The organism is Acidisarcina polymorpha (assembly GCF_003330725.1).
GTDB lineage: Bacteria > Acidobacteriota > Terriglobia > Terriglobales > Acidobacteriaceae > Acidisarcina > Acidisarcina polymorpha.
Genome location: NZ_CP030840.1, coordinates 5,582,254 through 5,639,087 on the forward strand (window position 1 = coordinate 5,582,254; position 56,834 = coordinate 5,639,087).

Annotated in this window: 53 protein-coding genes, 1 tRNA gene and 3 pseudogenes (2 of these 57 only partly in view); 22 read left to right on the forward strand and 35 right to left on the reverse strand. The window is 57.6% G+C overall.

The window, feature by feature from the left end:
- The 3 genes from ACPOL_RS23770 to ACPOL_RS23780 all read right to left on the reverse strand — a co-directional run.
- On the reverse strand, positions 1–1,246 hold the 5' portion of the coding sequence (locus ACPOL_RS23770; RefSeq protein ID WP_114209255.1) for a lysine--tRNA ligase. Its footprint begins 515 nt before the window's first position; 1,246 of the gene's 1,761 nt are visible here — the first part of the coding sequence; its start codon is at positions 1,244–1,246; the stop codon falls past the left edge of the window.
- Positions 1,239–1,535, reverse strand: a complete 297-nt coding sequence (locus tag ACPOL_RS36510; protein ID WP_114209256.1) for a type II toxin-antitoxin system RelE family toxin — start codon at positions 1,533–1,535, stop codon at positions 1,239–1,241. The genes ACPOL_RS23770 and ACPOL_RS36510 overlap by 8 nt, the downstream gene beginning before the upstream one ends.
- Positions 1,536–1,753: 218 nt before the next feature.
- The gene (locus tag ACPOL_RS23780; protein WP_161557536.1) at positions 1,754–3,805 is read right to left on the reverse strand and encodes an amidohydrolase family protein; all 2,052 of its coding nucleotides are present in this window, start codon (positions 3,803–3,805) and stop codon (positions 1,754–1,756) included.
- 168 nt (positions 3,806–3,973) lie between these two features.
- Between ACPOL_RS23780 and ACPOL_RS23785 the strand changes: the two genes are divergently transcribed.
- From ACPOL_RS23785 to ACPOL_RS23800, 4 genes are all read left to right on the forward strand, one after another.
- On the forward strand, positions 3,974–4,231 hold the full coding sequence (locus tag ACPOL_RS23785; protein ID WP_114209258.1) for an AtpZ/AtpI family protein: 258 nt from the start codon (positions 3,974–3,976) through the stop codon (positions 4,229–4,231).
- The gene (locus ACPOL_RS23790) at positions 4,218–4,655 is read left to right on the forward strand and encodes an ATP synthase subunit I (RefSeq protein WP_114209259.1); all 438 of its coding nucleotides are present in this window, start codon (positions 4,218–4,220) and stop codon (positions 4,653–4,655) included. Before ACPOL_RS23785 ends, ACPOL_RS23790 begins: the two co-directional genes overlap by 14 nt.
- 24 nt (positions 4,656–4,679) lie before the next feature.
- Positions 4,680–5,426 (forward strand): F0F1 ATP synthase subunit A, encoded by a 747-nt coding sequence (gene atpB / locus ACPOL_RS23795; protein WP_114209260.1) that lies wholly within the window; start codon positions 4,680–4,682, stop codon positions 5,424–5,426.
- A 129-nt stretch (positions 5,427–5,555) separates the two neighbouring features.
- The gene (locus tag ACPOL_RS23800) at positions 5,556–5,861 is read left to right on the forward strand and encodes an ATP synthase F0 subunit C (protein WP_114209261.1); all 306 of its coding nucleotides are present in this window, start codon (positions 5,556–5,558) and stop codon (positions 5,859–5,861) included.
- 106 nt (positions 5,862–5,967) lie between these two features.
- On the opposite strand, the gene ACPOL_RS23805 is transcribed toward ACPOL_RS23800, so the two are convergent.
- Positions 5,968–6,342 (reverse strand): VOC family protein, encoded by a 375-nt coding sequence (locus tag ACPOL_RS23805; RefSeq protein WP_114209262.1) that lies wholly within the window; start codon positions 6,340–6,342, stop codon positions 5,968–5,970.
- A 13-nt stretch (positions 6,343–6,355) separates the two neighbouring features.
- Entirely contained in the window at positions 6,356–7,270 is a 915-nt protein-coding gene (locus tag ACPOL_RS23810; protein ID WP_114209263.1) for an alpha/beta hydrolase, read from the reverse strand.
- A 237-nt stretch (positions 7,271–7,507) separates the two neighbouring features.
- On the opposite strand from ACPOL_RS23810, the gene ACPOL_RS23820 reads away from it, so the two are divergent.
- Positions 7,508–8,302, forward strand: coding sequence for a peptidoglycan-binding protein (locus ACPOL_RS23820; protein ID WP_114209265.1), 795 nt, complete (start codon positions 7,508–7,510; stop codon positions 8,300–8,302).
- A gap of 17 nt (positions 8,303–8,319) precedes the next feature.
- Here ACPOL_RS23820 and ACPOL_RS23825 read toward each other — a convergent pair whose 3' ends face one another.
- A complete protein-coding gene (locus ACPOL_RS23825; RefSeq protein WP_236656987.1) occupies positions 8,320–9,342 on the reverse strand; it encodes a mechanosensitive ion channel family protein in 1,023 nt (340 codons plus the stop codon).
- A gap of 79 nt (positions 9,343–9,421) precedes the next feature.
- Here ACPOL_RS23825 and ACPOL_RS23830 point away from each other — a divergent pair, with 79 nt between their 5' ends.
- Positions 9,422–9,811, forward strand: coding sequence for a hypothetical protein (locus ACPOL_RS23830; RefSeq protein ID WP_150133118.1), 390 nt, complete (start codon positions 9,422–9,424; stop codon positions 9,809–9,811).
- Between the two features lie 76 nt (positions 9,812–9,887).
- The gene (locus tag ACPOL_RS23835) at positions 9,888–10,100 is read left to right on the forward strand and encodes a hypothetical protein (RefSeq protein ID WP_114209268.1); all 213 of its coding nucleotides are present in this window, start codon (positions 9,888–9,890) and stop codon (positions 10,098–10,100) included.
- Between the two features lie 15 nt (positions 10,101–10,115).
- Here ACPOL_RS23835 and ACPOL_RS23840 read toward each other — a convergent pair whose 3' ends face one another.
- Together ACPOL_RS23840 and purH are read right to left on the reverse strand one after the other, a co-directional pair.
- Positions 10,116–12,287, reverse strand: coding sequence for a tetratricopeptide repeat protein (locus ACPOL_RS23840; protein ID WP_114209269.1), 2,172 nt, complete (start codon positions 12,285–12,287; stop codon positions 10,116–10,118).
- A 267-nt stretch (positions 12,288–12,554) separates the two neighbouring features.
- On the reverse strand, positions 12,555–14,168 hold the full coding sequence (gene purH / locus ACPOL_RS23845) for a bifunctional phosphoribosylaminoimidazolecarboxamide formyltransferase/IMP cyclohydrolase (protein ID WP_236656988.1): 1,614 nt from the start codon (positions 14,166–14,168) through the stop codon (positions 12,555–12,557).
- A gap of 114 nt (positions 14,169–14,282) precedes the next feature.
- On the opposite strand from purH, the gene ACPOL_RS23850 reads away from it, so the two are divergent.
- Both ACPOL_RS23850 and ACPOL_RS23855 read left to right on the forward strand, forming a co-directional pair.
- Positions 14,283–15,143, forward strand: coding sequence for a rhomboid family intramembrane serine protease (locus ACPOL_RS23850; RefSeq protein ID WP_114209270.1), 861 nt, complete (start codon positions 14,283–14,285; stop codon positions 15,141–15,143).
- Positions 15,144–15,636: 493 nt separating this feature from the next.
- Positions 15,637–16,794: a DEAD/DEAH box helicase gene (locus ACPOL_RS23855; RefSeq protein ID WP_236656989.1), complete on the forward strand. Its 1,158-nt coding sequence runs from the start codon at positions 15,637–15,639 to the stop codon at positions 16,792–16,794.
- Between the two features lie 97 nt (positions 16,795–16,891).
- Here the strand turns inward: ACPOL_RS23855 and ACPOL_RS23860 are convergent, their stop codons facing one another.
- On the reverse strand, positions 16,892–17,824 hold the full coding sequence (locus ACPOL_RS23860) for a P-loop NTPase family protein (protein WP_114209271.1): 933 nt from the start codon (positions 17,822–17,824) through the stop codon (positions 16,892–16,894).
- Positions 17,825–18,193: 369 nt separating this feature from the next.
- Between ACPOL_RS23860 and ACPOL_RS23865 the strand changes: the two genes are divergently transcribed.
- Complete coding sequence (locus ACPOL_RS23865; protein WP_114209272.1) at positions 18,194–18,826, forward strand: hypothetical protein; 633 nt, start codon at positions 18,194–18,196, stop codon at positions 18,824–18,826.
- Between the two features lie 48 nt (positions 18,827–18,874).
- On the opposite strand, the gene ACPOL_RS23870 is transcribed toward ACPOL_RS23865, so the two are convergent.
- Positions 18,875–19,273 carry a 5' nucleotidase, NT5C type gene (locus ACPOL_RS23870; protein ID WP_236656990.1) on the reverse strand — a complete coding sequence of 133 codons (399 nt, stop codon included), beginning with the start codon at positions 19,271–19,273 and terminating at the stop codon, positions 18,875–18,877.
- A gap of 244 nt (positions 19,274–19,517) precedes the next feature.
- Between ACPOL_RS23870 and ACPOL_RS23875 the strand changes: the two genes are divergently transcribed.
- Positions 19,518–20,030 carry a Uma2 family endonuclease gene (locus ACPOL_RS23875; RefSeq protein WP_161557537.1) on the forward strand — a complete coding sequence of 171 codons (513 nt, stop codon included), beginning with the start codon at positions 19,518–19,520 and terminating at the stop codon, positions 20,028–20,030.
- 81 nt (positions 20,031–20,111) lie between these two features.
- On the opposite strand, the pseudogene ACPOL_RS36515 reads toward ACPOL_RS23875, so the two are convergent.
- The 3 genes and pseudogenes from ACPOL_RS36515 to trpE all read right to left on the reverse strand — a co-directional run.
- Positions 20,112–20,297 (reverse strand): annotated as a pseudogene (locus ACPOL_RS36515) (type II toxin-antitoxin system RelE/ParE family toxin); the annotation flags it as partial.
- A 92-nt stretch (positions 20,298–20,389) separates the two neighbouring features.
- Entirely contained in the window at positions 20,390–20,569 is a 180-nt protein-coding gene (locus ACPOL_RS23885) for a hypothetical protein (protein WP_114209275.1), read from the reverse strand.
- A 269-nt stretch (positions 20,570–20,838) separates the two neighbouring features.
- Positions 20,839–22,377 (reverse strand): anthranilate synthase component I, encoded by a 1,539-nt coding sequence (gene trpE / locus ACPOL_RS23890; RefSeq protein WP_114209276.1) that lies wholly within the window; start codon positions 22,375–22,377, stop codon positions 20,839–20,841.
- Positions 22,378–23,232: 855 nt separating this feature from the next.
- Here trpE and ACPOL_RS23895 point away from each other — a divergent pair.
- On the forward strand, positions 23,233–24,498 hold the full coding sequence (locus ACPOL_RS23895; protein WP_114209277.1) for a Glu/Leu/Phe/Val family dehydrogenase: 1,266 nt from the start codon (positions 23,233–23,235) through the stop codon (positions 24,496–24,498).
- Between the two features lie 135 nt (positions 24,499–24,633).
- Here ACPOL_RS23895 and ACPOL_RS23900 read toward each other — a convergent pair whose 3' ends face one another.
- From ACPOL_RS23900 to ACPOL_RS23915, 4 genes are all read right to left on the reverse strand, one after another.
- Positions 24,634–25,785 carry a sigma-54-dependent transcriptional regulator gene (locus tag ACPOL_RS23900; protein ID WP_114209278.1) on the reverse strand — a complete coding sequence of 384 codons (1,152 nt, stop codon included), beginning with the start codon at positions 25,783–25,785 and terminating at the stop codon, positions 24,634–24,636.
- Positions 25,786–26,045: 260 nt separating this feature from the next.
- Positions 26,046–27,380 (reverse strand): M48 family metallopeptidase, encoded by a 1,335-nt coding sequence (locus tag ACPOL_RS23905; RefSeq protein WP_114209279.1) that lies wholly within the window; start codon positions 27,378–27,380, stop codon positions 26,046–26,048.
- Positions 27,381–27,523: 143 nt separating this feature from the next.
- The gene (locus ACPOL_RS23910; RefSeq protein WP_275066495.1) at positions 27,524–28,288 is read right to left on the reverse strand and encodes an ABC transporter ATP-binding protein; all 765 of its coding nucleotides are present in this window, start codon (positions 28,286–28,288) and stop codon (positions 27,524–27,526) included.
- Positions 28,289–28,479: 191 nt separating this feature from the next.
- Positions 28,480–29,865, reverse strand: coding sequence for an efflux RND transporter periplasmic adaptor subunit (locus ACPOL_RS23915; RefSeq protein WP_114209280.1), 1,386 nt, complete (start codon positions 29,863–29,865; stop codon positions 28,480–28,482).
- Between the two features lie 450 nt (positions 29,866–30,315).
- On the opposite strand from ACPOL_RS23915, the gene ACPOL_RS23925 reads away from it, so the two are divergent.
- The 3 genes from ACPOL_RS23925 (at position 30,316) to ACPOL_RS23935 (ending at position 34,229) form a co-directional block, all read left to right on the forward strand.
- Positions 30,316–32,166, forward strand: coding sequence for a GWxTD domain-containing protein (locus ACPOL_RS23925; protein ID WP_114209282.1), 1,851 nt, complete (start codon positions 30,316–30,318; stop codon positions 32,164–32,166).
- A 106-nt stretch (positions 32,167–32,272) separates the two neighbouring features.
- Complete coding sequence (locus ACPOL_RS23930; RefSeq protein WP_236656991.1) at positions 32,273–33,985, forward strand: carboxypeptidase-like regulatory domain-containing protein; 1,713 nt, start codon at positions 32,273–32,275, stop codon at positions 33,983–33,985.
- 168 nt (positions 33,986–34,153) lie between these two features.
- Positions 34,154–34,229: transfer RNA gene (locus ACPOL_RS23935), tRNA-Lys, on the forward strand.
- Between the two features lie 13 nt (positions 34,230–34,242).
- Here the strand turns inward: ACPOL_RS23935 and ACPOL_RS33715 are convergent.
- Both ACPOL_RS33715 and ACPOL_RS23940 read right to left on the reverse strand, forming a co-directional pair.
- Entirely contained in the window at positions 34,243–34,395 is a 153-nt protein-coding gene (locus ACPOL_RS33715; protein WP_161557539.1) for a hypothetical protein, read from the reverse strand.
- A 111-nt stretch (positions 34,396–34,506) separates the two neighbouring features.
- Positions 34,507–35,073, reverse strand: a complete 567-nt coding sequence (locus ACPOL_RS23940; RefSeq protein ID WP_114209284.1) for a TetR/AcrR family transcriptional regulator — start codon at positions 35,071–35,073, stop codon at positions 34,507–34,509.
- A 265-nt stretch (positions 35,074–35,338) separates the two neighbouring features.
- On the opposite strand from ACPOL_RS23940, the gene ACPOL_RS23945 reads away from it, so the two are divergent.
- A complete protein-coding gene (locus ACPOL_RS23945; RefSeq protein ID WP_236656992.1) occupies positions 35,339–36,136 on the forward strand; it encodes a helix-turn-helix domain-containing protein in 798 nt (265 codons plus the stop codon).
- A 1,531-nt stretch (positions 36,137–37,667) separates the two neighbouring features.
- Here ACPOL_RS23945 and ACPOL_RS23955 read toward each other — a convergent pair.
- From ACPOL_RS23955 to ACPOL_RS24020, 15 genes and pseudogenes are all read right to left on the reverse strand, one after another.
- A complete protein-coding gene (locus tag ACPOL_RS23955) occupies positions 37,668–39,584 on the reverse strand; it encodes an ArnT family glycosyltransferase (protein WP_161557540.1) in 1,917 nt (638 codons plus the stop codon).
- A gap of 345 nt (positions 39,585–39,929) precedes the next feature.
- Positions 39,930–40,409, reverse strand: a complete 480-nt coding sequence (locus tag ACPOL_RS23960; RefSeq protein ID WP_338026712.1) for a MerC domain-containing protein — start codon at positions 40,407–40,409, stop codon at positions 39,930–39,932.
- The gene (locus ACPOL_RS23965) at positions 40,390–40,953 is read right to left on the reverse strand and encodes a cation diffusion facilitator family transporter (RefSeq protein ID WP_150133119.1); all 564 of its coding nucleotides are present in this window, start codon (positions 40,951–40,953) and stop codon (positions 40,390–40,392) included. Before ACPOL_RS23965 ends, ACPOL_RS23960 begins: the two co-directional genes overlap by 20 nt.
- Before the next feature lie 209 nt (positions 40,954–41,162).
- A complete protein-coding gene (locus tag ACPOL_RS23970; protein ID WP_236656993.1) occupies positions 41,163–41,855 on the reverse strand; it encodes a response regulator in 693 nt (230 codons plus the stop codon).
- Between the two features lie 130 nt (positions 41,856–41,985).
- Positions 41,986–42,480 carry a response regulator transcription factor gene (locus tag ACPOL_RS23975; RefSeq protein ID WP_114209290.1) on the reverse strand — a complete coding sequence of 165 codons (495 nt, stop codon included), beginning with the start codon at positions 42,478–42,480 and terminating at the stop codon, positions 41,986–41,988.
- 82 nt (positions 42,481–42,562) lie between these two features.
- Positions 42,563–42,775 carry a response regulator transcription factor gene (locus ACPOL_RS35775; protein WP_338026802.1) on the reverse strand — a complete coding sequence of 71 codons (213 nt, stop codon included), beginning with the start codon at positions 42,773–42,775 and terminating at the stop codon, positions 42,563–42,565.
- Positions 42,776–42,892: 117 nt separating this feature from the next.
- A pseudogene (locus tag ACPOL_RS35780) lies at positions 42,893–43,183 on the reverse strand (response regulator transcription factor); the annotation flags it as partial.
- A 9-nt stretch (positions 43,184–43,192) separates the two neighbouring features.
- Positions 43,193–45,202 carry a PAS domain S-box protein gene (locus ACPOL_RS23985; RefSeq protein ID WP_236656994.1) on the reverse strand — a complete coding sequence of 670 codons (2,010 nt, stop codon included), beginning with the start codon at positions 45,200–45,202 and terminating at the stop codon, positions 43,193–43,195.
- Positions 45,203–45,944: 742 nt separating this feature from the next.
- Positions 45,945–46,403, reverse strand: a pseudogene (locus tag ACPOL_RS23995) (HAD family hydrolase); the annotation flags it as partial.
- 24 nt (positions 46,404–46,427) lie between these two features.
- The gene (locus tag ACPOL_RS34280) at positions 46,428–46,634 is read right to left on the reverse strand and encodes an HAD family hydrolase (RefSeq protein WP_201758946.1); all 207 of its coding nucleotides are present in this window, start codon (positions 46,632–46,634) and stop codon (positions 46,428–46,430) included.
- Positions 46,635–46,677: 43 nt separating this feature from the next.
- The gene (locus ACPOL_RS24000) at positions 46,678–47,232 is read right to left on the reverse strand and encodes a hypothetical protein (RefSeq protein WP_114209294.1); all 555 of its coding nucleotides are present in this window, start codon (positions 47,230–47,232) and stop codon (positions 46,678–46,680) included.
- Positions 47,233–47,257: 25 nt separating this feature from the next.
- Positions 47,258–47,791: an HdeD family acid-resistance protein gene (locus tag ACPOL_RS24005; RefSeq protein WP_114209295.1), complete on the reverse strand. Its 534-nt coding sequence runs from the start codon at positions 47,789–47,791 to the stop codon at positions 47,258–47,260.
- A gap of 88 nt (positions 47,792–47,879) precedes the next feature.
- Entirely contained in the window at positions 47,880–48,413 is a 534-nt protein-coding gene (locus ACPOL_RS24010) for a DUF4136 domain-containing protein (RefSeq protein ID WP_161557543.1), read from the reverse strand.
- 107 nt (positions 48,414–48,520) lie between these two features.
- Complete coding sequence (locus tag ACPOL_RS24015; protein WP_114209297.1) at positions 48,521–49,078, reverse strand: hypothetical protein; 558 nt, start codon at positions 49,076–49,078, stop codon at positions 48,521–48,523.
- Positions 49,079–49,125: 47 nt separating this feature from the next.
- The gene (locus ACPOL_RS24020) at positions 49,126–50,103 is read right to left on the reverse strand and encodes a YfdX family protein (RefSeq protein ID WP_114209298.1); all 978 of its coding nucleotides are present in this window, start codon (positions 50,101–50,103) and stop codon (positions 49,126–49,128) included.
- 542 nt (positions 50,104–50,645) lie between these two features.
- Between ACPOL_RS24020 and ACPOL_RS24025 the strand changes: the two genes are divergently transcribed.
- The 6 genes from ACPOL_RS24025 (at position 50,646) to ACPOL_RS24055 (ending at position 56,688) form a co-directional block, all read left to right on the forward strand.
- Positions 50,646–51,182 (forward strand): DsbA family protein, encoded by a 537-nt coding sequence (locus ACPOL_RS24025; protein ID WP_114209299.1) that lies wholly within the window; start codon positions 50,646–50,648, stop codon positions 51,180–51,182.
- A 219-nt stretch (positions 51,183–51,401) separates the two neighbouring features.
- Positions 51,402–52,916 carry an alkene reductase gene (locus ACPOL_RS24035; protein WP_236656995.1) on the forward strand — a complete coding sequence of 505 codons (1,515 nt, stop codon included), beginning with the start codon at positions 51,402–51,404 and terminating at the stop codon, positions 52,914–52,916.
- A 120-nt stretch (positions 52,917–53,036) separates the two neighbouring features.
- The gene (locus ACPOL_RS24040; protein WP_114209301.1) at positions 53,037–54,176 is read left to right on the forward strand and encodes a glutathione-independent formaldehyde dehydrogenase; all 1,140 of its coding nucleotides are present in this window, start codon (positions 53,037–53,039) and stop codon (positions 54,174–54,176) included.
- A 59-nt stretch (positions 54,177–54,235) separates the two neighbouring features.
- Positions 54,236–55,081 (forward strand): aldo/keto reductase, encoded by an 846-nt coding sequence (locus tag ACPOL_RS24045; RefSeq protein WP_114209302.1) that lies wholly within the window; start codon positions 54,236–54,238, stop codon positions 55,079–55,081.
- Between the two features lie 19 nt (positions 55,082–55,100).
- On the forward strand, positions 55,101–56,369 hold the full coding sequence (locus ACPOL_RS24050; protein WP_114209303.1) for an NAD(P)/FAD-dependent oxidoreductase: 1,269 nt from the start codon (positions 55,101–55,103) through the stop codon (positions 56,367–56,369).
- 13 nt (positions 56,370–56,382) lie between these two features.
- The gene (locus ACPOL_RS24055; RefSeq protein WP_114209304.1) at positions 56,383–56,688 is read left to right on the forward strand and encodes a ubiquitin carboxyl-terminal hydrolase 14; all 306 of its coding nucleotides are present in this window, start codon (positions 56,383–56,385) and stop codon (positions 56,686–56,688) included.
- Here ACPOL_RS24055 and ACPOL_RS24060 read toward each other — a convergent pair.
- A protein-coding gene (locus ACPOL_RS24060; RefSeq protein WP_114209305.1) for a quinone oxidoreductase family protein crosses the window boundary here: on the reverse strand, positions 56,683–56,834 show its 3' end. It continues 802 nt past the right edge of the window; the window shows 152 of its 954 coding nt (coding positions 803–954); the start codon falls outside the window, past its right edge; the stop codon is at positions 56,683–56,685. The two genes, ACPOL_RS24055 and ACPOL_RS24060, sit on opposite strands and share 6 nt — an antisense overlap.

A 56,834-nucleotide genomic window follows, 5' to 3' on the forward strand; every position in this document is an offset into this window, starting at 1 on the left:
TCTCCATTGCGGTGCGCGTCCTCGAGAGATTTAGATAGTCGGGATTGAATTCCGATGCGTAAACAGGCTTTGATCCGTGCGGCCTAGGAGTTGCCTCCAGTAGCTGGATAGCTCGGGCTAGTAGATCATTGAAGTTGCCTACCGTGGCAAAATCACTTGGCTTCGGTTTCTCGCCCGCATCTGAAGGCCAAAACTCTCGGATCGCCTCCACCATGGAAAACCGCCGCCACTTTCCCAAATCGACGGGCTTGCCATACTGATCCAGCCTTGGCATGGGCTTTCCCTCTTCGTCGTGTTCGCCCGAAGGCGCGATCGTCGTTCCATTCACTTCTGTAGCAACGAAGGTGACAATCTCTTCTGTTAAATCCATCAGGTCGTGGTAATTTGCGTAGGCCTGATAGAACTCGAGCATGGTGAACTCGGGATTGTGCGAGGTGGAGATGCCTTCGTTGCGGAAGTTGCGATTGATCTCGTAGACGCGGTCGAGTCCGCCGACGACGAGACGTTTGAGATAGAGCTCCGGGGCGATGCGGAGGAACAGATCCAGATCGAGCGCATTGTGATGGGTGGTGAATGGCTTGGCCGCCGCGCCGCCGGCGATCGGCTGCATCATTGGCGTCTCGACTTCGATGTATCCACGTGCGTCAAAGAATTTCCGCAGCGCGCGCAGCACCGCGGCGCGCTTGACGAAGACTTCGCGTACATCGGTGTTCATGAATAGATCGACATAGCGCTGGCGATAGCGAAGCTCGGTGTCGGAGAGGCCGTGAAACTTCTCCGGCAACGCCAGCATCGCTTTTGCGAGAAAGGTGATGGTTTCGACGTGAATGCTCAGTTCGCCAGTGCGGGTGCGGAAGAGATATCCGGTGACGCCAATGTGGTCGCCGAGATCGAGCAGCTTGTAGAGAGCGAAGCCCTGCTCGCCCACCGCATCGAGGCGAACATAGATCTGTAGACGTTCGCCGCCTTGCTGGAGGTGGGCGAAGCCGGCTTTGCCTTGTCCGCGAATCGCCATCAGGCGTCCGGCGACAGAGACATTCACGCGCTCGGCTTCGAGAGCTTCGGCGGTTGCGTCCTTGTACCCCGCCCAAATCTCGGGGATGGTGTCGAGTTCCTCAGGCTTTTCCGACTTGCCGTCCCACGGCAGGAATCTGTTGGGATAAGTCTGCTGCGCTAGGGCGGCGATCTGATTTAACTTTTCCTGGCGCAGGGCGAAGAGGTCGCCCTCAAATTTCGATTCAAACACTCACTTGCCTCACTTCATACATTTGGCGCCGGCGGTCAGGTCGCGTCGATGACGAATCCTGTGTGACTTCGACGACCGCGTTTTCATCGTCAATGATATAAACGGCGCGATAGTCGCCAATTCGAATCCGCCATTCCTCTTCGGAGTGGCGGAGCTTCTTGCATCCGGGTGGCCGCGGATTGATTGCTAATGCTTCGACACGAACAAAGACCTTTTCCATCCAAGGAGACGATAGTCGCTCAAGCTCCTTTAAAGCGCTGGGCTCGAGGCGAACCTCATAGATCTGCACGTAGCTTTCCGCTCTTCTTGAGGCGAGCCTTCACCTTTTCGATCGGAATGCCCCCTTTCGGCGCGGCGTTCTTGGGAAACAAGCACGTCCTGCAGATCCTCCCACAACTCGCCATGGATCGCCAGATCGATCTGCACCGCGACCCGTTTTCCCCGCTCATCGGTGACAATCTGAATGCCAGTCATGTCAACATTATGCCTCAGACTCAACATTCCGAGTTACTTGAAGGCGGGCACCGCTTTGGGCCTTCCCGAGAACCCGACCGACTGGCGCAGCGCGTCGGCATCGAGCAGCTTGCCATCGAGCATGACGACGCGGGTCTGGCGAAGGTCGCCAATCGTCTTTTCCGGATCGCCCTCGACCAGCGCCAGGTCGGCGGTCTTACCCACCTTGATCGAGCCGGTGTGCGCCTGCTGCCCGACGAGCGTTGCCGGGACAATGGTCGCCGAGGCCAGCGCTTCAGCAGGGGTGAAGCCGGCCTGCTCATAAATCTCGAGCTCATGAATGATCTCGATGCCGCTGCCATCGGTGCCTGCGATTATGGGGATGCCAGCCTGGTGCATTTTGGTGAGGATCTGGATCATCTTCGCCCAACTGGCGCGGTAGTCCGCGCGCGTCAGGTCTTTGGGCACGGCAAAACCGCCGGAGCGGAAGTTGCGCTCGACCATTACAGGAAGCGTTCCGACAAAGGGCGCATAGGCGGGTGAGAGGTCGCCGTTGTCGGGCACGTACAGCCCCTCAAACGCCACCATGGTTGGATCGGAGTAGATGTGTTTACTGGCCATGGTGGAGATCAACTCGGTCAGCGCGGGATCGTTGACATCCATATCCTTGGCGTATCGTCCGGGGGCCTCAAAGCGGCCGATGCCGTTATCGGTTGGCAGCACGCTCGCCGGCACCGCCTGCATCACGATCCAGTTGATGTGGGTGACCTCATCGTAACCATCGTTGACTGCTTCGAGCGTCCGGATCCCTGCCGGGATGTGGCCGTGGACATGCAGCCCGAGTTTGTGAGCTTCGGCAATCGTCGCGGGCAGCCACGCCGGGTTGAAGGTGCCATAGAACTTTACCCCGGTAAAGCCGTTTTCTTTTGCCTTGCGAACCAGCGCGATCGCTTCGTCCTGGCTGGTGGCCACATTCGCTACCTGGGCGGTGAACGGCCCTTTGCCGTCGATCAGCGAGGACGGGTAGACATGCGGGAAGAGCAGCTTTCCTTCGCCGGCGCGGGTGCGGCGGTCGATGGTCAACTTGTCGTTGTTGCCGGGATCGCGAACCGAGGTGACTCCCAGCGAGAGCTCTTGAGGACCGGTGTAATCATCGCCAACGTGCATGTGGCAGTCCCACAAGCCGGGGACGAGCGTCTTGCCTTTGCCTTCGATGACCTGCGCGCCGTCGGGAACGACAACGCTGCTCGCGGCGCCGGCGGCGACAATCTTGCCGGCGTTGACGATGACTGACTGGTCGTTGAGGAAGCGCAGACCATCGGCGTCAAAGACCTTCACATGGGTAAATGCGACCGCTGCCGGCGGGATTTTTGTCAGGTCCTTGGCGAGAACAGGCGCCTGCGCGGCCATGGCATCGGTCTGCGCCTGTTCTATGTGCTGGAGCTCGCCGGCATAGGCATCCGGCAACCACCCGATCCCGAAGGCCACGGCGAAGAAGTGATTGTTGGCATCGGTCCAGACGGGGACCGGCGTGTTGTTGAATCCAGTCACCTGCCAGAGCGTGATCGTGCGCCGATTTGTGGCTTGGCCGACCTCGAGCGTCGTCAGCCTGGTGGCGCGCGCCTCGCCGCCGGGCAGCAGCTTGAGCGAGTGGGTTGGCGTCGCCAGGAGTGTGTCGACGAACCAGGCCGTAACCTCCATCGGTCCGCCAAAGGGCAAATAGAAGCGGTTCGCGGCGTCTTCCGCCGATCCCTTGTCGATCGGGCTCTTCCAACTGGCTGCGCCATTGGCTAACACGAAGCTTTCGGCGGCGTCGCCCTGGGGTGTAACACCACGGATGGTCAGCGACAGCGGCGCGCCCGCGGGGCCGGGCTTGCCGTTCGACTCGAGGTCCCAGACCTGGCCGCGCAGGTTCATGCTTTCGCGGCCCATGTAAGCGCCGTCCGCGCCTACCCACATCCATGAGTCGCCATGCTTGCCGCCGGTGGATTCGATGACGTAGTGATGGGCATCAGCCGGCGGCTTTACCAATTGTTCTTTTGGGGTCTGGGCGAAGAGAACCGCGGAAACTGAGCAAAGGGCAGTAAACAACAAAAACTGGCGCATCGAACCTCCAGGATTAGAAACCAGGCCGACAGTACTAAAAACCATGCCGGTGATGGTACGCGGAGAGGGGATGCGGGGAAAGCGAAAAGATTTTGCTTCAGCGGGTACCGGTGGCCGCGTCGGGCGTTTTTCCCCGAACGGGCCATTTAGAATGGAAATCGCGCTTCGATGCCCTTCAACTCTCCCAATCCGGAACAGCAGCCGCAAAAAGGCGGGCTGAAGTCGCTCGTCCAGGCAGAGCGCCTGGTGCAGATCGCGCTGGTGCTCCCGATTGCGGTGCTGATCGGCTGGTTTCTTGGAGCCATGCTCGACCGCTGGCTGCATCAGCACTGGATCACGATCGTGGGCATCATCTTCGGGATGATTGCGGGCATGATGGAAGCGGTCCGGATGGCGCTCGGCGCTGGAAAGAGTGGCCGTCATTAACCCCAATCAGGCAGCGAACGACACCAACCCTTTCCTGAACTTCACCGACGCCGACCTGAGCGCCGCGCTCTTTCGCGCCATTCGGATGATTGGGATCCTGGCCTTGGTTGGTCTGCCGGTACTCTGGTTTTTCTCCGGCTGGCAGACTGCCTGCCTGTTTCTGGTAGGTGCGGCGATCTCCGCGGCTGGCGTCTATGAATCGCACCGCCTCATCGGGGTCGTCAACGCTCGTCTGGACAACCAGAAGTCGCCGCGCTCGACGAGTGTCGTCCTCGCCATGTTCCTGCTACGCCTGGTGATCGCCGGGGGCGTGCTATATGTTAGTCTAAGGTGTTTGCATGGCTCAGTTTACGGGGTGATCGCCGGGTTGGTTCTGGCGGTGATTGCCCTTTCCGTAGAAGCGGTCAAGCTGACCCGAGCATGAGCGCCATCCGTTCCACCACAAATTATGCATTCTCTCTTTGAATCTCTTACCCACTTGCTGAACTCGCTCTTTGGCGCCCCATTGTTGGCTCTGCTGACGACGATCGGCATTCATCCGGTCAACCCGGCGGCGCCCATCACCACCCCGTTTACGCTGGAGTTGGTGGTCGCCCTGGCGATGCTGCTCTTTTTTGTCGTGGCGCGCATGACGCTGAGCGTGGAGCGTCCCGGCCCGGTGCAGCATGTTGCCGAGATGATCAACGACTTCGTCAACTCGCAGGGCGACGCGATCATTGGCCACGGCTACGAGCCGCATGTGCCCTGGGTTACGGTGATCTTCCTGTTTATCGCTCTCTGCAATTGCTTCGGACTTTTGCCGGGGGTGGAGACTCCGACGTCGGTCCCCTACGTGCCGCTCGGCCTCGCGATTTTGACCTTCATCTACTACAACTGGAACGGTATTCGCGCACAGGGCCCGATCGGCTACTTCAAGCACTTCCTGGGGCCGGTCTGGTGGATTGCTCCGCTGCTGTTTCCGATCGAGATCATCTCCCATCTCGCCCGCATCATGTCGCTGACAATCCGTCTTTACGCGAACATGTTTGCCAGTGACCTGTTGACGCTGGTCTTCTTCTCAATGATTCCAATTGCGGTTCCGATCATCTTCCTGGGTCTGCACTTTGGCGTGGCGATGATTCAGGCTTATGTCTTCATGCTGCTGACACTCATTTATCTGTCGCAGGCGGTTTCGCATGAAGAGGAGCCCGATTAGCTTTACCAGTCTCTTCAACCGGAGGCGGCTTCCACTCCGGGACTGAAGCGCCGTTTAGCGTGAGGGCGCCAGCACGGTGAGCGTCAACCACCCACTGACGGCAATTCTTAAGGAAGCAGGAGAAACACAATGCGTAAGCTGCAATATCTATTCATGACCCTGTCGGCGCTGCTCATGGCGGTTCCGGCGTTCGCGCAGGATGCCGGTGCCGGCAGGCCTGCCAGCCTGGTGCCGATCGGCGCCGGAATCGGCATGGCCATCGCCGCTGGTCTGTGCGGCCTTGGCCAGGGAAAGGCAACCGCTTCGGCTACCGAGGCACTTGCCCGCAACCCGGGAGCCCGGGCTGGTATCCAACTGCTGCTGGTGCTCGGTCTGGCTTTCATCGAGTCCCTTACCCTGTTCACCCTGGTCGTGATCTTCCTGCGCGTCCAGTAGATACATTGGGCGAGACGACGAAGGCCTCCGGTTCGCCGGAGGCCTTCGTTTTTGCGCCGATCTACACGAGCTTTTCACTGAAGCGACGTGCGAAGGAACCAAGATTCTACGCGGTCGGCAAACGAACATCCTCCGCCAGCGCGCATCCAAAGGTGAGAATATTCCCATCCGGATCGCTCACTACAAAATCTCGCATGCCGTATGGTTCATTCGTCGGTTCAAGCTCGATCTTCGCTCCACGACCCCTAGTGAGGGTGCAATACTCATCGACCTCGTCCGCGAAGACGCTTATCGCCCCGCCGCCCACAGGTCGGTTCCACGTCGTGTGAACACAGAGGTGCAGATAACACTCGCCCCAATGCACACCTGCGTAAGGGCCGTATTCAAAGTCTTTTTCAAAGCCGAGTACCTCGCAATAGAAGTGGAGAGCGGCTGAGAGGTCTTTCACCTGGAAGACGGTCGCGGAGCTGGAGACCTTCATGGCGGCAGTATAGCTAGTTCGTCGCCAGATAGCCGTTCAGGCGTAGCCAGTCGGCGAGCCGGGCGGTCCATGACGAGAGCACCGGGTCCAACGGGGCCAGTCCAAAGCCGTGACCGCCGCGCTTATAGATGTGGAGTTCCGCAGGCACTCCGGCCTTTCGCAGGGCCAGGTAGAAATTCACGCTGTTCTCCGGAAAGACCGCTGCATCATCGTCTGCCGCGACCAGGAAGGTGGTCGGAGTTTCGGCGGTGACATGATGATCGTTGGTGAGTTCTTCGGTGAGGGCGGAGGGCGCGTTTTTGCCGATCAGGTTCTCGAAGGAAAACACGGACGCGGGACCGAGCGGCCCAATCACCGGGTAGGTAAGGACCATGAAGTCCGGCCGGCTGCTGAGGCGGTCGATGGGATCGCTGGCCGTGGCATCGCCAGCGTCGAAGTGCGTTCCCAGGGTTGAGGCGAGGTGACCACCTGCCGAGAATCCCCAAACTCCAATACGATCTGGAGCGTAGCCGTACTCCGCGGCATGGCTGCGTACCCAGCGCAGACCCCGCTTCGCGTCGTTGAGTTCAATCGGGTGGTGGTATTTCGGGCCGAGACGGTACTCGAGCATGAAGGCGGAGACGCCCAGGTTGTTCAGCCACTTCGCGACCTGGAGGCCTTCATGATCGGTCGCCAGGTGGGCATAGGCGCCACCTGGAAGGATCAGCACCGCCGTATGGGTCTCGTGTCCTGCCGCTTTCGGAGCGGGGAAGGCGGTGATGCGAGGCTGATCGGCAGGGCTTGCCTCTCCCAATGCACCTGGCGCCCCTTGAGGCCATAGCGGTACGACCAATGGTTTCGTCTCTTGCGCCACAGTCTGGGCAACGGCTGCGGCCGTGGCCAAGCAGGCCAGGAGCGGCAAAGCAAGCCTCCAACGCCGGTTCAACATGAATGTTCCTCTCCTCTTTCTGTCGCCACGATCTGTCGTCACGATTCGCGGCGGGGGTCTGGACGGCCAGCAGATCCGTGGCAGCTGGCAGCATGGTCATCGAACGGAGCGTAACACAGTTCCATTTCGGGAAGAGCCAAGCAGCCAGCGACGCGTCAATCGAGGAATGCGCTGTCATCTCCACCCGGGCCGCTATAGTCTGAGCGCTGCGGGAGAGAAGTCGCGCATGAGGCATCGATGGACATCCTCAAGCTTCATAGCTCGGGAGCCGATGTGGTCATCCTCCAAGAAGCCTTGATCGCAGCGGGATTTAGTCCCGGTTCGGTCGATGGCTCATTCGGACCGGGCACCGAGGCGGCGGTGCTGGCGTTTCAGAGCAGCGAGGGATTGGCCAGGGACGGGACGGCTGGTCCGGGAACTGCGCGGGCGCTGGGTCTTACTTCTATTCCTGAAATACCCTCGGCTATCTCCGGGGTGAACTCAGAGATTGTTTCGCACATGTTCCCGCTCACTCCCATCGGCAATATCAAAACGAATCTGCCGTGCGTCTTGAACGCGCTGGCGGAGGCAAGTCTCCAAGACAAGCTGATGGTGTTGATGGCACTCTCGACCATTCGTGCGGAAACCGAGTGTTTTCTCCCGATCAGCGAAGGCCAGTCGCGTTTCAACACATCGCCCTCCGGCACGCCGTTTGATCTCTACGACCATCGCAAAGATCTGGGCAATCAGGGGCCCTCCGATGGGGCCAATTATCGAGGGCGGGGATTCGTCCAGCTCACCGGGCGGCTGAACTACACGATCTTCAGCGGTGAGATCGGCCGCGACCTGGTGGAGGATCCGCAACTTGCCAACGATCCCGCCATCGCCGCGAAGCTGCTCGCGATTTTTCTCAAAGATCGAGAGAGCGCCATTCGCACGGCTCTGTCTACCAACAATCTGGCTCGTGCACGCCGCCTGGTCAATGGCGGAGAGAACGGACTGGATCGCTTCCAGAGCGCTTTTCAGATTGGGAGCACGCTGGTTGCCGCTTGAGTGCGCGCCGCGGGCGTTTAATTAGTCTCTCCAGTGAAAGGGTTGGTTTCGCGGGGCTTTGCGGCGGTCGCGTCGGGATGGTTTGGGGGTTGTTCGGGCAGTTGTTTCGAGGTCTGAGTCAAGCTGCCGGCGCTGCCGTTGAAGACGCGATTTGGATCGCCGGGAAGGATTTTATGATCATGAAGAGCTATAAAAATGCGGCGCTCGGTCTCGCGCAATGCCGCCCATTGCTGATTGGCCAGTGTTTTGAATTGGACCGGATAAATCACCTGGGAGCCCTTGATCGAGTCAATGCCAAGCAGACTTGGGTCGGCGAGGTAAACGTCGCTGTAAGCCGGGTCGTTGCGGACGCTCATGGCCGCGTCGCGGAGCACCTTCATAACCTCGTCGGGGTTGGCTGAGAAGTCGACGGCGACATTGATGGTGGGCAAAGAATAATCGCGCGTCAGGTTGGCGACATTGGTGATCTGCGAATTGGGGATGGTGTAGAGGGTCCCGTCGCCATCCCGGACCATGGTTTTGCGCAGGGACATGGATTCCACGGTGCCGCTAACGCCGGCCAGACGAACCACATCTCCTACGTTGTATTGGTCCTCTAGCAGGATCAACATCCCGTTGAGACAGTCTTTGACGATCGTCTGGGCTGCGAGCCCGATCGCGACCCCTGCGACCCCGGCGCTGGTGAGCAACGGCGCGAGATTGAAGTTAAAGACATCGCGCAGGATCTGGAGCGCCGCCAGGAAGCCGACGATGCCGATAGCAGTGGCGCGGAGCACGGATGCCATCGTCCTGATCTGCGAAGCTCGCGCGATGCCCCGCCCAGGATGCGATTCGGCGATCGCAACCATGCGGCGGGTCAAGAAATCGACGACCCAGATCAGCACCCAGGTGAAGATCAGAACACTGAGCAGCTTGGGTAGATCGTGTTGAAGGAATTCCTGAAGACTGGTAAGCCAGTCCTGGAAAACGTCGTGGAAGAACTGAGGAGTTTGTTGCGGAGCTCGAGCGGCGGCAAGGCTGCATGCGGAAAAGTTGAACAAACAGAGTCTCCATAGCAGGGAGGACGCGCGATGCATCTCCCTTTCCTATAATGAACCGATGCGGAGCCACGGAGGCAAGTTGCGATGGACGAGGCGGATGCTCTTCCCGGCGTTGGCCTCTCTGAGTCTTGTGGCTTCGGCTGGGAGTGGACAGCTTCCGGATTCTCCGCAGTTGCCGACTGGGTCATCGCAACAGCCGACCAACCGTGTGCCTTTTGGACAGCAGGGGCAGGATTCCAGTAATCAGGATCCATCGCTCCGTCATGCGATGCAAGAGGCTGCCGGGCGGCGCAATACAGACCGCCAGACCCGGATGGTTGCGGACACCAATCGCCTGGTAAAGCTGGCGGAGGAGCTTAAGGACGATATGGAAAAAGGGGGAACGAGCGGCACACTGGGACAGACCAAAAAAGCCGAGGAGATTGAAAAATTGGCTAGAAGTGTGAAGGATCGAATGAAAGCGGATTAGGAAGATCCCGTCTTAACCTACAATCCATGAACGCAACCATACTTGCACCGCACCAGCAAAGATTGGAGTTCGGCTAGTGAAGCGCTATTTGTACTATTGTCCCGCCTGCAAACTGAGGTTTCAAAACCAGAACTTCGGGTACGGATATCCGAAGCTTGACGCAGAGGGCGCGGCGCTGTGCCCATATTGCGAAACCCCGATGGAACAGACGCTGAGCGAGACCTTTCCCGCCGAGTGGATCGAGGAGAGGCCGAAGGTACAAACCGAGGACTCTCCTCCCTCTGAATAAGAGCAGATGAGGGGTTTACTGCTTGGTTGCAGTACTGCTAGAGGCGTCTTCCTTAGCGAGCTTGACCCAGGCATTTTCAAGCTTCTTGTGCACCTTCCCGATGTCGATGCCATCGTTATCACCCGGGGAAGTTTTGTCGTATTCCGACACTGACTGCTCCCACTGGGCGACCGCCAATTTCAGCCTGCCGGTCTTCTCGTAAAGGTCGCCGAGATGATCGTGCACGGTTGGATCGGAGGCATTGCGCTCGCTGGCGCGGCGCAGATTGTCTTCAGAGAGCTGATACTGGCCGAGCTTGAAATATGCCCAACCGAGGGAGTCGAGGTAGGCATAGTTCTGAGGTTCGGCTTTGACCGCCTGCTGAATCATGGACAAGGCTTCGTCGAGTTTCACGCCGCGATCGGCCTGCATGTAGCCGAGGTAGTTGAGTGTCATGCTGTTGCCTGGATCAATGGCCAGCACCTTCCGGAATTGGGCCTCAGCTTCGTCATAGTGCTTCTGGCGTTCGGCCAGAGCGCCACGCAGGAAGGCTATGTAGACCCTGTCGTCCTGTTTGGTCGAAAGCGGCTCGGCGCGATCAAGCTCGGCGCCGGCCTCGTTCCAACGATGAAGCCGGGTGTAAATGTTGGCCAGCGCGAGGTACACTTCACGGTCCTGGCTGGCTGCGGGGGCATCGGGAGCGGCAGGAGGGTTGGTGAGCAGTGACTTGGCCAGCGCGATACCTTCATCGGGCTTGCCGGTGTCGGCCAGCTGACCGGCGAGCATGAGCTGGATCTGACGATCTTTGGGGAGTTTGGCGGCTGCTTCGCGGGCGACCTCGGTCGCTTTGGCGTACTGTTTGGCTTCGCGGTAGGAGTCGACTTCGCCCTGGTAGCCCTGGACGGTGAAGTCGCCTCCCAGATCGAGCATCTTGTGGTAGGTGTCGGCTGCCTGCAGGGGCTTGTTCTGTTCGCGATAGAGCACGGCCAAGCGGTCAAGGAAGAAGGCGCGGGCGTTCTTTTCCGGATCAGAGTACTGGCCGGTCGAGTGTTCGGACTGATCGACTAGTTTCTGCAGGATGGTCGCGGCTTCATCGTGCTTACCGAGGGCCTCGTCGGCGAGCGCCTCGTTGAAGCTGATCTCGCTCAGCTGGAGCGGTTCCTGGGAGAGCGATTTGGCCTTTTTGATCGAGGCCAGCGATTCGTCATAGTTGCCCTGGCGACGCTGAATCTCGGCGATCCGGAGATAGGCGTTTGCATCCTGGGGATCGGCTGCGGCGATGGACTCATAAGTCGCCAGCGCGTCGTTAAGGTCATTGTCGTTCAGCAGCGCCTGGGCGAGGGAGCGCTCCGCATCGACATTCGATGGATCGAGGTCGACGGCGCGCCGGTAGGCGGCGATGGCCTTCTTCGGTTCCTTGTTCTGGTCGTAAGCGCCGCCGAGAGCGAACTCGGTGCGCGGGGTCTGATCGTCTTCGGGGATTGCGCTGAGCACCTGGATGGCATGCTCGATGTCACCTTGTTCGCTGTAGAGCCGGGCCAGATTCAAGACAACTTCTTCGGAGCTGGGATCGATCTGCTGCGCGGCCTTGAATTGTTCCTCGGCTTTGCCACTTTCATGGTTGACCGAGTAAAGCTGGCCGAGCAAGAGCCGGTCTTCAATGCTGTTCGGTTCGAGGGAGACGATCTTGGTGTACTCGGCGATGGCCAACTGCAGCACCTGACCGGACGGCCCGCTGTTTTGTCCGTCACCCAACGAGCGGAGATAGATCCTGCCGAGCAACTTGTGCGCGTCGAGGTTATTGGGGTCTTTCTTCAGCAGATCCTGGGCAGCGACGATTGCTTCCTTGACTTTGCCGGTCTTGAAATAGAGCTCAGCAAGTCCGTTGTTGAGAAATTGCGAAGTCGGATCGGCATTCAGCGCGAGTTTATATTCCTCGACCGCGCGGGTGGCATATTCGCTGCGGCCATAGGAAGTCGCCATGTCTTCATAGTCATGGGCCAGGGAGTAGTGATAATAGGCCGCCGCGCGATCGGGAACCTGCCGGTTGGAGGGGGCAGCAGTCGTCGATGCCGGTGGAGCCGAGGGCGCGGATGTCTGGGCTTGAGCCAGAGGCGCAAGGCTCGCGGATGCCACCAACAAAATCGGTGCCACCAGGCGGCGGAGGAAAGCCGGGTTCGCTTGGTTTATCGCAATCGTATCCATCATGGTGGCGGTTTCCTGGCGGAAAGTCTGAAGCGAGCGCTGTACCCCGAGTCTGCCTGATCGTGAGCGGCGGACCGGATTGGAGGATGAAAGAACGTTAAGAGTCGTGATGGTGCCCTCGAGGATCCTGACCGCTGGCTGCAGGTCAAGCTTCTCTAATCAGACGATTGTAACGTGGTTCTGGCTTCTTTTCTCGGCACACACGACTCCACCAGGTCGAGTTAGTTTCGATCTCCCGGGATCCCGTGGCGAAGGGCGACGGCTACGGGATCAGTGGCGGAAGTGGCGGACCCCGGTGAAGACCATTGCTATTCCCAGGCGATCCGCGGCGGCTATGACCTCCGGGTCGCGAACCGATCCTCCTGGCTGAATGACGGAAGCTGCGCCGGCGGCGGCTATCGCTTCGAGGCCATCGGGAAACGGAAAGAAGGCATCCGAGGCAACGGCGCTGCCGGCTAGCGGCAGGACTGCTTTCATGGCCCCAAACCGGGCGGAATCTACCCGGCTCATTTGTCCAGCGCCCACCCCGAGGGTTTGACCGTTCCGTGCATAGACGATCGCGTTCGATTTGACATGCTTACAAACCCGCCAGGCGAAGAGCAGGGAATCGATCTCGGCTTCGGTCGGCTGGCGGGTAGTGACCATCTTCAAATCGGCTGCAGCGATGCGGGCGCTGTCGGCATCCTGGAGCAGGAGTCCGCCGGAAACCTGCTTGATCACCCGGTCGATCGGGGCATTCCGTACGGTGATCAGACGCAGGTTCTTTTTACCGGCAAAACGGGCAAGAGCTTCGGGAGAGTAGCCCGGGGCGGCAATGGCTTCGACGAAGAGTTTGGCGATTTCCTCGGCCGCGGCGGCATCGACGACACGATTGATGCCAATTACGCCACCAAAGGCGGAGACCGGGTCGGAAGCCAACGCTTTTTGGTAAGCCTCGAGCACCGACTGGCCGATGGCAACGCCGCAGGGATTGGTATGCTTGATGATCGCGACGGCGGTCTGGTCGAACTCCTGAACGAGCTCCCAACAGGCGTCGAGATCAACCAGATTGTTGTAGCTAAGCTCTTTACCCTGAAGCTGCTCGGCGCCGGCGATCCCGGTGCCGCTCTGGTTACTGTAGAGAGCAGCCCGCTGGTGAGGATTCTCGCCATAGCGGAGGGGAAAAGCTATCGGGTAAGAGATGCGAAGGCTGGCAGGGAAGGGAGCTTCCGCCAAGTTGGCGAGCGTCACCGCGGCCTCAGGCCTGGAGTCGGAGAACTGTTCGAGAGCGTTCGCGATCGCCGTATCGTACGCCGCCGTGAGCGAAAAGGCGGCTTTGGCCAGCTTCCACCGAGTTTCCCGGCCGAGCGCTCCCTGGTTGGCTTCAAGTTCGGCGATGAGCGCCGGGTAGTCGCCGGGAGAGGTGACGACGGCAACGTCTTCGAAGTTCTTAGCGGCCGAACGAACCATCGAGGGGCCACCGATATCGATGTTCTCGATCACTTCTGCGAAGGTAGCACCCGGCCGGGCTGCGGTCTTTTCGAAGGCATAGAGATTGACTACGACCATGTCGATGGGCTGAATGCCGTGGCTCTCGACAGCGGAGCGGTGTTCGGCATTGTCCCGAATATGGAGGATCCCGCCGTGGACCTTGGGATGCAGTGTTTTGACCCGTCCGTCGAGCATTTCCGGAAACCCGGTGAGCTCGGAGATATCGAGAACCTTGAGGCCTTCCTCGCGAAGAGCGCGGGCGGTGCCGCCGGTCGAGACGAGCTCGACGCCATGATTGGTGAGATGACGCGCAAAGTCGACGAGGCCAGTCTTATCGGTGACGCTCAGCAGCGCCCGGCGAACCGGCTTCAGGCCGCTAGCTGCGGGGGTGGAAAGGGAAGGCGAGGAAATCAAGTAAAACTCCTTGAAAGATGCGCGAAAGATGCGACGAAAGTCATCGACCGTGCGTCAGGAGGAGAACTCCTGACATTTGTCATTGCTGACTTACCAAGGGTAGCCTAAGAAGACATGGATTCCAATTGGACGAATGGCCGCACCCCGAACCGTCCGGTGAGTGTACAACCCGAGATTTTACCTCCGCTGGCTGCAGACGCAACCATTCCAGGTCCGGGTGAAGCATCGCCAAGAACTCGCGGACGTTGGGCGGTGGCGCCGGCTACTTATGTTCTGGTGGGGATCAATATTGCGGTTTTCCTGCTGATGGCCTTCAGCGGCGTCTCGACCACCAGCCCTACGGTCTTGCAGCTACTACAGTGGGGCGCCGACAATGGCGGCCTGGTGCTGCAATACGGGGAATGGTGGCGCCTGGTGACGGCGACTTTCGTTCATGTGGGCGTCATCCACCTGGCGACCAATATGTGGTGCCTCTGGAATCTTGGTCTGCTGGGCGAGCCGCTACTGGGACCGATTGGGACGATCGCTGTCTACCTGCTCACCGGCGTCGCGGGTAACCTGCTTAGCATCGCCGTCAATCCCGATCTGCCACTCGGCCCTCAATCTCATTCGGTGGTGGGCGCGGGGGCATCGGGCGCGGTCTTCGGGATTGCCGGGGTATTGATTGTGCTGTTGAAGTCCAAGCTCCTGCCGATTCCGGAATACGAACTGAAGCGTCTCCGGAAGAGCGTTATTTATTTCGCGGCGCTGAATTTCATCATCGGCGCTTCCACGCTGCTGGTGCCGTCTTTGATTCGGATCGACAATATGGCGCACCTCGGCGGCTTTCTCAGCGGCCTGGCGCTGGGCGTTCCGTTAGTGCCGAGGATCGGTTCGCGCCGGGTGGAGTTTACCCGCCGGCAGTGGCTTTCCTTTGGCGGCGGAGTCTTCCTGCTGGCCTTGATCGCTTATGGAATCTATAGCTTCCACCGGTAGCTTTTTCGGCCGAGGGACGTGCCTTGGAGTGGGTGATCGAGGCAGTTCGGGCTGACCGGACGGGATCGATTTGGGAATAAAAGATTTATGTATACGTATGCTGGCTGCTTCCCGGCTTTGGATAGACGGCCCCCTCGTGGTACTCTTTAATTGCGCTCAGTTGTTTGGTTTGTGAGCCGTTCTCGCCCTGGAAAAGCCAGACCGCCTGCCACAGTGACTCCAAGCCCCTCAGCGTAATCGCTCGCAGATTAGATGTGCGTGGCGATGTGTGGAAGCGTCTGCGCTTTCCCGCAAAAGGCATCGTGCGGCAGAGCCGAGCCTGGGACGAATCTTCAGCCCCGGCTTTCTGAATTTCCGGCACTCCCTACGAAAGAACAAACTTTCTGTCACGGACGGATGAAGCCGTCGCGAGGCAGCAACTCGCGTCCCGGACCGGTCCCTGTCTCCTCCAAAGGAAGACGCGGAACCGAACGCCCGAGACCAAGGGATAACTTTGACTCAATTTAATGATTTTCAAATTTCTGCTCCGCTGAAGAAGCGTCTGGCCAGCTGTAACTTCACCATCCCCACTCCAGTCCAGGAGGGCGCCATTCCTCCAGCCCTCGAAGGTCGCGACGTCCTGGCGACTGCGCAAACCGGTACCGGTAAGACTCTAAGCTTCCTCATTCCGGTCATCGAGAAGCTGCAAGCGACGCAGAGCCGGAGCGCTTCGGCGCTGATCCTGCTGCCCACCCGCGAGCTGGCAATGCAGGTCGAGCAAACCTTTCGCACCCTGACTCAGGGCAGTTCGCTTACCGTCGCGCTTGTGGTTGGCGGTCTCGCGGAAGGACCCCAGATTCAAGCGATCCGTCGCGGAGCGCGGCTGATCGTGGCGACTCCCGGCCGGCTCGAGGATTACATCAAGCGTCGCATGGTCAAGCTCAACGAAGTACAGATTCTGGTGCTCGACGAGGTCGACCGCATGCTGGACATGGGCTTCAAACCGGCGATCAAGCGGATTGCTGGGGAACTGCCTGCCGACCGGCAGACGCTCTGCTACTCCGCGACTCTCGATGCGGCGATTAAAGAAGTCGTTCGCGACTACCTGAAGAATCCCGTTCGGGTGGAGATCGGTTCGATTCTGAAGCCGGCCGAGAATGTCCGTCTCCAGACTTTTGAAGTGACCTCGGACAAAAAGCAGGAACTACTCGAGCATCTCTTGAAGAGCGAGGAAGGCAGCTTCCTGGTCTTTGTTCGCACCAAGCATGGCGCCGAACGCGTCGCCCAGCGGTTGACCCGCTCGGGACACGGTGCAACCAGCATTCATGGCGATCGCACTCAGGCCCAACGGAGCGCGGCACTGAAGAGCTTCGCTAAGGGCGGCCACCGGATTCTGGTGGCGACCGATGTCGCGGCCCGCGGCTTGGATGTCGACCACATTGCGCATGTCGTGAACTACGACATGCCGAAGGTAGCCGAGGACTTCGTCCATCGCGTCGGAAGAACCGGACGCGCCTCGAAGAAGGGCGTAGCTTCGACCTTCGCGCAGCCGGACGAACGCGGCGATCTGAAGAAGATTGAGCGCGTCCTCAAGATTTCGATGGAGCGTTTTCGAGTGAAGCCGAATATGGGCATTGGATCGGCCACTTACCCGACTTCCGCGCACGCATAACTTGTAGCAGGTACGATCTACTTTGGCGCATGACTCGGAATCTGGTCATGCGTTTTTCTTTGCTTGAGCTATTTCGATCGTCGACGTCGGTACTCGCCTATTCGGCCGCAACCCGAGAGATGGCCGTCTCCAGGATCTCTCTGGTGAAGATAAGATCGGAGGCCTGGCGGGTGCGGCGGCGGTAGAGCGCTGTGGTCTGACAGAGGACCACGATGTCTTCGATCTCCGCGGGATTGATGGCTGATTCGAGCACCCGGGAGCGGAACTGATCTTCGGTCATCCCTTGAAGCCGAAATCCTTGCCGCTGCGCTTCTTTCAGGTAGAAAACCGCAACTTCGGCGAGCATCTGGCGAGCGTCCTCGGGGATCTCGCGATTGTCGCCGTGTGTGACCTCGGCTCCTGGGAGGGTGAGTTTGATCCCGAAGAGGTTGTCGAGATCGCTGTTGGCTTCGAAGGTCACGGTGGTGGCAACCACCAGCACATTCTGCCGTTCCGAGGTCGTCTCGATGAGTGCATCGAGTTCCGTCAGCACGTCGGGATCGCTCTCTTTATAGGCCAGATCGATGCGAGGCAAGAGCAGCATTACTTTCTTGGATTTATACCCGCGAACGATGCTCTTCGCCTTGGCCAGGGCGTCAGAATCGCGCGGGTTGTAGACAGTGACGAGGCGCTCCATCCCGGCCATCAAGGCAATGCGTTCGGCAAGGCTCTTCTTACCGCTCTGGATGGGGCCGATGATCAGCACTTCGTTGCCGATCTTCAGGTCTTTATATTCAGCGGGATTTCTGGCGCGGTCGATCAGATCGGCGATGCTGGTGATGAGCGCGTCCATCCCGGCCAGTCTCGGGTTGAGCGTATTGACGGGCACGTCTTCCAGGCTGAGATAGATCCGCTCCCGCCGCTTGCGGACTTCCGAGATGAATTCGATGAAAGTGGGCAGGGTGGCGATCGACCCGACGACCGTGGCGAAGACCAGGAATTCCTCTGTAAGCAGGAGCGCCGAGTCTGCCGATGCCGCTGGGTTGAGCATAAGTCAAGGATATCAGGAGGCTTATGAGCGGCACGCCAGAGGGCCGGGCGGCAATCGTATAGCCGCGCCAAAACCAATCCTTCTCATGGTTGCCGAAGTTACAAGGTAGATATCGCCTGAGTGCCCCGCCTATGCTCCTCGTACGAGCTGTACCTGCTTGTTTTCGTTCTGCGTTTCATGTCCTGCAAAGCAGGTTGTTACCCATTTTTCCGATCGCCGTCTTTGAGATACTATCTCCGGAATTTGGCCGTTTGACGGCCTCACCTTCGTCCTGATGCGCAGTCAAATACACCGGAAGACCGGGCTTGAACGGATTCAATGCCGGGTTTATTCTCTTGCCACCGAGCACTGCTGCATGCGGGGTGACTTATGAAGCGGCTCCTCTCTGTTCTGGCGTTGTCGGTTCCACTTTCCGCAACCGCGCAAGTTGGATCGCAGGTAAGTGACGCGACGGTTGTGGTCCGAGGCCTCGATGGCGCACCCCATCAACTGGAGGTTCCGAACCACCTCCCTGTATTCCAGGGTCATCTTCAAGTCCGGGAAGGCGGAGACCTCGAAAGCGTTGCGGGCTCCCAAGAAGGATGTCCGGTGCAGATCGTCGATGCGGTCTTCGAGCGTCCCGGCCGACTGATGCTGACCGGTCAGACTTCCCCGAGCGCTCAACTCGAAACAGACGGTGGGCCGACACTTCACCTCAACTACCGGAATTTCAGCGGCAAGGACATCGACTCCGTGGTTCTGACTGGATGGATCAAGGTAAAGGATGATCCCTATCAGCTGGACTATGTTGTCCGTCCCTTTCAGCTGGTGCTATCGAGGAAGTCCCTGCTCGGAAAGGATGTGCAAGCACAACAAGCGCTGGTCCTGGGAGGCAATGCATACGGCCTGGACCGGATTGCGCTCTCGCGGGTGATCTACGCCGATGGCAGTATCTGGATGCCGGAACTCAACCGTTGCGTTTACCGGTCTCTCGGGAGCACGGAGCAAGCCAAGGCGTGGTAGTTCCGGCACCGTGGCCATCGGAGAACGGCGGCCTGCGCTAGGGCCGATTTAAGCGGGAAGGAAAAGCTGTTCGACTTCTCGCCAGCTCGAGACTCGACGATACCCCTCGACTCCGTGATTATGGGGCGCGGAAAACAGGATGCCCTCGCCGCGGAAGTGGCGGAAGTGCAGCGGCTGGTCGTCGATCAAGTAATCCGCATTCAGGATGCTCTTGTCCCCGCAAAAAACAAAACGCATCGGACTGAGAAAAGGAAAGTGACGCTGCAGCCATTGATATTTCCCGGGGAAAGAAGTGGGGAACTCCATCGCCGCCGTGGCGATGAACACCTCGTATTTCTCCGTTAACGAAGCGATCACGCGCTGACTATCAGGAATCACCGGCAGGTCGCCAAAGAAATCGTCGCTATGTAGATACGCCTTGGCCCGTTCCTGATGCTCGTCCGGCAAGACGTCGTAGAATCATTTCCCCATGAAGTCGGCCTTGGTGTAGGACGTGCCGTGATCGCGATTGTAGCGGGTGAGATGTTCCGTCATTGCGTCCGCAATGGTCTCGTCCATGTCAATGCAGATGCGCTTCATTCCACCTCACAGAGTCTTGAAATCGATTGTACGATGGGGGTCGGCGGACGCTTCTTCGCGGGCCGGGGAATGCGTTGGCACTGCGATAGACTGGGGACACGAGGAATTGCCTGTGTCGACTGCAACGCGCGTGCCGGTCGAGGTTTACCTCCGCTCCTCCTACGAGCCCGATGCCGAATATGTGGATGGTGAAATTGAGGAGAGGGCCGTGGGAGAGGTCGATCATGCTGCATGGCAGGCGGCGATTCAACGCTGGTTTTTTGCCCATGACCGGGAGTGGAACATAGCCGTTCTGCCTGAACTGCGGGTACAAGTGTCTCCGACACGGTTCCGAATTCCCGATGTCACCGTTCTCGATATTGATCGACCGGCGGAGCAGGTGATCACTCATCCGCCGATCGCTGTTTTCGAGGTGCTCTCGCCGGAGGACACGGTGCTCAAGATCCGGCGCAAGCTGGCCGACTATGCAAAGATGGGCATTCCGCAGATATGGGTCATTGATCCAGAAGATGGCGCGAGCCTTCGCTATCTCGATGGAGAGCTGCTGAGGCAGGAAGTCTTCGACGAGGCTGCGCGGGGTATTTCGTTCCGCATTGAGGAGATTGGGAAGCTGGTTCGGCGGTAGGGCTCTTAGGGCTGAGGTATCTCAGGCGACTTTGAAAGCCAAGGGATGACTTGATTTGGGGTACGGGCGGCTTTCCGGCGGCTAGGATTGCCAGTTTTGCGCTCCGTGGCGGATGTGCAGGATTTCGACTGCTAAGTCGGTCGAACGGAAGACGATGATATTGGGCAAACTCGAAAGAATAAGCTCCCGGGTGCCAGGGTCCTTGCCTATGCGACCACGGCGAGGGGAGGTTCGGAGGTCGAGAATATCCGTATACAGGCGGCGTACGGTAGGCTGTGCGAGCCCGGATGATGCTCTTGAAGGTAGTCGGAGATGCTCTCTAGGTCGTCAGCTGCGGCAGGCGTCCATCGCAGGCGCGTTCAGCGTAGGAGCATTCGTTCGAGGCGGGCATTCATCTCATCTTCCTCGACAAACTCTCCCCGATCCGCTTGCTCGATGCCTTTGAGCACAGCCGCCCGGAATCGGTTGTCCTCGTCGATAACGCGAAGGGCGGCGTCGATCACCAATTGACCCGGATCCTTGCCAAGGTGCTCAGCCAAACGCCTCAGCCGGGCTTCCTGTTCCGGGGTGAGGGGGATTTCATGTCTTGAGGGCAGAGAGGGGTATTGTAGGTGTCAAGGATGAACCCCGCGTCAAGGTCGAGTTATAGGCGTCCATCATTCGTACTTATTCGGTAGAAGCTACCTCCAAGTCATTAACGAGGCGTCAGTCTCAGATGGACGAATACTTGACTCTTCTGTCCCCAAACAAGTGTAGATGCATCGCTGGCTGGTTCGTATCTCAGAGATTGATTGGACGTGTCGCCTATCTAACCACGAGCCCGCTCAATCGCCGTCACCACTGCCTTCGCTTTATTTACCGACTCCTCAAATTCCTTCTCGGGCACGGAGTCGGCGACGATTCCGGCTCCTGCTTGGATGTAGCCTTTCTTTCCCTTGAGTAACAGCGTCCGGATGGCGATGCAGCTATCTAAGTTGCCGGAGAAGTCGGCGTAGAGGATGCTGCCGCCGTAGATGCCGCGGCGGGTGGGTTCAAGCTCTTCGATGATCTCCATGGCGCGAATTTTGGGAGCGCCGGAGAGCGTCCCGGCAGGAAAGCAGGCGCGGAAGGCATCGACGGGTGTGAGCTCATCGCGAAGTTTGCCTTCGATGGCGCTCACCAAGTGCATGACGTGCGAATAGCGCTCGATGAACATGAAGTCCTTCACATGGACGGTCGAGAATTCGCTCACGCGGCCAACGTCGTTCCGGCCCAGATCGACCAGCATGACATGTTCGGCCCGCTCTTTTTCGTCGGCAAGCAGCTCTTCGCCGATCCGTCTGTCTTCGTCCTCATCGAGTGAGCGGGGGCGAGTTCCGGCAATGGGACGATATTCGACATTCCGTTGCTTGACCCGGACGAGCAGCTCCGGGGAGGAGCCGATGATGTAGGTCGGTTCCGGCTTGGATTTCGTCGGCTTACCGTCTGGCGCCGGCTTCTTCAGTCCAACCCGCAGGAAGTACATGTAGGGGGATGGATTCACGATTCGCAGCGAGCGATAGATCGAGAACGGATCGACATCGGGCTCGACCTCAAAGCGTTGCGAGAGCACTACCTGGAAGATATCCCCGGCGGCGATGTATTCCTTGGAGGCGGTTACGGCGGCGAGGAAATCCTTTTTCCTGCTGCTGGCTTTGACGGTAAGTTTTCCGAGGGCCTTCCGGCGCTTTGGCTTCGGCAAGGGCTGGGCGAGCTTCTTTTCGAGCCGATCGAGCCGTGCGACCGCGTCGAGGTAGGCGGCCTTTGGCTTCATGCGAGAGAGGTCGGCGGTGACGATCAGCAAAATGGCCTTGCGAACGTGGTCGAAGGCCAACACTTCGTCGAAGAACATCAGGCATGCATCGGGCATGCCCAGGTCATCCTGAGCGGTTGCCGGCAGCTGCTCGATCTGGCGCACTACATCATAGGCGAAGAATCCGACTGCACCGGCGGTGAATGGGGGTAACCCGGCGACCCTGGCCGCACTCTGGCCGCTCAATGCATCTTTCAGCAGCTTGAAGACGTCGCCATCGAAGGACGTGGTCTTGCCAGCTTCCGTCACTTCGATCAAGGTACCACAGGCAACTATTTTTTTATAAGGCCGGATGCCAATGAAGGTGTAGCGGCCGACGCGCTCGCCGCCCTCGACGGATTCGAACATGAAGCATTCCGGCTCATCGGCAGCGAGGTGGAGAAAGGCCGAGACCGGGGTTTCAAGATCGGCGGTGAGGCTCCGATAGACGGGGACTAGATTGTGAGTTTTGGCCAGGCTTTCGAAGTCTGTGCGTGCGGGAAGAGTGGGAGGCTGCGAGTGCGGGGAAACTGCCATCTTGAACCTAATGGTACATGACCGGAAGCGCCGGTTAGCGGCTTTCCTTCCCCCGATGGCGTCGGCTTGAACGTCCCGTATCCGCGGACTAAGGGCGTCAGACTACGGCATCATGGCGCCGTCCAATAGACCTTCGTTAGCTTTGACAGGAGATAGTCTCGACGAGCCCAGGAGCAGTCGTGGATCGTTCGCCGATGGAGTCTTCCATGTTGGGGCCAGTCGTTATATCCCTAAGAACCACCCATCAGGTTCCCAAGAACCGCTCGTTAGGTTTTCCAAAGAAATGCTCGGTGTTTTTTGGCACTTCAATCGCAACAAACTTCCCAGGACGGGCAAAATCTTACCGGCGTTCAGCTTTAAAGTAGATGACGGCCAAAGTAGATGACGGCCAAAGTAGATGACGGCCAAAGGAGATGATGGTAGAGCAGCGACGGAGGGGGCCAGGATCGGACCCATCCGGAACGGCGGGGGCACGCTTGTCACTCGTGGTGGTTGCCGCTCGTTCCGCTAGAGGCCTATACTCAGAGGGTTTGGCTGAAGCACTTCTATGACGGTGGCCGTGGCCCAACCAGAATCGGTGGATCTTCCGGTTGAGGATTGTCCTTCATCGGCGCGGAAAGTCGCACCTTGTTCCTCTGCTTGGAGTAGCCTCCGTGTGACGATGCCTTCATCCCTGCACCTTGGCTCGCTGCATATCGGCGCTTCTGCAGTGATGTTTCAGGCGTTTTTCAGATTGCCATTGCAGCAATGCACTGCAACCCCGAAGGACGCTATTGTGCCAGCCGGTCTTTGGCCGCATTTCGAATTGAAGAGCGCGGTGACTACCGGAGAGAAGCGACCGATTACGGAGATATCATGGCTACGATTACCCTCGAGCAGGAGATCAATCCCTGGGAGGCCCAGGCTGCTCGATTTGACTACGCTGCACGCAAGCTGAATCTGGATGAAGGCATCTGGAAGATTCTGCGTTACCCCTCCCGAGAGATCATCGTCCATATCCCGGTGATGATGGATGACGGCCACATCGAAGTATTTACCGGCTTTCGCGTGCAACATTCAGTCGCACGGGGACCGGGTAAGGGCGGGATTCGCTACTCACCCGACGTCACTCTCGATGAAGTGCGGGCGCTGGCCAGCTGGATGACCTGGAAGTGCGCAGTGGTGAACATTCCCTTCGGCGGGGCGAAGGGCGGCATCATCTGCGATCCGAAGCACATGTCGATGGGCGAGATCGAGCGGATGACCCGCCGCTACACCTCCGACATCATTGAGTTCATTGGGCCGGAGAAAGATGTGCCTGCACCTGATGTGAATACCAACGATCAGGTGATGGCGTGGATCATGGACACTTACTCCATGCACATGCGGCAGACGGTGACGGCGGTAGTTACCGGCAAGCCGCTGTCGATCGGTGGATCGCGGGGCAGGACCGAGGCTACTGGCCGCGGCATCGCCATGGTGTGCGACGAGGCGATGCGCTACCTGAGCATGCGCCAAGAGGGTTGCCGCGTCGTCATTCAAGGTTTTGGCAATGTGGGATCGAATGCCGCCCGGCTGATGACGGACCGCGGGTACAAGATCGTCGGGATCGCCGAGCAGGATGGCGGCCTCTATAACCCGAACGGCATCGACGTCTGCGCCCTGCTCGACTATCGCGAACGCAACCGTACGGTGCTCGGCTTCAAAGGCGCGGAGGCGGCTGATTCCGATCAGTTGCTGTTGAGCGACTGCGAGATCCTGATCCCCGCCGCAACTGAAAATGTGATCACCAGCCGCAACGCCGATCGCATCAAGGCGCGCATTGTCTGCGAAGGTGCAAATGGTCCGACGACGGCGGTCGCGGATGAGATTCTGGCCGACAAGAAGATATTTATCATTCCCGATATCCTTGCCAACGCCGGCGGAGTGACGGCTTCTTATTTCGAGTGGGTGCAAGACCGTCAAGGCTATTTCTGGAACGAGGCCACGGTGAACGAACGCCTCGAGGCGATCCTAAGGGAGAGCTTTGACGACGTGGTTCGTTATGCCGAGGCGCACAACGTGAACAACCGGATTGCCGCCTACATGCTCGCCATCGACCGGGTTGCGTTCACGATCAAACAGCGGGGCATTTACGCCTAGGTTCCGGTTTTCTGCCTAGGGGTTCCGGCTTTCTCAAGGGTCTGCAGAGACCCGGGCAGAGATCGAGGGGCCGGTCTTAGCCGCTGGGACCTGCGATGCGGATCTTCGCCGGCTGGACTGGGTCGCCGGATTTCTTTATTCCGTACCGTGGTTTCGGGTGGGTGACGGGTGGTTGGGCGTGGCGAAAGTGGCGGGCTCAGCAGCGAGAACGCGATAAAGCGTGGAACGGCTGACGCCGAGCAGTTTCGCGGCGCGCAGCTTGTTCCCTCGAGTGTGCTGGAGGACCTTATGGACATGGAATCGAATCACCGCGTCCAGGTTCCAGCTAGGCTCCTCAGTCGACTCAGTGCCCCTTGGCCCTGGATTCAAGGGGACGGACTGAGGAATCAGCGAAGAGAATGGCGGCAGGTCGATGGGACGAATCCATTGGCTCGTGGTTTCGAGGCATGCGGCCGTAATGACCTGGTCCAGCTCCCGCACATTACCGGGCCAGCCATGGCGAAGCAGGGGAGCGATGGTCCCGGGACCGAGCCCTCGTACGGTTTTGCGGTACGCCCGGCTGAAGCGCTGGATCAAGGTCTGGGCGAGCATGGGTATGTCTTCGCGCCGTTCGCGGAGAGCAGGCAGCCGGAACCGCACCGCGTACAGCCGTGAGGCAACATCCTGGCGAAAGGGGGAGGGCGGATCAGCTTTCCTAAGCGGGATTGAAGAAGAGAAGGCCACCTGGGCGGGCAGGCCTGTCCCGGGCGTCGGTTCTCCATCCTGGGAACCAAGTTCAAGTTGGCTCGCCTGAGAGGGTTGGTGGTCAAACCAGCGAAGAAAATCAGCCAGCATGTCTTGTTGATCGGGCGAGAGTTGATGGACGCGGTCGAGAAAAAGCATTCCCCGGTGCGCTTGTTCGAGCGCGGCAGTTGACCAGCGGGCGCCGCCTCCGCCTTCCGAGGGAGTGAAGAACCGGGATGCGAGACAGGGAACAAAAGGACCGTCCGCTGCGGATCCGTTGGCATGAAGCGCCCGGGCCGCGAGAGTCTTACCCGTCCCGTCTTCTCCCTCGAGGGTAAAGAGGGTGAGGCGGGGAGCCATTCGCTGCATTTGCAGAATCAGCTGACGCATGACTGGGCTTCGGCCAGTCAGTCCGAAGATGTTAGGAGGGTTTTCAAACTCCGACTCAGCATACGCCGACACCGCTTGCACTGACGTGTGCTGCGGGGAGGAATGTAAGAGAGAGGAAGCTGCTCCTTTGGCCGATCCACTCCATTGCGAACTGGATCGCGCCGTCGAGCCCATGTTCACCTTCCATCGAAACGATCGATTTCCCTGGAGCTTAGGAGCTTAGTTCCCGGCAAGTGCGGTCAAAGCGCAGTTGCCTGTTCCGGTTATCGGCGGCTTCGATAAGAAGTTGACTCGGCCGGGTGTGAGGGGAAGGGCTGTGCCTTAGGCAAAGCTTTCTTGCAGTCGGTGGTGGGCGGAGAAACGAGCCATTCTTGCCGACTCCGCAGGAAAATCAAAACGGCGAACCCAGGAATCTGACGGTATATTCGACTGGCTTATTGGTTGGGGAAATACTTCGACTGCGCGTTTGCCGTCCACGGGTCATAGTGCTTGGCGAACGAGGCGCGCCACCAGAGCGGAGGATGGTCGGCGGTCCAGAAGGTCACGAACGCTGAAGGATTCGGGGTAGCGAGCCCGTTCTCGCCGAGTAACTGAAATGCGGCCCGGCCCACCCTTTGAGGATCGGCGACGATGCCATGCACCACCTCCTGACCATAGATGTCAGCCGCGTGTTCGAGACTACGGCTGAACGCACTCTGAACAGGTTCGCCTAGAAAATCGATCAGGCTGAGAACCAGGACAAAGACGACCAACGCGGCCCAGTCGTCCTGGGTCCGGATGTGCCAACGTGGGCCGAAGCGAGCCAGCAAAAACTGGAAGAGATGAAAACCCAGGAAGAACGAGACGAGGATGAAGATAAACGCGAAGAGCATGCCACGGAGAATGTGCCCTAGGACATAATGTCCCATCTCGTGTCCGAAGATAAAGAGGATTTCGTCGGGACTCGCCTTGGCCAGGGATGTATCCCACACGACGATTCTTTTCGAAGCGCCAAAGCCGCTCACGTAGGCATTCAATGTTGTGACCTTGTCGGAGGCCTTCATGAGAAACATCCTCTCCGGAGGAATGTCGATACCCTTGCCCCGAGCGACGACGCGCTCGAGCTGAGTAACCAGTTCCGGATCGGAATGAGAGAGCGGCTCAAATTTATTAAAAAGGGGAGCGATCACGTAGGGCTCGGCAAAGACCGCCAGCAACGAAAACGCCATGGTGGGGATCCACAGCCAGAGCCACCAACGGCGCGGGAATCTGCGAATCAGATAAAACAGAAGCATCACGCCCAGTCCGCCGAAGAGATAGTTCAGGCCGAAGCTCTTTGCCTGGTCGGCGAGCCAGCTACCCCAGCCTTGAACGCTCAATCCGTAAGCCGATTGAACATGGTGCTCATAAACGTTGAGGGGAAGACTTAGCACCGTCATGAAGAGCAGAAACTCAAAGAAGAAAAGAAAGCACTGCACCCAGCGATTCTTTGAGAACCCGGCGCGGTTGGAAAGATTCATTGCCACATTGCGCATGCGCGCGGCAATGTGCCACTGGAGGGTGAGGAAGAGCGCAAGCATTCCCAACAGCGGGGTCCCGAAGGTCAATGCCACCCGGACACGAGCGAGGGCGTCGGATTGAGCTAACTTGTCAGGCGGCAGGACATAGGCGGAGTGGTCGCGCTCGGCCGCCGCTATCGCCGCGGCCTCGGTCGGGGTGGTAGCAGCGTTGACCGTGATCGCTGCGAAGAGGGTAAAGGTGAAGAGGAAAAGCAGAAAACGCAGATGCATCAGTCCTTCAGGCCGGGTCGAGTAGGGGTCAATGCTGCATCACTTAAACCGAGATGATTCAAATCGTACAGCGTAATGCAACGAGGCGTAAATGCAAACGAGGCATCGCAGGCATCGTAACGCGACGAGACAATCTGCTGGTTTTATTCTCCTGACCTGCGCACCCGGGAGGAGGCGACATCGGAGGCGATGACGCCATCGCGGATATGGACAATCCGGTGGGCGAACTCCGCGATATCGGGTTCGTGGGTGACCACGATGATGGTATTGCCGCGGGCGTGGAGTTCGTCGAAGAGCGCCATGATCTCGTCCCCGGTCTTCGAATCGAGATTGCCTGTCGGTTCGTCGGCCAGGATGATCGACGGGCGGTTGATCAGGGCCCGGGCGATGGCGACGCGCTGCCGCTGGCCGCCGGAGAGTTCGTTAGGCTTGTGATTCATGCGGCCTTCAAGGTTGACGGCGCGAAGCGCAGCGGTAGCCCGTTCAATGCGCTCCGCCGCGGGGGTGCCGTTATAGATCAGCGGCAGTTCGACGTTGTGCAGTGCGGAGGCCCGGGCAAGCAGATTAAAAGTCTGAAAGACGAAACCGATTTCGCGGTTGCGAATGCGGGCGAGTTCATCGTCGTTGAGGTCGCTGACAAGATGGCCATTGAGCCGGTAGGTCCCACGGCTAGGCGTGTCCAGACAGCCAATGATATTCATCAGCGTCGACTTTCCCGAGCCGGAGGGTCCCATAATCGCGACATACTCGTTGTGCCGGATCTTGAGATTGATCCCCTGGAGGGCATTCACCTGCTGCTCGGAACCCATATCATAGGTGCGCCAGATGTCTTCAACGACAATGACATCGCCCTGCGGCACGGTGACGGGTTTGGATGCATCCGCTTCGCTGATCATCTGGAGGGCCATCGATACTCCTGATTCTTTCCACTTCACTCTGTTCTGGAGCAACAGAGATACCGCTATTGTGTGCCTAGAACGACTCGCAATCTGCAACGAAGGACCGGCTCATCTCGACTTCAGTTTACGTATTTTCCAAGAGGCTAGTTCCGTGATTCGCTGTCTTCGCGGGCTGGCGGACCTCTCGAGGTGAAAAATACTCACGATGAACTCGAGTCAGCATCCTTGGTGACCGCCGGCGTGGTGTCGATTTTGACTGGAGCGCCATCTTTCAGACTTCTAAGGATGCGATAGGTACCGGTCACGATCTCGTCTCCAGGTTGCACGCCGCTGGTCACCTCAATATCGGTCGCGCCGGTGATGCCGGTGGTGATGGGAACGAAGACCGCCCGCAGCTTTCCATTTTGTTTTCGAAGCACGAAGACTCCTTGCTGCGGCTTCACGGGCGCGGTCGGGCCACTGCTCGCCGCGACGGTGGCCACGTGGCCCTGGGCGTCCTTGGCTGGAGGCGTATAGAGTGTGAGCGCCTGGATCGGGATGGTGACTGCATTCTCTTTCCTGGCCGTCGTGATCTTGGCGGTAGACGATAAGCCTGGGCGCAGCTCGTCGGAGGTCTGATCGATGGTCACCACGACCTTGAAGTCCTTGGCTTCCTCGGTTCCGCTGGTGCTCTGGCTGGTAGCGACGCCGGTTGAGCGAAGCAGCGCCTGGTCGCCGACTTCGGTGACGTGGCCTTTGAAGACCTTACCGGGGAGGGCATCGACACTGACGTCGGCGGGCTGGCCGAGGGCAACATTCACGATGTCGGTCTCGTCGACCTTGACCTCGGCGGTGATGACCGACATGTCGGCAAGGGTCATCAGCGTGGAACCCTGCGCATTCTGAATGCCGACGACGACGGTCTCTCCTTCGCGCACCGGCAGGTTAGTGACGATTCCGTTGAACGGAGCCTGGCTGACGGTCTTATTGAGGGAATCGACATTGCTGCGGAGTGTGGCGACCTGGGTGCCAAGATGACCGCGGGCGGAGTCGGTCTGGGCCTTGGCCTGGGCCAGGGCCGCATCGTTTTGGGCGACGGTTGCGACGGCGACGTCGTAGGCTGATTTCTTGGCGTCAAAATCCTGTTTCGAAACAAGCTTCTCATTGTAGAGAGACAGATACCGGTCGTAATCGAACTTCTTCTGTTCGAGGTCTGCCTTGGATTTCTCGAGGTTGGCCACCGCTGTATTCTCGGCCGCAATGTAGGAGGAAATGTCGGTCTTGGCGGCGGCGATAGCTGCCTTTTGAGCGTCCACATTGGCTTCCGGCTGAACATTCTCCACCGTGGCCAGGATCTGACCGGTCTTCACCTTATCTCCCTCTTTGACATAGAGGTGGGTGATCCGTCCGAAGGCAGTCGCGCCGATGTTGACGTACGTCTTTGGTTTGATTTGTCCGGTACCACTCACCACCGAGGCGAGATCCTGCCGAACCACCTTGCCGGTAATCACTTTAGTATAACCAGACTGGGCTCGAACCACGGTCAGCCCAATCAGCAGACCGGCAACGACCAAGACCGCAATGGCAATCAGGATATTCTTCTTCACGTTTCTCGTCCTGTGTTGGAGAGGTTAGTTAACAACAAGCTTTCCAGATCAGGTTGTCCAAGGCACTCGCTGCAATCGTCCCCCGCTGAAGGTAGCGAATGCGGGGCTAGTCCCGCCTCCACTCTTATCCTCACGCGGGGCAATGCTTGCAGTCAGATACGGTGGCCGTGCCATCGAAGTTCCCAGAAGCCCTGAGAAATCGGCATGCACGATCAAGACTTGATCAAGGCCGATTTGCAGGTTGACGTACAGAGATCGAGGGCTTTTCTGCAACGATCGCCGGCTTTTCTACGCAGTGAAAGCATAACAGGCTGCCGCGGCTCCTGGCAGGGAATCCGGATCGACACGGGTATTCAAGGAATTGACAGGGAATCGCACGAAGCAGCTTGAAACCCCACGCTTCAGGACTTAAGATCAAGAATGCAGAAGAAGTAGGAGTAACGAGCCTTTATGTTAACGTCCTCTCAGTTCCAGGCCATCCCTGTTGCATCATCAAAGACTTCCTCTTCCGCAAAATTATGGATTGCCGCACTTGGCGCATTGCTGTTCAGCGGAGTACCGTTCGGAGTAGCGCAGCAACCTTCCACCCCTCCGGCCGCGGGTGGCGCCAGCAATGCCCCGGCCGCCAGCCAACCTGCTGCCAGCCCGGATCCAAAATTGGCTACCCGCCCTGCGGATGCTTCGACCCCGGACTCCGGCCAAGATGATCCACTCAAGCGCAAGCTATCCGACAAGGAAAGGTTCAAACAGCAGAAGGACGTCAGAGAAGAGCTGAAGGGCCCGTACAAGAAGTGGGTGAATGAGGACGTTCACTGGATCATCACCGATCAAGAGTTGAAGGCCTTCAAGAGCTTGAGCAATGACGAGGAGCGGGATAATTTCATCGAGCAGTTCTGGCTCCGCCGGAACCCGAACCCTGATTCTCCTGAAAACGAATTCCGCGAAGAGCATTACCGCCGCATCGCTTACGCCAATGAGCATTTCGCCGCCGGCAAACCTGGCTGGAAGACCGATCGCGGCCACATGTATATCTCCTTCGGCAAGCCGGACAGCATTGATGCTCATCCGAGCGGCGGCCAGTACGATCGCCCGCAGGACGAAGGCGGCGGCTCGACATCGACCTTTCCTTTTGAGATCTGGCACTACCGCTACCTGGAGGGAGTCGGCGACAACATCGATATCGAATTTGTCGACACCTGTATGTGCGGCGACTACCACATGACTATCGACCGGTCGGAGAAGGATGCGCTGCTGCATACTCCCGGAGCGGGTCTGACTCAGCAGGAAGAATTGGGGCGTTCGAAGAAGGCGGATCGATTCAACGGCGGTCTTGAAAATCTGGGTGCGGGGCCCATGTCCAGCAGCAACCAGAGCAAACAGTTCGACCGCATTGAGTTGTTCGCCAAACTCCAGGCGCCTCCGCCAATCAAGTTCAAGGATATGGACCTTGAGGCGTACATGAGCCAGCACAAGCTTTTGAATGGACCCTACTTCCCGTTCGATGTGCGCACCGACTATGTGAAAGTGACCGATGATACGGTGCTGGTTCCGGTCACACTGCAGATCAAGAACCGCGATATCACGTTCAGCTCCAAGGACGGGGTTTCCAAGGGCGAGATAACCATCCAGGGGCGGGTCACAACCATTACCGGCCGTATCGTGCAGAGCTTTGAAGACACGGTTTCCGTCGAGGAACCAAGCGAGCTGATGGCAAAGGTGCTCGACAACGCGAAGGTCTATTGGAAGGCGCTGCCGTTGCGTCCCGGCCGTTATCGTATCGACATCGGCATCAAGGATGTCAATAACCCCGACCACGTCGGTCTCTGGGCACAAGCGGTTGAGGTTCCCAAATATGATGAGGACAAACTCTCGGCGTCCTCGCTTATCCTGGCGGACAAAATGGAGCGGGTCCCGTCGAAGCAGATCGGCACGGGAAACTTCATTATCGGGAATACCTACATTCGTCCCAGGGTGATGCAGACGGAAGCCACCCCGGCGACTTTCAAGCGCGACCAGCGGCTGAATTTCTGGATGCAGGTTTATAACCTGGGCATCGATGAGAAGAGCCGGCAGAACTCGGCCACGATCCAGTACGAAATTATCAATTCGGCAACAAACCAGTCGGTCTTGAACAGCTCCGAAGACAGCAAGAATCTTGGGGCAAACCAGGACCAGGTTACTCTCGAAAAGTCGATGCCGTTGGACAGTCTGACGCCAGGGAAATACACGGTCAAGATCTCAATCAATGACAGTATTTCGAAGCAGACCATTGCGCAGAGTGCTCCCTTTACTGTTGAATAGGTGGAATCAGTGGAAAGACGGCCATCAGAGCTGTCATCCCTTCACTTTTCTGTCAATACTGAAGTCTTATTAGGGAACCAGGCTAGGGAGCAAACAACGACTCAGAGTGACCGGAAGATTCTCCAGATTCGGTAGTATGGTGGCGCTGCTCGTTGCGGTTGGCGCAATCGCCCTGAACGCCCCTCACATGAGCGCTCTCGACGAGCCAACCGCGCTCACCGGGATCGTGCGAGATGGGCGGGGTGTACCTCAGGCAGGAGCTACCGTCGAGCTACTTCGGCCCGACACTTCGGTGGTGGCGAGCGTCTTCACCGACGAATATGGGCGATTTCTTTTAGCCCACCTGATTCCCGGCACCTACAGCCTGAAAGCCACAGGCACCCTCTTCCTCCCCACCCTGAGGGAGAACCTTCAAGTATTGGCCCATCGCCGTATGGCGGTGAATCTGACATTGTCTACGGTGGTCGAAGCATTCCAGTGGCTGCCAGCCAAACGCCGGACCGTGGATGAACCGGATGATGAATGGGCCTGGACGTTGCGCTCCTCCGCCAATCGGCCGCTGTTGCGAATGCTGGAGGACGGTCCCCTGGTTGTCGTCTCCGACATGGATACGGCGCCGGTGCTCAAGGCCCGGGTGATCTTGCATGGCGGGGCGAACGAGTTCGGAGAAGGAGGACTGCATCATGCCTTCGAGATCGAACGTTCGCGACAGGACGACCGCCGGCTCATTCTGCGCGCGGATATAGGGTCAAGTGAAGGAGCGTCCATCGCCTCCGCCGAGACGCTGGTCGGCTATGAGCGTCAACTGACGCCCGACAACATCATTCGTACCGTGGCCGCAATGCAGGACTTGCCCGGAATCCAACAAACGTCCGTTCAGCAGGGGATCCAATCTCTGGTTCTGCGTAGTTCGGAGACGATGACGCTGACGCCTTTTCTCGATGCAGAACTTGGCAACGAGTTTGATGCGCTGCGCGGCGCAAGCACCCAGATCGCGAATCATCCGTTCGGAGCGATGACCTGGAGAGGCGGGGATATTGCGGTCTCTTACCACTTCGCCACTGCCCGGAATGCTCAGAGAGCGAATGAGCTGGATCAGGCCAGCTCGGTCATGCCGACAATCTCCGAGTCTCAGGGGACGCTGCGGATGGAACGGGCTCTTCATCAAGAGTTTCAGTTGGAACGCTCCGGCGAACGGACCCGGTATGAAGTAGCCATCTACCGTGACCGGATTGCGCACCCCGTTGTCAACGGAGGAGGAGACCTGTCCGTAGCCGACCTGAATAGCGGATACGTCGTCTATGATCCGGTGACTGAGCTGCTCAATGTGGCTGGTGGCGATTACATCACCAAAGGAGTGGTTGGCGACCTGAAGAGCCGTGTTCGCGGCGAGACCTGGTTCACCTTGAGCTTCGCCGATGGCGACGCGCTGACGATGCCGAAGTTCAGTCTTCCACCGAACCTGCAACAGGGATTGACGACCCTGAAGCCGCGCCACACGCAGATGTATGCGGCTTCGTTGACCGGCCGGGTGGCCTCGAGCGGCACCCATTGGCGAGCTTCCTATCGCTGGCAGCCCGAGGATACGGTGACCGCCGTTGCTCCCTTCGATATGACCGCGCCCGATGCTTATCTAAGCCTGCTTCTTCGGCAGCCTCTGCATTGCGGACACCTGCTGCCAAATGGCATGGAAGCTCTTGTGGACGTCAGAAATCTTCTCGCCCAGGGCTACCGGCCGTTTGTCACCAGCGATGGCAGCACCCTCTATTTCGCTCAGGCCGATCGTTCGGTGCGGGGCGGTGTTTCGTTTACCTTTTGAACTCAGCTTTACTCCTGGATACCCTTCAACCCCCCTGTGAAGAAGGCACAACCTCGCGATTCGATGCTATTATTTGGAGGTGGGAAGTTCTGTGCTCCAGAGAGCCAAAAGCCGGAGCGAAACTTTCCTCGATTTGCAAGCAAACCCGCTCCCCGCGGGTAGGTTCAAGGACGCGTAGCTCAACTGGCAGAGCATTCGACTCTTAATCGACAGGTTGAAGGTTCGATTCCTTCCGCGTCCACCATCATTCAAAAGACTTACTGGATTTTACCCGTTGAGTGCGTCACCGCTTGCAGCAGCAGGTCCGCAATCTTGACGTTCCACTTGGCGGCGGTGTATTCGCGCGCAATGAGGCGGGCGAGGGTGGACCTCTTGAACTGCTTATAGTAAGCGGCGATTATCAGCGACATATATGGGAAATCGCTCTCATTTCTTATGAAGCTCAACTGTAAGCGAGGGGTTTGGTTCCGTAAATCGCCAATGCGGTTTTCTATTGCCCGGAAAACTGAACTTCGGGAAACTTACGGTCGGCCAACAAGCTCCCTGATAAGGGCTTTAGCGTTGCTGAGGATGGCGCTGGCGATGGCCGGCTCCGGCGCGATTTCAGCAAGCGTGACAGCGCCCACGAGCGTGCTGAGAATGCCGCCTGCAGTCACCAAAGCTGCACGCTTTGTCCGGTTTTCGAGACGACTTGCAATGAGCTGAACGATGCGCTGGTAGCCGTTGATGGCAATTGCCCGCACTTGCGGGTCCGAGTGGCGGAGTTCGGCGCCAATCATAGCGAGAGGGCAAAGGTAGGGCTTATCGGCGACTTGCGACTGCCCCAGGTAGACAGAAACAATTATCTCAATGGCCTCGGACGGCGATTTGCCCGTTGTCTCGCCCTCTAACATGGCGTAGGCACGGTCAAACGCTGTGCCACTTGCTAGAGCAATGAGTTGGTCCTTGGATTGGAAATGGCGATAAAACCCACCGGGCGTTAGACTTGCACCGGCCATAATGTCGCGCATTCCCACGGTTCCAAGACCTTTGTCCAAAAACATCTTGGTGGCAGTCGAGAGAATCCGCTCTCTTGTTTCCGCTGTCATGGCCCGGGACTTTCGCAAGTTACCTCTCTATAGAAAATACTTTGCACCTTTAGATTACAGGTGTGCTCTAAAGATGTAAAGGGACTCTGTTCCCAAGCGTCATCTGTGGAAGGGTTTGGGTGCGAACATGGATACTTCCGCCAAAGTCCCTGCTTTCTGGAATCGATTCACCGAAAATATGTACCTTAGAAATTCGATCACCGCGAAGGTCAGGATATCCGACCGTTCCATGTTCCGGTTCGGGAGGGTCGGGAGCAGCGAAGGTTTGCCAGAAATTACACGTGCGTCGGGTCTTCCGAGTGACTACTTGGTTACATTGCAGCTCAAGGCAATACCTTTTCTCGAGCAGTTTCTTGGCGCCAAGAAGGTTGCGAGCGGTTTTTACCCAATTGGCGGCGTTAGTGTACTCAACTTACAAGAAAGGCCAGCGATTTTGCTTCCCAATCCCTTCGACACGCTGGTGCTCCATGTAACTCAATCAGCTCTCGATGAGATCGCCTATGCCCACAAGATACCGCGCGTCGATCAATTGGTTTGGCCGCATGGGCATTTGGATCCTGTCGTATACCACCTAGGACAGACTCTCGTTGCCTCGCTCGATCAACCCAATCACACATCGAAGGTTTTCCTGGACCATATTTTGCATGCTCTGAATTGTCATATTGTCAGTTCGTATGGCGGTCTGAGAATATCGACCCCGCGCTCTCGAGGTGGGCTCTCTCCTCTCCAGATGCGAAGAGCGACAGAGTTCCTGGAGGCGCATCTAGACGGCAATATCAACCTCGATCAGGTTGCAAGAGTGTGCGACTTATCGGTAAGTCACTTTGCTCGGGCCTTCAGGCAAACCTTTCGCAGGCCGCCTTACAGGTGGTTGATTGAACGCCGCGTAGCCAGGGCCAAAGACCTTATCGCGACTTCCCACCTGCCCCTTGCCCAGATCGCCATTCAGTCTGGATTTTCAGACCAAGGTGCACTGAACCGCTCGTTCAAACGAATCATCGGGCTACCGCCGGGAAAATGGCGGGGCGAGACGACCCGGGGCCGCCGCGGTTCAGGAAGTTAAGGGCGTCCAGGCGGTTGGGGGTCCGTTGGTTAGAACGCCTGAACGCCTGCCTGAAATACCGGGGGATTTACCGGGGGGTTCCGGTAGTAATCCATTGGAATTCATCAGAAAGGCGCCAGGATCGGAGATCTCCTAAACTGTTGATTTAATGAGTGCATCGGAACACATCCGAATTTGTATAAGTATGCTTCTCGTCATCTCTTAATCGACAGGTTGAAGGTTCGATTCCTTCCGCGTCCACCATCATTCAAAAGACTTACTGGATTTCACCCGTTGAGTGCGTCACCGCTTCCGGGAAATAGCGGTGGGCTATTCCTCGAATCCCCGTTTCCGACGGAGTTTGCCGCAGCTTCCACTGCGCGCGTTTTGCTGTCATCGTCGGGGTGACAATAGTGCTTCGACATGTCAACCATTGAGTTCTTGCTCCAGCCGACCAACTCGCCAACCATTGTGATCGGCACGCCTCGTTCGATCGCGCGAGCTACTTTTGGTTGACACCTGTAACGCTAAAGGGCGACATGTTACGCAGAAAGCCCGCGTTGCAACTTGCAAGCAGGAACTGGCAGGAGTGGCGCACGCGTTCGGCTGGCAACTGTCGACAAAAAATTGGGCCATAAGCTTGCACCTCCCATGGTTAAGCTTCGAGGGGCATGCTGTGTTGAGGGGGAATCTTACCAGGTCCGAAGAGATTCTTTCATTCTTTCGGACTCATCTTTAACGGCGGACCACCAAGCACGAAAGATACGCATAAGCAGTTTCAAGGGGGAAGGTTATCCTGTCTCCCGGAGTTAAAGCTGCGAGGCTCTTCGGCCTCTTGCAGTGGATCGTAAGCTTATGCAACTACTAGTGGCAAATGCTGACGATGATTGCGGCGAGTACTGCTACGGCAAGGCAGAAAGGAACAGGGTTTTGGCGAGCATCGTACTCCCCATTCCACAAAAAAAGAGCTGCTATGTGTTTCATGCGACCACCTTCTAATCAGTGCATTCTCGTAGATCTACAGCTGTCGGTGAATAGCACTTTGGTGGTACACAGGCCGGAGCGCCCGTAAAGCGCTCTCGGAAATTGGACTTGTGCGAGGAGTACCACTACTGACGCGCGAAGGTTCCGCGCGCGGTTCATGAGTATTGCGGTGGCGGGACTTGATTGTCACGAAGCATACTCTCATCTCGTGCTGGACACTTTGCTGTTTACCCATGAACTGTGTGTGTCCAAGCTTACGGAAAAAGGGCTTTTCTCACGGTCTCTGACACAATATCTACGAAGACCTTCTGTGCGGATTCTATGTACCCCTCGCCCCCAAACAGACCATATTGCTCGGCCCAAAAACGTAGTGTTCTGGTATGCGATCCGGGAAGTTTGTTCCCGGTCCTCATCGCCGCTAGCGTGCTGGGTAAGAGGAACGATCCGGTAGCAGAGGAGCTCTTTTTATCGGCCCCGATTCCTCCCGCTTCGCAGATGGTTCGTTGACCCCTCTGGCGAGCTGGTTCCGAGAAGGCTCGGGAAGAGCTTCTCCTCTGATGACTGCGACCTATCCTTTGGGCCTGGAGCTTCTTTCTGGTTTCCGCGTCTTTGCCGCCTGGGCGGTCAAACGGTCCCAAGTCGGCTGAAGCTGTTGTGGATCGCGGATGCAATTGAGAAACGTGAGCCGGAGATCTCCGGAAGATGGACCACTCGCGAAATCGCGATAGTTTTCTGGCAATGGTGGACCGCCAGGACTTCCCGCTGGCGGAATCACACGCGGGAGTTGGAAGGCATACATGCTGCCACCTGCAAGGGCGTCATGCGGGATCTGCAGCAGCCAGAGGCAGTTGTGACTTTCCTGAATCAAGTTGGCGGAGACAAAGGCCCACTGGCCGCCGTCCTCCGGCGCAGCCTTCTGACAATTCCATAATCTCCCTTGATGGACATACACCGAAGGATCGGAAAATCCATACGAATCAATCAAGACGTGGGTCAGACCGCGTTGCTGTACGAAGTTCTCGACATCGAGAAGGCCCTGATTCCAGTCGAGATTCGAATCGGCCACCAAGAGGTAGCCGGGACGCCCTCCGCTTAACGAGTTCAAGAATGGAAGATAGTAGGGATAGGCGCGAACTGCCGTGATAACCGATGCCAGCGCCAATGCGACCGTGAGCGAAAGGCAGGCGCCCGCGGCGCGCCAACCTGAATGCCTCAGTTGATTCAGTGTGCGCGGCAACGGGGCCAGCAGTAGGATCATCAGCGCCAACGAGACAGAGAAGTGGCGAATGCTGAACTGAAAACGGCTGAGGATGCATGCGCCGGTGAAGACGATAAGGGAAACCCACATCGCCCGCCAATGCAACTCCAGCCCTTCCGATATCACAGCGAGGCGAACCGGACGGAACTTCGCAACGAGGCCAACGACCAGCGCGAGAACGAGCAGGAGGAGGAAGGCCAGCGAGGATTTCAGCAAGAACAAGGCCGGAAAGAAGAACCAGACGCCGTGCGGGTATGAGTGCCCCAAAATGAAAGCAGGCGGTTTCCCGGTGAATGCGAAGAGCGCCAGGCCACGCAGGTATATCCAGGGTGGCATTAGTAATCTGCGCAGCAGCAGCGCCGCCATGTTTGTCCCTAGAACACCCAGAGAGTCGGTTGGCTCATTCCGCGAGAGGACAAAGTAAACGGCATAGACGACCAGTGCAGCGAGCAAGATGCCCTTCGTCAAACTCCACCTGCGGGAACGCCGCCATGCCCGAAGCTCTACCTCACCTTTCGGCTGTTGCGGTACCGGAAGCCAGCGGAGGCTGAGTATGAATGCAGGGAAACAGAAAAGCAATAATCCCGCGGAAAACTTCGAAAGTAGTGCAGCACCGAAGGCGAAGCCGAATCGCAGAACCGTCCCTCGAGATGGCGCCCGCCACATGTCTGCAAATGCCCACAGCGTGACCACAACGAACAGTGTGATCGCGATGTCGGTCAGGACTAGAGGGCCGAATGCCAGCATCACAGGCATGGTGGCGTAGGCGCATAGGCAGAGCAGTCCGCCCCACTGATCGCCGATGCGAGCTCCATAAAGAAAGAGAACGATCCCCAGAACGAGTGTCAGAAGAAGCATGGGCTGCCGTGCCCAGAAAACCGTTGCGATCGGGTCATTCCACCGGGTGATCAACCAGTGGCCGAATATCCATTCGCCGAAATACTGCTTGAACAGTCCACTTCCGCTGAACGCCCAGGATAAGTGGGAGTAGTCCGCGTGTACACCGCGAACAACGAGCGGCAGCGCGGCCAACACCTTTGCCAGCGGCGGATGTTCCTCGTTCATCCGCATATCCAGCTTCTGCAGATAGCTCACGCCAGCACCGATGTGGGCTATTTCATCAAACGTGATGGACTCACGTCGCGCAGCCCCGTCCGCAAGCACGGCCATCAAAGCCAGGAGCAAAATCGCACCGGTAAAAACTATTGTTGATGAGGGTGACTTCATACGTGCCATCCAGATTACAGAATGATGAGTGGATTAGGCGCGTCCACGAAAGATATCTCCCGTTAAATGGTCAGCGTTCCGAATTCAGCCCCCACTTGGACGAAGAGCAAGCCTCTCGGAGAGAGGCTACCATTGCGAGCAAGGCCCACCCACGTCTCGAACGATTGGCCCTCGAGCCTGTCGGGATACCGTTCCCGGCCGGCGACTAAGGGCTGTCGCAGGACTTCAGCCGTGCATCACTTCGGTGATGGCACATAACTCGAACCCGCGCCGCCCAACAGCCGGCGTCTTCTCCTCACCTTCTCGACCTATTACAATGCCAGGCCGCCAAGGAAGGACGACCTTTCAGCGGGCAGACGCGCAACCACAGGACCTGCAGAACGTGTGATTGAGTCGATGAGCTGCGATCATGAGACCGCTGCCCAACATGGTGATTGCCACTTCGTACGTGTGCGAAGGCAACCTGTCCCCGAACCAGGCTGATCCTGCGATGCAACCAACACCGCCCGTCATCAAGAGCAAAATCGAAGCGCGGCGATGTCTTCTAAAACCAATTAAAAGGGCAATCGTTCCAAATAGCGCAACCAATACAGCAAGGCTGCGATGGACACGCTCCTCCGCCGGCAGGAAGTGCGCCAGAACCGTCGAAAAGGAGAGCAAGATAGGCGTGAGAAGGCAATGGACGATGCACAGCGCAGAGGTCCAGACGCCCATCCTGTCCGCCCATACCCTTGAACCGCTAGCCGAAACCCGAGCTTCCAGAGTCATTGGTTCAGCGTACTCAGAATCTATTCGCAATTGCAACTTAGCAGCAAGAACAGCCATAGCCTCTTCGAGCGCGCCTGGCTTCCACGATCAGGATGGGCACAGCGAGAAGAGCGGCTGCCTGATCGATCCAATGGGGACCAGAGGCATCCCGCAGAAGCAGGCCAGCCAGGGTAAGCGCAGCCAGATAGGCACAGGTCGCGGATTGCACGGAGTCGGCACGTAGTGCCTTGTTCCCTGTTTGTGCTGCAATCGCGCGCTTCTTTTGGGCAAGTAGCGGCATAAGCAACAAGGCTCCTCCTGTGATCGCAATGCCGAGCTTGCTTGTGTCTGCCTCTACCCGGTGGAGTAGACCGGCGATGGCGATCACGAAGACCACGCCGGCCAATGCATAGAGCAGCGAGCCGCAGAACTGAGCTGCGCGCAGCTGCGAGATGCGAAAGCGAGGTGTGAACTGGAGGAGGACCACACCCGCCGAAATCACCTCAACGAGACTATCGGAACCGAAGGCCAGAAGAGAGACGCTCCTGGCCTGCCAAGCTGCAAACAGCGCGACTGAGCATTCGATCAACATCCAGGCGAGTGTTACGACCTGCAAGGACACGATCGTTTTTTGCGATGTTCCAAAAGTGCCAGCAGTCCAAGTCATGGCGAAGCGGCGAACAACCGTCCTTAGCTTCTTTTGACTATATCGTATGCTCGACGAACCTCCTTGTCGTAGTGGCGCCTTGGTGTAGAACCTTACTGAGAGTGCCCCCTTCCATCTCTGAGCAGGAATGCACCATCAGACGCCAGGGTTATGCGCCAAGCTGATCACGCGGCCGCGACCGGATCCATATGTACGAGGCCCCGTCTCACGGCTACGTTAATCGCTTCCGTGCGTCCGGTCACATTAAGCTTCTCCAGAATATGCGTCATGTGTACCTTTACCGTCGCTTCACTTATATCCAGCACCACGCCGATCTCCTTGTTGCTTTTACCGTTGGTAACCGCTCGGAGGACTTCAATTTCCCTAACCGTCAATCCGCGGTCGGCGACTCTCTTTCCTAGCTGGGCGGCGACTGCAGGAGGAATCCACCTCTTGCCTTGCGCCACGGCACGAACACATTCGACGAGCTCATCGAGCGATGTATTCTTAAGAAGATATCCATAAGCGCCCGCTTTCAGCGCTCGATAGATATCTTCCTCTCCCTGACACGTGGTGAAGATGACAAGCCGCGCTCCCGGCACTTTCGCGCTGATAGACCTTACTACCTCGATTCCATCCATCTGCGGCAATCTAAGTTCGATAAGAGCGACATCAGGGGGCTGCGCAAGATACCTTTCCACCGCTTCTCGCCCGTTGGACGCCTGCGCGACGATATGCATGTCGGACCTGCGATTGATGAGCGCCGCAAGCCCTTCGCGCACAATCGGATGATCATCCGCGATCAGCAGTGTATATGGATTTTGAGGGAGTTCTAACACTTCCGGGTAATCATTAACAACGCTACCAATAGTCGACACGTGGATCCTCCAATATGTTGCGGGCATTACTTGGCGTAATCCTCCCGAGAGATACCACAAAGTGGGGGAAACTGACGAGGATCTCGGGCTTACGACATCTGCACGTGTGCAAATGCAAAGCACGAAGAGGTCACTGATTTTTTATTTCCGCCAGCTTGAGGGCGGTGTGAACTGCGTTAAGCAACGAGTTATCCTCATACGGTTTGCCGAAGAACGCAACCGCTCCTGCCTGCACGGCCTCCTGTCGTACCTCTGGTTCGTCATTCGCGGAAACAAATACTATGGGCAATCGCCTCTCTTCTGCGGCCAATAGTCGATCCAGGTCAAATCCGCTCATACCAGGCAGGCTTATATCCAGAATGATGCAGGTAAACTCGTCGTAATTGCTGGCGTTCAGGTAATCCTCCGCCGAGGCGAAAGTCTGAGTCGTAAGTCCCGCGGATCTGAGGAGTCTTTCGAGAGACCCGCGCATCCATCGGTCATCATCTACGATCGCTATGAGTGCGTTCTCAGCCACGGCTTCCGTCCTTGCCCCTAAACCCTTGCCGGCCGGTAGATTCCGACTCGGATAGGCGGGGAAAAGGTTAGCAAAGCGTTCTTGAGTACCGGCGTCTAGTAAAACCATCTGTCCGACTTGCCTCACTGAAAGCAACCCTAACGCCGGCGCCAAGGCCTGTCTATTGGACGTTGGTCCTATACGGGCGGCATCAATTGGAACTTAGTCCGAGTTTCTCCGCCATGTGGATCAGATCGGGGAGTGATTCAGCCTTCATCTTGTGCATGACCTGACCACGATGGACCTTAATGGTCTTTTCGCTTGCGTCGAGTTGTGCGGCGATCTGCTTGTTCAGTAGACCGCTGGTCACGAGAGGAAAGACCTCTCGCTCCCGCGGGGTGAGCAGGGCATGTCGTTGTTGCAAGATGCGCACCTCAGCGCTGTGCTGTCTCATCAAGCGGTGTTGTTCGATCCCACGGTGGATCGCTTCCAAGAGATCCTGCTCGCGGAAAGGCTTGGTAAAGAACTCCATGGCGCCGGCCTTCATGGCTCGAACCGACATTGGGATGTCGCCGTGGCCGGTAATGAAAATAACCGGAAGATCGATCTTCTCGACAGCGAGTTCGCGCTGAAGATCCAGCCCGCTCAGTCCGGGAAGCCGAACGTCTAGAACCAGGCATCCTGGTCCGTTGGGTCGCTCGGATCGGAGAAATTCCTGCGCGGATGCGAATGTTCGGGCCTCGAGGCCAACCGATCGCAGCAGTCTCTTGAGAGATATGCAAACTGAAGGCTCATCATCCACGACAAACACAATTGGAGGTGCTTCGTTCACGCCAGGCCCCTATGCCATGCCCGGTAGGGAAAAGTGAAAAGTCGCACCATGGGTTGCCGGGTCACGACTCGCCCATAACCGCCCGTTATGCGCTTCGATGATCGATCGGCTGATGGACAGGCCCATTCCCATTCCACTTGCCTTCGTGGTGAAGAATGTATCGAAGATACGTTCGAGATGCTGGGGATCAAGGCCCGTACCATAATCCTTCACGGCGACCTCCAGGCCTAATTCACGCCGCTCGGAACGGATCACGAGAACTCGCGGGCGATCCAGAATCGCATTCATCGCCTCGATACCGTTCATGATCAGGTTCAGCAAAACCTGTTGTAACTGCACTCGATCACCCAGTACCGGCGGCAATTCAGTCCGTAGTTCCGTCCGGAGGGAAATATGCTGCTTTTTCAGAACGCCAGTGGTGAGAGCGAGCACCTCACGAATCACCTGATTTATGTCCAGCAGGCTCTTCTGCGGAGCGTTCTTCTTCAGCAGCGAGCGAATGTGAGAGATGATCTCCGCCGCCCTGGTTCCCGCCTCCGCGATGTCGATCACCGCCTGTTGCACCTCTTCAAGATCAGATTCCGGATTCGCCAGAATCCTTCGGGCGGCGTTCGCGTTGTTGACGATTGCTGCGAGCGGTTGATTGATTTCGTGTGCGATCGAAGCGGTCAGTGCGCCCAGCGTGGATGCTCTGACCACCCGCGCTAGTTCATCGTGGGCAGCCTGAACGGCCTCTTCAGCGAGTCGGCTTTCGGTCAGATCGCGCGTGATCTTGGCGAATCCAATCAACGCTCCCTTTTCGTCCTGCAGCGCGGTGAGAATCGCATTTGCCTGGAAGCGGGTCCCATCTTTGCGGAGCCGCCACCCATTTGCCTCGTACCTGCCCGCAGCAGCCGCCTCCCGCAAGGCCATCGCCGGCTCGCCTTTGCGCAAATCCTCATCGCAATAGAAGCAGGAGAAGTGTTGCCCGATAATCTCCTGCGCCTGATATCCCTTCAGGCGTTCCGCTCCAGTGTTCCAGCTGGTTACAAATCCCGCCGAGTCCAGCATGAAAATTGCGTAATCCGTGATGCTGTCCACCAAGAGGCGAAATCGCTCGTCACTCCGGCGCAGGTCTTCGGCGGCCTGTCTGCGCTCAGTAACGTCCAGAGTCAGGCCGATCATCCGGAAGGGTTGGCCTGCGGCGTCACAATGAGTACGTCCCTTGCTGAGGAGCCAGCGAAGCTGGCCATCCTGTCGCTGCATCCGATACTCGGCATCGAATTCTCCGCCGGGTCGAAGTGCTTCGCGAATCGCCAACTTCACCGCTGTACGGTCCCCGGGATAAATCAGTGCGACGAAACGTGCCTCATCCAACTTTTGGTTGTCTGGCTCAAGGCCAAAGATGCGAAAGGTCTGATCGGACCATACTGCCCTGTCCGTGCGGGGATCCCAGTCCCAAAGGCCCAGCCCTGAGGCCTGCTGCGCGAGGCGGAGCTGTTCTTCACTCTTCCGCAGCGTCTGCTCTATCCGCTTTCGCTCGCCAATTTCGAGTACCAGATCTTCATTAAGTTTTTTCAGCTCCGCTGTCCTCGCCTCGACCCGGCGTTCCAGCTCTGCATTCGCTCGACTCAACTCCTTCTCCGCGCCACTGCGCTCTGCGATCTCAAACCGTAGTAGCGCAGGACTGGGCAGTGCTACGGCATGAGGGACCAGCCTTACGAGCAGGATCGCAGTGATGACGGAGGCGATGGCGGTAATTGCTTTGATCGATCCGGACAGCCAATAGTCCGCATGCCAGAGAGTCCACACTCCCATCGCGTGTGTGCTGCTGCCGGCAAGAATGAAAATGCCGAAGCATACAAACATCCAGTGAAAGGGGAGATCTCTGCGTTTGACGACAAAGTAGGCGAGCGTGAACGGGATGGAAAGGTAGGAGAGCGCAATCAAGGCGTCGGAGATGACGTGCAGCCACACCAGCCCAGGGTCCCACAAATAGTAATGCCCATACGGCGTATCCGAGCCGGATGAGAAAAACATCTTCAGGACTTGCATCGTACACCCACGGCGTTTCATTTGGCCCGGACAAAGGAAAACAGCAATCCGGTGGTTCAGGAAAGAACAATATAGCGCGCACACTGGCGGTCTGAACAACCGTAGTCTAAATAGAGGGGGTTCGTTATGGCCGTCATTCGGTCTTTACTTGCAACGCAAGGTGCTTGACGGAGGGAAGAGTCTGAAAGTTTCAGGAGATAGATCAATAAAACTAACTGGCGCCGCCATGGGTGTCTGCCGCGGTTTGCAGAGCGCACACGAATAACTTTCGCCCAGCTTCAACACTTAGTTGGCGAGGAATGTGCAAACAATCTCTCACACCGCGTGGTCACTCTGGGTTGAAGGGGACATGGCGGTCAATCCCGAGGAACCAGCGATCAATGTCGAACGGGATTATGTCTGCAGGAACGTGGAATCAGATGGCCGGCCTTGCGCCTCCCATCGCGTGGGCTACATCATACGACAATTCTGCGGCGATTGCTCAGGCGCTGTGGCGTTTCCCGGGTTGACCTCGCGACTATTCGTGATGCGAAGCCCGGCTGCCTACTTGCAGCGGCATTTAAAACTTTTTTGCTATGGCCAGAACTCGTGAGAACCGGATGTACTCCCACCCGTCGCTCAGGCTTTTTCAACTAATGCTCCGTGGCTATCTTGGAGAATAGGTCCCTGGACCCGGATGCAAGAGTGAGCCCATAGTTCACCACCAATCGCTCGTCAAGAGTCCGCCCTAATCCACGGTTCGAACACCGACTTCATCGAGGTGACTTAGTAAGTCGGCCGGATCCTGGTAAACGCGATAGGCTCCTACCTGCTCCAGTTCTTCTTTTCCATAGCCTCCCGAGAGCAGGCCGATGCCCAAACAACCGGCTCGTCGAGCCGCCAGCAGGTCCCACACACTGTCGCCGACAACCATGGCTCTCCCGACAGGCACATTGAGTCGCTCCGCCGCGGCCAAGAACAGATCGGGATCTGGCTTAGCGCGTTGAACTTCCTGCCCTGTGATCACTGTAACCTCTGCTCCTATTGCCAATCTTTCGAGTGCTGAACGGGCTCCTTCGGGACGCCCACTGGTTGCGATTGCAAAGGGCACCCCGGTTTTGCTTAGTTGTTGTAAGAGATCGCGAGCGCCCGGAAGCGGCTGAATCGCTCCTTGGTACCGCTCGTACGCGGCCGCATGTCGCTTTTGGAGATCCTGCGCCTGCTCGGAGGTTCACCGCTGGCCGATCTCCCGGCTGAGCGCCTGGACCAGCAGACCGCCACTCATGCCGATGCGACGATGAATACGCCAAACGGCCAAAGACAGGCCCATCTCTTCCAGCGCCTCGTGCCACGCGAGAACATGTTGATAGACGCTATCGATGAGCGTGCCGTCAAGATCAAAAAGAAATGCAGGAGTATGACCGCTGCCTTGATTCATCGTCGCTGCTCCTTCTTCGCATATCTATGCAGCCGAAACGCGCCTAATTCTCCGAAGCTGTTAGCTTCCTTTTTAGCTTTTCGATATCGGTCATGCTCTTCTCGTATTCAAACAGGGCGGAGATCATGGAAGAGAGCTGGTTGGCCGACTCCGCATTTTTCTGGAGGTATTGTGCGTAAGTCTCGGACAGAGGGCGGGCCTTGTTCTGGTTAAGATAGTTGATCGCGGCCGTAGTATTAGCTGATAGCTCCTTCACCAGGGGGAGCACTCTCTCGACAGCCTGTTCCTGCAATTCGGACCCGGACTTCTCGGCCTTACTCAACTTCTCAGCGATGATGGCCATGTTATCTACATGTCCCTTGACTTTAGCGAGCATCAAGGCATGCGTTACCCAATTTTCGTCATTCAGGATAAGCGCCTGTGTCTCGTTGGCATCTGCCGCCAATGCAAGCGCCTCGGCGTTTGCATCGGAGAGAAGTTGCGTCAACTGTTGGCTATCATCTCTCGAGGCGTAGGCATGCGACTGAAAAATGAACAGCGTTACGAATGCCACGAGGATCAAAGGCTGCTTCTGCAAGTGCGAGGTTCTCATATCCATAGAGTTCTTTCCTTCCGCTTTGCCATCAGATCTGCTGCCGACCGATTGGGAAGGTCATCCTCGCGATGCCGCTGAACAACAGGCTGATCCCCACCAACGTGCCCACGGCCCACAACGAGCTTGACGGCCAACGGAAGAAAATGAGGCCAGCCAGCAGCAACGATACGAGACCATCGATGAGAAACCAGACTGCTCCACGCAGCCGTCGAAGGAGGGAGAAAACGATGAGCTCGAAGGCCCCCTCGATCGCGATGTAAAAGGCAAGCACCAGCGTGAGCGTGACCACTCCGGCGATGGGTAACACCAGAATGTAAAGAGCAGCGATTACATATACGAGCCCTATAAGCATCTGCCATAGGATTGCACCGCCGCCTCGTTCCGACCAGGCGTAAACCCGATGCGCTACACCGGCGAACAGGATCAACCATCCAAAGAAGACACTGGCTGCAATGCCGGCAAAGAACGGCGCAGCGATGGCGAAGACTCCCGCCAGAAAAAGCAGGGCCCCCACAAAAATGGACCACCCCGCGGAACGTGGATGGATAGCTGGCGTATTCATTAGTTCCTCCCTAGCGCCGTCTTGATGGCGACATGCAGGTTTCCGCCGGTCCGCCGTTAACTTTACGGCGGACCGGCGGATACAGGAGCTACATGGACCGAGGCGGAAATTTACTGAACATCTTGTCTACGGCTTTTTGTAGCTTCTTGGTATCTTTATCCGGCTTGTCGGAAAGTTGGTCATGCGCCAGGCCACGCCACAGGAGATGTTTTGAGCCACTGTCATAGATATCCACGACCAGGGTTCCAACCGGTATATTTTCAACCGTCGTCGTCGCCATCCCGTCTCCCCAGCCATGCCATCTCCAGCCCGGCCCCAGGCTTGTGTAGAAGGTGTTGTATTCCTCCTGATTTTTCTTGATTGCCACTGCCGTCACGGTTGTGTCACCCCCGGTAGGCACCTGTTGCCACCCTTTTGCCTGTAGAGCCCGATCCACCGCATCGCGGATACGTTGCTCGAAGAGCGGATCTTCCGCGTGTACGTGTCCCCATGAATAGCTGTGGTATTGCTTGAAGTTGGCGGAGTGGTCATAGTCAGTCTCCACTTTTTGCGCCAACGCTGGAATCGACAGCACGGCAATGGCAAGAGCCGCTGTCACTGCAATCCGTTGATGAAGTTTCATGCCGAGACCTCCGTGATGTTGTTGTTGCATCGATCTGACTTCCTCTGAACACAGCGCAAGACGATGAACATCCGACTGAATGGCCGCTGATACCAAGGTACGGCCACTTAGTTATGAGGCATCTCAATCTTGTCCTGGAGCGCCTCAAGTGTTGCTCTCGTGCGGTCGTACTTAACGAAAGAGGAGATCATATCCGCGAGTGCGTGAGCTGTGTCAGCATTTTGCTGAAGATATTCCTTATAGTCTTCTGATACCGGACGAATCTGGTTCTGGTTCAAATGCTCAATAGCGGCGGTCGTATTGGCGGCGATGTCCTTGAGCAAGGGAACCATGCGATCAATCGCCTCCTGCTGCCACGGAGAGGCCTCATCGCGTTCGCTCTGCAGCTTTTCCAGGATCTTCCCCATATTGTTTACATGGTCCCGAATACGGTTCAGCACGGTGGCATGAGATTGCCAGCTGACGTCGTTGTTGAGCAGAGAGGTCATTTCTTCCGCGTCGCGGGCCAGTTCGTAAGCTTCGCTTCTCGCAGCATCAAGCTGGGCGGCAACCTGAGTATTGGGCGGCTTCCGGGTAACTGATCTGAGAACGGGCGGCAGAAGCGCGATGGAGGTAACTAATGCGACCGTCAGCAGGCGGGATACTTTCCTGGATAGAATTGACATAGGAATTTCCTTTCTGTTCGGAACTGCAATGATCGTGTGTTTTGCCTTCAGTGCCGTTCCTGATTTGATTGCCTGTTGAAGAGCGGAGACAGGTCGTCCTTCAGTTTGGAAAAGAGCGAAGCGGTGTCCCCATTGCCTTTCAGATCCTTCTCGAGTTGCGCGATATCGGTCTTCAGCGCGGCATACTCGAGGGCGTCGGCCGCGTAGCCGAGATCCTGACAGCGTTGCAGCTGATTTGTAGCGGTTGTCAGCAATGTTTGTGCCGCGTTCTTGTCCTTCTGGCTTTGCTCTTGCGCTGCCGCGATTGCTGCTCGCCCAAGTACAACCGGAATGGGCGTAATTCTTTCAATGATTGCCAAAGTGTTCAGCGCCGTTAGCAGAACCTCGCTTGCCTGATCGTTCTGTCCTTGGTCCAGAAGACGGGCCGCATCCTTGAGGGCCGTCGGATAGGTGGCCAGCGGCAGGTTGTAGATACGGACGCGAATTTCGCTGGTCAGCGAATAGAGAATGAACCGCGCGGTGGGATAATCCTTCGCCTTTACCGCCGCGGCCAGCCCACGGTTCAGCGTCTGGATAGCTTGCTCGTCAACCGGCGCGGCATCGACGACCTGAACTTCGGACGCCACCGGGGTCAGCGCGGCCGCCGCATTGCGAGCCAACAGAATATTGATCTTCCCCGTGGCCGCCTCGATAGCAGCAAGCGCATCGCTTTTGTTATTAGCCGCGATTGCATCGATTGCGGACCTCGTTTGATCAATCGCAGCTATCGCATCCTGATCGAGTGACTGGTCTGCCTGGTCTTTGGCGCTTTGGCGTTCTTTCTCAACCTCGGGACGCACCTGCTTTTCAGCAGATTGCCGCTGCTGGTCCAAATTTGGTTGGGATGAGGTTTGCGCCTGCGTTTGCGGTTTTACCTGCATGGTATTGGCAGCGGTAGGGCGAGAGCTGCAACCCGCAATCAATATCAAGCAGGATGTAAGGAAGAGCGCAATCGTATGTCCGTAGATGTAGATGGTTTGTCTCATAACGGCCTTCTCTACCCCTCTCGATTGACTCAGATGTGAGCTCGACTTCTGCTGCCACGACACGATTACAACCAGACTGAGTCACTGATCCGGGATGTTAGCCACGCTGCGCGCGCAAAACAATTCGTCGCTAGCACGATGCCCGAGTGAAGACACGTGCTTATACAAAGTTCTATCTAGTAGCGAATAAGGCCGTAAAACTTTGGTGCTAGAGCAGACGGCTGGGACCGGCCTCTGCGGTGATGGTGTTACGGGGTAGTGGATTCTAAACGTAGGTTCTTCTCGCGTATAGGGAAATGGTCGTATGGTCCCATGCTGCCCACGTCCGAGTGAAGCTTGTAACTCCTTACTTAACCTTTCTTCCTCCTCACGAAGGATTGTCTTGCTGATGTGCGAGCGCTAGGATCTGCGAAGTGGAAATTGCTCATGAAGAGTCCGAAAGGGGCCGCGAATCTCGGTATGCAACGTGCTGTAAGCGAATGGGACAGTCAGTTTGATCGCGGCACTGAGGAGCTGAGTACTTCAGAGCAGGAGATGAATGCATGAGTTCAATGGGCACAATAATGCTTGGCCTCCCTGTAAACGGACGAGACCATGTCCAAGGACCACCTGTAGCGCCGATCACTCTAGTCGAATATGGAGATTACGAGTGTCTCCGATGTGGCGAGGCTCACTCCATCGTGAAGGAGTTGCAGAAACGCTTGGGCAACCAGCTGCGCTTTGTCTTCCGCCACTTTCCAATCATCACTTTGCACCCGCATGCCCAAAACGCTGCTGAAGCCGCGGAAGCCACAGGAGTACAGCGCAGGTTTTGGGAGATGCACGACACTCTCTTCGCCAACCAGGGCGCGTTATCCCACAGACACCTGGAGGCATATGCCAGGCGTAATGGAGTCGATCTGAAGCAATTCAATCGAGAGATGGTTGCGCACGCGCACACGGTCCGGGTGCGCGAACACTTTCTGAGCGGTGTGCGTAGCGGCGTTGACAGCACTCCCGCATTTTTTATTAACGATATCCGTCACGACGGTCCCTATGAGTTGAATTCACTGTCGGCGGCGATCATCGAGGCCACATGACCGCACCGGATCCTAGCCCAAAGGTCGTGGAGGCTCTTACGACGTCGCATGGATGCACTTCATTCTTGCCTCGTTTTTCGGGAAACGCAGGTGCAGATAAGTTGCAGTTGACGAAGCTGTACTCGATGAAAGCGATGAGGCGTTTCCGCTTGTTCCCGGGCCATGATCCATTGTCCATGCTGTATACGGTGCCAGCAAAAATCATGAAGGAGATAAGGAATGGCGAACCTAACCCCCGCTAGCCGCCGCGGAACAAACCGCGAAGTAGATTACAACGCCTCAGCAATCCTGCACGGGTCGCGCACTGCCAGAGCAACAGCGGAAATTACCATGGCGTTTGAGATGCGAAGCGAGTCATCCTCCCTGAGTAACTTCGATAGTGTCTTCAGCGGATTCCGGCAACATCTCTTTCTTTCGTGCGGCGCCACCACTGCACTGTTAGCGGCAGCAACGGAGGTGATGACGCGACCAGGCAGTGCGGAGGTCGCGGATGTGATGGAATCGAGCTCGAACAGGAATGGCGGCGAATCGGCATCAACAGCGGTGCTCGAGAACACCATGGAGCAGCAAGCCGCAACGGAGACTTTATTCCAGCCAGTCCAACTTGGCCGATACAAACTTCCGCACCGCATGCTCATGGCGCCGCTCACCCGATCGCGCGCTCGCCAACCCGGGAATGTGCCTTCTCCGATGAATGCTCTTTACTATGCACAACGCAGCACGGCCGCTCTCATCGTTTCAGAAGCGACCCAGGTCTCTCAGCAGGGACAAGGCTATGCGTGGACACCGGGCATCCACAGCCTGGATCAGGTGGAAGGCTGGCGGCTTGTCACCGAGGCGGTGCACAAGGCCGGCGGCTTGATCTTCATGCAGCTGTGGCATGTTGGCCGCATCTCTCACCCTTCGCTCCAGCCTGACGGCATGCTGCCCGTGGCGCCCTCCTCCCTCAAACCTAAAGGCTTGGCCTTCATCGAAAATGAAAGCGGCGAGGGAGAGCTGGTCCCTTTCGTAACTCCACGCGCGTTGGAGACGGAGGAAATTCCTTACATCATTAAGCAATACGTGCGCGGAGCCAGGAATGCGCTCGAGGCCGGCGTCGACGGCATCGAGATTCACGCAGCAAACGGCTATCTTCTTGACCAGTTTCTCAACTCCGGCACCAACCGGCGTACCGATGCGTATGGCGGCTCCGTCGAAAACCGCGCGCGGCTTCTCCTTGAGGTGGTGGAGGCGGTCACCCGAGTCTGGGGCGCCAATCGCGTCGGCGTACGGCTTTCTCCGCTAGGTACGTTCAACGACATATGCGACCAAGACCCGGAAAAAACCTTTGGCTGCGTTGCGAAGAAGCTCAACGAGTACGGACTAGCCTACCTGCACCTAGTTAATCCCGCGATTGCCGAACTTGAAAAAGGAATAGAGCCTGATCCGAGGGCTATCCGAATGCTGGATTTAATGCGCAAGAAGTTCCGTGGCACCTTGATCATCACGGGCGGCTTCGATCAGGGAACCGCAGAGAACTGGCTTAAGCAAGGTCGAGCGGATCTGATTGGATTCGGGCGCAAGTTTCTGGCCAATCCGGATCTGCCGAACAGGTTTCGCCAGCATGCTCATCTCAATGCGGATGATCCCGCCACTTATTACGGCGGTGGCGCCATAGGTTACATCGATTACCTCACGCTCGCGCAAGAGCGCGGTGAGGAGCCGAAGCCGCACGTGGATGAAAGATGGCGCTAGCGCTCGAAGAAGCTCGCGGCAGGAATAGCAGCGGCTACCGGGCACTATAAGGCTCGCGCATCAGGAACTAGCAGCTTGCATGGCGTTTCTAGCAACAGGCACGTACCAGAGGAGAGGACTATGAAAGCAGTCGTTTACAACGGACCCCGCGACGTCAAGGTAAAGAATGTTCCTGACGCCAAAATCGAGCAGCCTAACGACGTGGTCGTCAAGATCACCACCACCAACATTTGCGGTTCTGATCTGCATATGTACGAGGGCCGGACCGACTTCAAACCGGGAGGCGTCTTCGGTCACGAGAACACCGGAGAAGTCGTCGAGGTAGGTCCTGGAATCAGCCGCATCAAGAAAGGTGACCATGTCAGCCTGCCTTTTAACATCGGCTGTGGCTTCTGCAAGAACTGTGAAGCCGGTCTTACCGCGTTTTGCCTCACCGTTTATCCGGGAATGGCCGGAGCTGCTTATGGCTTCGCCGACATGGGACCTTTTCCGGGCGGACAGGCGGAATACCTCCGCGTCCCCTACGGCGACTTCAACTGCTTGCGGCTACCAGACGACGCCCGGGAAAAGCAGGACGATTATGCACTTCTGTCCGATATATTTCCCACCGGTTGGCACTGCACCCGTCTCGCAGGCCTCCAACCCGGCGAGTCCGTTGTGATTTATGGCGCCGGCCCGGTTGGTTTGATGGCCGCCTTAGCTGCGACGATCCAGGGCGCGAGTAAGGTCATGGTCGTCGATCGCCATCCCGACCGGCTTGCTCTGGCAGAAAAGATCGGTTGCATTCCCATCGACGACTCGAAAGCTTCCCCGGTCGAGCAAGTGTTGGCACAGACCCGCGGAGAGGGCGCCGACCGAGGTTGTGAATGCGTAGGCTATCAATGTCACGAGCCACATGGCCGCGAGATACCCAATCTCACGATGAATAATCTTGTGGGCTCCGTACGCTTCACCGGTGGAATCGGCGTTGTGGGCATTTTCCTGCCTAAAGACCCGGGGGGCGCCGATCAGCTCGCCAAGCAGGGTGAGATTGCTTTTGACATGGGACTCTTCTGGTTCAAAGGGCAGTCGATTGGCACTGGGCAAGCCAACATCAAGCACTACAACCGGCACCTGCGCAATCTGATTCACGCCGGCCGGGCAAAACCCTCCTGGATCATTTCGCATCGGTTGCCTCTCGACCAGGCACCGAATGCCTACCAACATTTTGACGCGCGCGACAAAGGGTGGACGAAAGTTGTTCTAAAACCGGCGGCGTAGTCTTGGTGCCTTGGTCATGTGGGGGTGGATACCGCCCCCACCTCTTTTGGGGGCAGCAAATGGAACAACGCTATTTCGGATCTACTCAGCGTCAGGTCACGGTGATCGGGCAGGGCACCTGGTATGACGAAAACGATGACCCTGCTTCAGCCGTCGCTGCGTTGCGCCTCGGTCTCGATCGGGGCATGAAACACATCGATACCGCTGAGATGTACGGCTCCGGAGCCGCCGAGAAGCTGGTTGGCCAGGCGATTGCGGGTCGGCGGGACGAAGTGTTTCTGGTCTCAAAAGTCCTCCCTCAGAATGCCGGGCGGCGCACCACCATCAAGGCGTGTGAGAGATCTCTTTTGCGGCTCAAGACCAATCGCCTGGATTGCTACCTCCTGCACTGGCGTGGACGCCATCCGCTGGAGGAAACGGTCGCCGCTTTCGAGCAGCTGCGCGAGGAAGGAAAAATACTCTCCTGGGGAGTCAGCAATTTCGACGTGGAGGATCTGGAGGAAATCGCGGGAATCGCCGGCGAAGATCTGCCCGCCTGTAACCAGGTCCTTTATCACCTCCAGGAGCGGGCCGTTGAGCATGCTGTTATTCCCTGGTGTCAGAAGCACAAAGTGGCAGTGGTGGGATATAGTCCACTGGGCCATGGAGCATTCCCGGCGCCCCACTCCCCGGGGGAGCGCGTGTTGCACGAGATAGCAGAACTGCAGCATGCCACTCCTCGGCAGGTGGCGCTCCAGTTCCTGGTGCGCAGCCCCGGACTTTTCACCATTCCCAAAGCTTCGACTCCCGAGCACGCCGCGGAAAATGCGGGTGCCGGAGATTTCCAGTTGTCTACAGCAGACATCGCCCGCATCGACAAGGCCTTCCCCCTGGGTCCACGTCCCGACAGGCTTCCGATGTTGTAGATCTTGTGAGGCAAATAAAATGAGCGCGTCGACTCCTCAACATTCGTTACAGCTACGGCTCCTGGGCACCCACGGTTCATCCGCCAGTTACGGGCTGCGTGATTTTCTATACCGCAGCAATGTTCCATTCGAATGGATTGAGCTGACCTCGGATGAGCAGGCGCGGGAGTTGGCCCAAGTCAACGATCTGCACGATCAGCGCTTGCCGGTCTGCCTTTTTCCTGACGGCGCCAGGCTGGAAAATCCCACCATTCGCCAGATCGCGGAGAAGTTAGGCTGGTTCCAAAAGCCATCGAGCGCAGAATATGATCTGGCCATTCTGGGCGGCGGCCCTGCCGGGCTCAGTGCTGCAGTGTACGGCGCGTCGGAGGGCCTCAAAACCCTACTGATCGAGCGCTACGCCGTCGGCGGACAGGCGGGTACCAGTTCCAGGATAGAGAATTACCTGGGATTTCCGGAGGGCATCAGCGGCAATGACCTCGCGAAACGTGCCCGTGACCAGGCCAACCGCTTTGGAGCCGAGATCCTTCTGTTGCATGAGGGGGTTCGTGCCGAGCTCGTGCCCGGAAAGTCGATTGGTCACCTGGCGGATGGCAGCAGCTTTGTGATGCACGCCGCGATCTGTGCTTCTGGTGTTGAATACCGCCGTCTCAACCTTTGGAACGAAGAACGGCTGCGCGGCGCGGGTGTCTTTTACGGCGCCGGCACCAGCGAGGCGGAGCTGTGCAGCAGCCAGGTGGTCTTCGTGGTCGGTGGCGGCAACTCCGCCGGACAGGCGGCGATACATTTCTCCCGCTACGCTCGAAAAGTCTACATCCTGATTCGTGGAGATGGCTTGAAGGAAACGCTCTCCCACTATTTGATCGATCGCATATCGGCCTCGCCGAAGATCGAGGTAAGACCGCATACCGAAGTCCTTGAGCTGCATGGCGACAACCACTTAGAAGCCATTACTCTCATCAATAATTTGACCGGCCGGCAGGAAATGATCAAGACGTGCTGGCTTTTCCTGTGTCTTGGCGGCCTGCCCAACACCGATTGGGCTGCAGAAGCCGGCCTGGTGCGCGACCAGCAAGCTTATCTCGTTACTGGTCCGGATTTACGGCAGCACAATGGCTTTTCCGGGACTTGGCCGCTCGATCGCGAACCCTATTATCTGGAAACCAGCTTTCCCGGAATGTTCGCCGCCGGCGATGTTCGCCATGGGTCTATCAAACGATGCGCCTCGGCCGTCGGGGAAGGCGCAATGGCCGTTACCTTTGTTCACCGTTATTTAGCCAGCCGCTGAAAGGAAGACGCTTATGTCAGGATGTTCACACTTAGGCCAGATTCGACGTGTATCTCCGGGCACTCCCGAAGGCTGTGAGGAGTGCTTGAGGACGGGGAGTTCCTGGGTTCACCTTCGCTTATGCCTGGAGTGCGGCCACGTCGGCTGCTGCGACCAATCTCCCGGTAAACACGCCACCAAACATTTCCATCGCACCAGCCATCCCATCATGCGCTCCTTCGAGCCCGGTGAGGATTGGGGCTGGTGCTACGTTGACGAGGTCATGCTGAACGATGTGGATCAATGGATCCCGTGGCGCCGCTCGCGGGCAAGTCTATAGGTCAATGTGCAGGACGATCTTTCCGACCACGTGCCCTTCTTCAATCCTGCGGTGAGCAGCAGCCACGTCTTGGAATGAGAAGACCTGGACCCGTAGCGGGAGGGTCCTGGTACTGATCGCCGCATTCAGCTTTTCGAAGGCCTCAT

What these genes read in the sequence shown, in the direction of transcription:
- ACPOL_RS23780 (WP_161557536.1), bottom strand. Translation starts at nt 3,805, where the DNA reads ATGCGCCAGTTTTTGTTGTTTACTGCCCTTTGCTCAGTTTCCGCGGTT.
- ACPOL_RS23785 (WP_114209258.1), top strand. Translation starts at nt 3,974, where the DNA reads ATGCCCTTCAACTCTCCCAATCCGGAACAGCAGCCGCAAAAAGGCGGG.
- atpB (WP_114209260.1), top strand. Translation starts at nt 4,680, where the DNA reads ATGCATTCTCTCTTTGAATCTCTTACCCACTTGCTGAACTCGCTCTTT.
- ACPOL_RS23800 (WP_114209261.1), top strand. Translation starts at nt 5,556, where the DNA reads ATGCGTAAGCTGCAATATCTATTCATGACCCTGTCGGCGCTGCTCATG.
- ACPOL_RS23805 (WP_114209262.1), bottom strand. Translation starts at nt 6,342, where the DNA reads ATGAAGGTCTCCAGCTCCGCGACCGTCTTCCAGGTGAAAGACCTCTCA.
- ACPOL_RS23810 (WP_114209263.1), bottom strand. Translation starts at nt 7,270, where the DNA reads ATGTTGAACCGGCGTTGGAGGCTTGCTTTGCCGCTCCTGGCCTGCTTG.
- ACPOL_RS23820 (WP_114209265.1), top strand. Translation starts at nt 7,508, where the DNA reads ATGGACATCCTCAAGCTTCATAGCTCGGGAGCCGATGTGGTCATCCTC.
- ACPOL_RS23840 (WP_114209269.1), bottom strand. Translation starts at nt 12,287, where the DNA reads ATGATGGATACGATTGCGATAAACCAAGCGAACCCGGCTTTCCTCCGC.
- ACPOL_RS23850 (WP_114209270.1), top strand. Translation starts at nt 14,283, where the DNA reads ATGGATTCCAATTGGACGAATGGCCGCACCCCGAACCGTCCGGTGAGT.
- ACPOL_RS23860 (WP_114209271.1), bottom strand. Translation starts at nt 17,824, where the DNA reads ATGCTCAACCCAGCGGCATCGGCAGACTCGGCGCTCCTGCTTACAGAG.
- ACPOL_RS23865 (WP_114209272.1), top strand. Translation starts at nt 18,194, where the DNA reads ATGAAGCGGCTCCTCTCTGTTCTGGCGTTGTCGGTTCCACTTTCCGCA.
- trpE (WP_114209276.1), bottom strand. Translation starts at nt 22,377, where the DNA reads ATGGCAGTTTCCCCGCACTCGCAGCCTCCCACTCTTCCCGCACGCACA.
- ACPOL_RS23895 (WP_114209277.1), top strand. Translation starts at nt 23,233, where the DNA reads ATGGCTACGATTACCCTCGAGCAGGAGATCAATCCCTGGGAGGCCCAG.
- ACPOL_RS23900 (WP_114209278.1), bottom strand. Translation starts at nt 25,785, where the DNA reads ATGGGCTCGACGGCGCGATCCAGTTCGCAATGGAGTGGATCGGCCAAA.
- ACPOL_RS23905 (WP_114209279.1), bottom strand. Translation starts at nt 27,380, where the DNA reads ATGCATCTGCGTTTTCTGCTTTTCCTCTTCACCTTTACCCTCTTCGCA.
- ACPOL_RS23910 (WP_275066495.1), bottom strand. Translation starts at nt 28,288, where the DNA reads ATGGCCCTCCAGATGATCAGCGAAGCGGATGCATCCAAACCCGTCACC.
- ACPOL_RS23925 (WP_114209282.1), top strand. Translation starts at nt 30,316, where the DNA reads ATGTTAACGTCCTCTCAGTTCCAGGCCATCCCTGTTGCATCATCAAAG.
- ACPOL_RS33715 (WP_161557539.1), bottom strand. Translation starts at nt 34,395, where the DNA reads ATGTCGCTGATAATCGCCGCTTACTATAAGCAGTTCAAGAGGTCCACC.
- ACPOL_RS23940 (WP_114209284.1), bottom strand. Translation starts at nt 35,073, where the DNA reads ATGACAGCGGAAACAAGAGAGCGGATTCTCTCGACTGCCACCAAGATG.
- ACPOL_RS23955 (WP_161557540.1), bottom strand. Translation starts at nt 39,584, where the DNA reads ATGAAGTCACCCTCATCAACAATAGTTTTTACCGGTGCGATTTTGCTC.
- ACPOL_RS23960 (WP_338026712.1), bottom strand. Translation starts at nt 40,409, where the DNA reads ATGGCTGTTCTTGCTGCTAAGTTGCAATTGCGAATAGATTCTGAGTAC.
- ACPOL_RS23975 (WP_114209290.1), bottom strand. Translation starts at nt 42,480, where the DNA reads ATGGTTTTACTAGACGCCGGTACTCAAGAACGCTTTGCTAACCTTTTC.
- ACPOL_RS23985 (WP_236656994.1), bottom strand. Translation starts at nt 45,202, where the DNA reads ATGTTTTTCTCATCCGGCTCGGATACGCCGTATGGGCATTACTATTTG.
- ACPOL_RS34280 (WP_201758946.1), bottom strand. Translation starts at nt 46,634, where the DNA reads ATGAATCAAGGCAGCGGTCATACTCCTGCATTTCTTTTTGATCTTGAC.
- ACPOL_RS24000 (WP_114209294.1), bottom strand. Translation starts at nt 47,232, where the DNA reads ATGGATATGAGAACCTCGCACTTGCAGAAGCAGCCTTTGATCCTCGTG.
- ACPOL_RS24005 (WP_114209295.1), bottom strand. Translation starts at nt 47,791, where the DNA reads ATGAATACGCCAGCTATCCATCCACGTTCCGCGGGGTGGTCCATTTTT.
- ACPOL_RS24010 (WP_161557543.1), bottom strand. Translation starts at nt 48,413, where the DNA reads ATGAAACTTCATCAACGGATTGCAGTGACAGCGGCTCTTGCCATTGCC.
- ACPOL_RS24015 (WP_114209297.1), bottom strand. Translation starts at nt 49,078, where the DNA reads ATGTCAATTCTATCCAGGAAAGTATCCCGCCTGCTGACGGTCGCATTA.
- ACPOL_RS24020 (WP_114209298.1), bottom strand. Translation starts at nt 50,103, where the DNA reads ATGAGACAAACCATCTACATCTACGGACATACGATTGCGCTCTTCCTT.
- ACPOL_RS24025 (WP_114209299.1), top strand. Translation starts at nt 50,646, where the DNA reads ATGAGTTCAATGGGCACAATAATGCTTGGCCTCCCTGTAAACGGACGA.
- ACPOL_RS24035 (WP_236656995.1), top strand. Translation starts at nt 51,402, where the DNA reads ATGGCGAACCTAACCCCCGCTAGCCGCCGCGGAACAAACCGCGAAGTA.
- ACPOL_RS24040 (WP_114209301.1), top strand. Translation starts at nt 53,037, where the DNA reads ATGAAAGCAGTCGTTTACAACGGACCCCGCGACGTCAAGGTAAAGAAT.
- ACPOL_RS24045 (WP_114209302.1), top strand. Translation starts at nt 54,236, where the DNA reads ATGGAACAACGCTATTTCGGATCTACTCAGCGTCAGGTCACGGTGATC.
- ACPOL_RS24050 (WP_114209303.1), top strand. Translation starts at nt 55,101, where the DNA reads ATGAGCGCGTCGACTCCTCAACATTCGTTACAGCTACGGCTCCTGGGC.
- ACPOL_RS24055 (WP_114209304.1), top strand. Translation starts at nt 56,383, where the DNA reads ATGTCAGGATGTTCACACTTAGGCCAGATTCGACGTGTATCTCCGGGC.